The organism is Marinifilum caeruleilacunae (assembly GCF_013141825.1).
Classification (GTDB): domain Bacteria; phylum Bacteroidota; class Bacteroidia; order Bacteroidales; family Marinifilaceae; genus Marinifilum; species Marinifilum caeruleilacunae.
The window spans coordinates 1-57,671 of sequence record NZ_RZNH01000029.1; the positions used below are offsets into that span (position 1 = coordinate 1).

Below are 57,671 nucleotides of genomic sequence, written 5' to 3' on the forward strand. Positions count from 1 at the left end.
CTTCGTATCAGCAAATAGTCCCTTCAATACCCCCAAAACAACAAATTGGTTTTACCTATAACATTGAAGTAACCGGATAGAAATATCGATTATATATAGAAGGCTGCCTTTTTTATTGTATTAGTTTTTCGGCATTAAATTACGAACGGGAGCCGTCAATCCGACGCGATTCGAGTGATACAGTTAATTAGGAGGAGCGCACAGTATCGGATTGACTTGATTCTTTTGTTTACTTTTCTCATCTAAGGAGAAAAGTAAAAGCCTCACGGCTTGAGTGGTTAGATAAATATGGAAACAAAGAAATATTAGGTATCTGTGGTGAGCGCAATCTCTGTTGGGTGAGYCATCATCAGTTGAGTTCTGTAACTCAGTTGGTATGGAGTATGTATCATGTTCTCCTTTCCGTGCGCCTATCGCACGCTTAGCTGCAGCTCAAGCAAACTTGAAGTAATCCGATAGAAATATAGATTATATATAAGGCTGCCTCTTTTGAGGCGGCCTTTTTTTATGATTTTACTTTAAAGCTAAAGCCGCATGGCTCTTACTTTCTCCATTGATGAGAAAGTAAGCAAAGAATCTAGGGTTAGAAAGGACGATCTGCTTCTACTTGAAAAACAATAAGTGCGGCGGGGTGATCTTCGAACAGGTTCTCAGCTTCCCCGTCTTACTAATTGTTTTCCTTCGTATCAGCAAATAGTCCCTTCAATACCCCCAAAACAGCAAATTGGTTTTACCTATAACATTGAAGTAACCGGATAGAAATATCGATTATATATAGAAGGCTGCCTCTTTTGAGGTGGCCTTTTTTTATGATTTTACTTTAAAGCTAAAGCCGCATGGCTCTTACTTTCTCCATTGATGAGAAAGTAAGCAAAGAATCTAGGGTTAGAAAGGACRATCTGCTCCTACTTGAAAAACAATAAGTGCGGCGGGGTGATCTTCGAACAGGTTCTCAGCTTCCCCGTCTTACTAATTGTTTTCCTTCGTATCAGCAAATAGTCCCTTCAATACCCCCAAAACAATAAATTAGCTTTACCTATAGCATTGAAGTAACCCGATAGAAATATCGATTATATATAGAAGGCTGCCTCATTTGAGGCGGCCTTTTTTATTGTATTACTTTTGTGGCATTCATTTACGAACGGGAGCCGTCAATCCGACGCGATTCGAGTGATACAGATGATTAGGAGTGATGCACAGTATCGGATTGACTTGATTCTTTTGTTTACTTTTCTCATCTAAGGAGAAAAGTAAAAGCCTCACGGCTTGAGTGAGAACAAAAACATTAACTTGGTTTCAACATTTAGCCCTTTCATTATCTAATTATCTGCAAGCTAAATTGGAATTGATACCATATAGAAGACTGCCCTCTTGAAGTGGACTTATTTAGTGTAAAAAATCACTAAAACATGTGATAAAGAATAAGATACTTTTTTCTTTCTTTGTAGCCTGTAAAATTTTAAAAGGAATTACACCATGAATTGGAACCTGAAACTAAGAAACTGGCACAGAGATTTCTCATACTTTTATGCCGGACTATTAATGGCATTCTCAATTTCCGGAATTGCATTGAACCACCGACATTCCTGGGATCCGCGTGACTATGTATATGATACAGTTGAAGTAAAATTTGACTTTCCGGAAAACAAAGATGGCATTTCAGATGAGTTTTTCCAGAAAGCTCTCAAAAATCAGGGTATCGATTTAAAATTGAATGGAACGGCCTGGAGAAGAGGTGGCTATAACCTGTACTTCGATAATGCCTACGCATATATTAATCCGTTTACGGGAGAAGGAGAAATTGAAAGTTTCAGAACACGACCAATTTTGGGTCAAATGGTAGATCTGCATAAATCGGCAAGCGATGTTTGGGTATGGTATTCCGATATTTTTGCCATTTGTGTATTGCTGATCTGTATCACAGGCTTGGTAATCACAAAAGGAAGAAATGGTTTTAAAAAACGAGGTTGGAAACTGGCACTGATCGGTGTGTTAATCCCATCGGTTTTGTGGTTCTTCCTATAAATAAAAGAAATTAAAAAAAGGCTGCTTCGTTTAAGGCAGCCTTTTTTACTTTTTACTCTTCACTTTCAATTCTTATCGAACTCAGCAGTTGAATGTTGTTGATATCGCTATAATCGTACTGTAGTAAACCTTCCGGAGAAATTACAACGAGCACATTTCCTAATGGAATTACATCATAAGGTGTTACATCCGTAAATGTACTGATATGATTTGCTGCAATGCTCAATGGGGCCGATTTGTCGTAGATTTTTAAACCTGCCGTACCATCGCAAACAAAAAGCAAATCTCCATCAATGCCCAAGCCATAAGGATTTTCCATTGCATATGATTTCAAGAGGCTTGGAGTGCTCAAATCAGTAATGTCTACAACATCTAGCTGACTGGTATTTTGACCGCACCAATTTCCTGCACGAAGTGTAATGAAGGCATAATCATCATCTACTACCACCGGGTCGCAACTCATAAAATGAGAGTATTCCGATACATATTCCGGTGCAAATGGATTGCTGATATCGTAGATGTACATGCCTCGGTTAGCACCAAAAAACAGATGATCGTTGTGAGCAAATACAGTTTCAATTCCCCAACCTAATTGCAAATTACCACTATGTATGGCTTCATTATTGTCTGATATGTCATAAATGTTTAGAGCATATGATGATTTTAGCGTGTATAACGTATTTCCCTGAATCATAAATCGAGCCATCGAACCCGCTTTACCAATGTTTGAACCATCTGCTTTCGAGCTTGCTTCAGCGGCCGAATTGGTCATGTAATCATACATTGGATAATATCTGGGTTCCTGGTATTTTTCGCTGGTTCTTTTCACTTCCCAACCAATCACAATTCCCTTTTCAGGATCAACATTTCCATACCTGTAGTTGTTGTTGGTAGGAGGCAAGCTGTAGAAAAATACATCGTCGAATCGCTTGCTTTCAGTTACCTGGTTCATATTGCTGATGTCTATTACCACCAAATCGGTGTATGAATCTGCATAGAGCATATTGTCTTTTATTGCCATATCAATATTCCCCGGAATGCTTATGAAGTTTTCAATAACAGGATTTGATGGATCGCTATTGTTGATGATATGAATGCCCTGAAACTTTTCATTTACCATGATATAATCACCATAGAAATATATTTTACCAGTCTCTTCCATACTTCTTGCGCTTTCAGATTTTACCGCATTCTTAAAATCTGTTGTACTCATATAAACAGGTTCATTAATAGTATACTCATGGGTAACATCATCGTCGCATGAGAATAGACATATGCCCATGAATAGTATTAATGAAGTTTTGATTATTGTTTTCATATCAATTGCATTTAGGAATTTGATTTTAACTTTTTCAATCTAACCTATAGATGCAAGTGAGTCGTTTTGGTTGCGTGTAAGTTTTTGAAAGTTAATTTGTAGAACGACGCAACCATATTTGTTTTGTTTCATCAAAAGAGAAACAATATGAAGAATTATGAAGACTTTGACCCCATTATTAAAACCAATCATTTTATTTGTATTTACGATTTTTCTTAGCACCCAATTAAGCGCTCAAAAAAGAATCGATGTTGTTCAACTTAAAAACGGAAATGTTTTAAAAGGTACTATTGTGCGTCAGGTTCCAGGTAAATTTTTGGAGCTGAAAACCCTCGATAAAAACTTCTGGAAGTTTGATATGGAAGACGTTGCAGAAATACGATATGAGAGGAAAAGATTAGCAAAATTTAAGCAGGATAGCCTTCCATTGAAGAACAGTAAGGTTTTTATCCATGCAAAATTTGGAGTGCTCTTAGGCAGCAATGGGAATGATAACGAGGCGCCTTTTAGTGTATTGTGTTCGGCTAATTACCGATTCAAAAATGGTCTCTCGTTGGGAGGTGGAGCAGGATTGGAAACTTTCGAAGAAACTCAAATTCCTGTATTTGCAGATATTCGTTATCATCATAAAATTGGTGGATTCAACACCTATCTGTTTTGTCAGTCGGGCTATTCGTTTGCGCTCGACGATAGGGATAATACGAATTATTATTACTATGGAGACGAAATGGAAAACGAAGGAGGCTGGTTAATTAATCCGGGAATAGGTGTTGTTTTTAGTGGAAGAGGAAACACCAGGTTGAGCCTGGGAATCGGATATCGATACCAAAAAAATAAACTCAGCTGGCATAACGATTATACCAGCGATAAAGAGATTCTGCGCGAGGAATTCAACCGAATGAGCATCCATTTGGGAATAATATTCTAAAAAGATCGTCTTATATACAAGGAGTTTAAGTAATTATTCTTACTTTCAAAATCAGGATTTATCCTGATTTTTTTGTTTAAACATGAACTGATATGGCTATTCAAATAGGGCGTTTTTCGTTTCGAGGACCTTTTGCAAATATGGATGAAATAAAAAATCGTCCGGGTCTTTTTATTATTCATAGAAATGAAAAAGATATCATTCCGATCGTAATTCACGAAACACCATTATTGAATGCCAGCATTTCAGAAGAACTTCAGAAAAAGGAATTACAACTTGGTAAAGACTGCTATGTGTCGGTTTACAATACCTTTTGCGCACTGCAATTGGATAGAGAAGAGATGATAAAAGAAATTCACGATCTCTTTCACCTGGAGAGCAAGTAGCTCAAACATTTAATAATACCCACCAAATCTTGCCGAACAGATAAAAGTCTGAATGGATTTTATATCTTTGCAATTCAAAATTAGTATAAATAATATCTGTTGGCACGAATTTTAGCAATTGATTACGGAAGAAAGAGAGTTGGCCTCGCAGTAACCGACCCAATGCAGATTATTGCAAATGGTTTGGATACTGTAGCTGCTAAAGATTTACTTGACTATCTGGAGAAATACATGAAAAGTGAAGAAGTTGAACTTTTCGTTGTAGGTTATCCAAAACAGTTGAACAATGAGGATAGTGAATCAATGAAATACCTGAAACCATTTTTGGGCAAATTGAAGAAAAAGTTTCCCGATATTCCTATTGAAATGGTTGATGAACGATTCACTTCAAAAATTGCTTTCCAAACAATGATTGATGGCGGTTTAAAAAAGAAACAACGTCAGGATAAAGCGATGATCGATAAGGTGAGTGCAACGATAATTTTACAATCGTACATGGAAACCAAACGAAACATGTTTTAGATTGTTTTAAGAGTAAATAAGATTAAAAAAAATGATATTACCGATTACAATTTATGGTCACCCTGTTTTAAGAAAGGTTGCCAAAGATATAGACGAAGATTATCCTGATTTGGAAAAATTTAAGGCAGATATGTGGCAAACCATGTATTTTGCTGATGGAGTAGGTTTGGCCGCTCCCCAAGTGGGAAAATCAATTCGAATGTTTGTTATCGATTGTTCCTCGTTTGCCGAAGAAGAACCAGAATTGGAAGGCTTCAAAAAAATGTTCATTAATGCTAAAATTACCGAACGTACAGGCGATGAGTGGACCATGTCGGAAGGATGTTTGAGTATTCCTGGTTTGAACGAAGATGTAAAACGCCCTGAATCCATTAAAATTGAGTACTACGATGAAAATTGGGAATTTCATGAAGAAGAGTATTCAGGCTATGCAGCAAGGGTAATTCAACATGAGTACGATCACCTGGAAGGAATCATGTTCACCGATTATTGTGCTCCAATTAAAAAGAGACTTTTGCGCGGAAAACTTGCCGGAATATCCAAAGGGAAATTTAAAGCAAAGTACAAATGTACGCTGCCTAAATAAAATCACAACCCTGCCAATTCGGTAGGGTTTTTTTATGCCTTTTCGGATTAATGAATAGGAACATAGTGTTCTTAATGCCATTATGTGCACCCTTTTTATTAAGAATATTTAAACTATTTATAGCATGATGCGTAAGAGCATTTATTGTTAGAACCACTAATTTAAATCTTGATATGATGAAAAAACTTATTCTACTACTTATTTTATTTACACCATTCTTGGGAAAATCGCAGGATATTGAACAATTTCTTTTGGCGGGGACCGAGGATGCTTCTAAATTGACTGAAAACTATGTAAATCCTGTAGCCAAAGGGTTTATGTATGGCCTAAATAACGGTTGGTATTCAACAGCCAGAACGCATAAAAAACTTGGATTTGATATTACTTTGGTAGCTAATTTGGCAAAAGTACCAAGTGCCGATGAGGTGTTCCAGTTTGTAGCAAGCGATTATTCGAATATCACTTTAGTGAGCGGATCGTCTGAAATTCAAACTTTAATGGGTGGTGAAAATAATACCACTTTAGCGGCAAGAATTGAGACCGATATGGGAGATTTTAAGCTAACAAATTTTACCATGCCTGATGGGATTGGTGACGATTTGCCAATGAATGCAGTTCCTTCAGCAACTTTACAAATTGGGGTTGGAATTCCTGGTATTAACTCAGACTTGAAAGTAAGATACTTGCCAAAAACAGGAACATCTGAACTGGAAATTGGAATGTTTGGGATTGGTCTTCAGAAAAGCTTATCTAAAATGTTGAAGATCGATAAAACTCCCGTTGATGTATCTGCATTAATCGCTTATACTCAATTAACATCGGAATATGATATTCAGGAAGATTCGGGCTTAAATGGTACAGGTCAGAAAATGGAATTTAAAACCAATGCCTACACTTTCCAGGCCATTGCTTCGGTAAATCTAAAACTGATTGAATTTTATGGAGCAGTTGGTTACAATACTGCAAAAATGGATGTAGATATTAAGGGAACATACGAATTGGAATATACACTGGAAGGTACAGGTTCAAGCATTACCGAAACAATCGAAGATCCGGTATCAGTAGATTTCGATGCAAGTGGCGTTCGTGCTACAATTGGTACCAGGTTAAACCTTGGTTTCTTTAAAATATTCGGAGATTACACTATTCAGGAGTACAATACAATTACGGGTGGAATCGCATTTAGCTTTAGATAACGATGAACAATCATCTATACCATCCTGTACATTAGTCAGATAGATCCTCGCTTTTTTAAGCGGGGATTTTTTTTATCCCCAGGGAATTGCTAATTTTCAACTGAACAAAAGATGTATATTGATGGATTTTAAAGAGCTCTTGCGACAACATCCTTTTCTCAGGATACTACTGCCACTAATTTTTGGAATTTTGGCAACAGAGTCGTTTGACTTATCAATTGGCTTTGTACAGATTGTTCTGATAAGTGGTTTATTGTTGAACATGGCATTTGTTGTGATTGGACGCATAAGAAGATCCAGAGAATTGAGATTGCTTCACGGTATGCTGGTATTTCTGATAATTGCAAATCTTGCTGCTTTTCGTGTACAAACCGTGAAGAAGGAAATGTATATTACTTCTACAGATGAGAACAGGAACTATTTGCTTGAGCTGAGCGAAAATCCAAATGAGAAAACGAAATTTTATTCTTGCCTTGCCAAAATTCGCAGCTCGATTTACAATGATGTTCAGAGGAAGGAAACAGCCAATGTAATTTTATACTTTCGAAAAGATAGCCTGGTAAAAGGATTAAAAACGGGAGATCGAATACTTGTAGATTCAAAGCTGAATCGGGTAAAGAATGCAGGTAATCCCAATGAATTTGATTATGCGGCTTACCTTAAAAATCGTCATGTATTATACGCATCATATGTAGAAAGCAACAAGTGGATTAAAAAAGATGGACACGCCCATTGGAACCTGAAGGCAATGGCCTGGCAATGGCGTGACCAGCTATTGCAGATCTATCGGGAACAGGGAATTAAAGATGAGGCTTTCGATATTTTGGCAGCGCTTACCCTTGGTTACAAGGCAGGTCTCGACCCTGAAGTGAAAAAAGCCTGGGGCGATGCTGGAGCTATGCATGTATTGGCGGTTTCAGGATTGCACGTTGGGATTATCTACCTGGTAACAAGTTTTATCTTATCTTTCCTGCTGAAAATCAGATATGGCAGGTGGTTCCGCGCTTTACTACTTCTCACTGTTCTTTGCATGTATGCTTTACTTACAGGCTTATCTCCATCGGTGTTGAGAGCTACCTGCATGTTTGCTTTTATTGTAATAGGAGAAAGCATGAGAAGAAAAGGCGGAATATTCAATTCCCTGGCGGCATCAGCTTTTTTCCTCTTACTTCACGATCCTTATCTGATTTATTCGGTTGGATTTCAATTTTCATACCTGGCGGTAGCGGGCATTGTTCTATTGCAGCCACGATTTGATCGCCTGATTTTGATACAAAATACAATTCTGAATAAATTTTGGCAGTTAACAACGGTTGGACTCTCTGCCCAAATTGCTACATTCCCTTTAAGCATTTATTATTTCAACCAATTTCCCTCATATTTCCTCCTGTCGGGATATGTAGTGATTTTAATGGCAGGCATACTTATTTATTTGTCGGCTTTGCTTTTGTTTTTATCCAAAATCGATTTCATCTCACATTTATTGGCCTGGATTCTCCAAACATCAGTCGAATTGCTACACCAAATCATGATATGGATTCACAACTTACCTGGAGCCGTTGTTCGCAATTTATTCTATTCTTTTTATGATGTTATCCTGTTATATCTAATCATTTGTGCTGTGATTTTTATCCTTATTGTAAAAAGGAAAAAGGCGGTATTTGCACTTATCGTTTTATTAATTGTTTACCAAATTCCCAATGCGATTCAGAATTTTCAGTCTGAAAAAAAGGAGATAATCGTTTTCAATGCAGGTAAGAATTCATTAATCGCTTTGCGACAAGCTAGAAATGTATTTTACCTGAACGATCAGAAAATGGATCCGATTAAAAAGGAATTTTTAAGCCATAATTATTCCATTAAAAACAGACTTTACACGATTGATTCTGATACGATTCGAGAAATCGATTTTCGTCGTTTCAATCATAAAGGCATTTTAATTATTGGCAAGAACAAATGCATTACAGAAGAGCTGCTTACTACTTTAAAACCTGATATCGTTTTACTTAGAAAATCGGGTTTAAAAGACTATCAAATATTAACAAAACATACGGCAGTTTGCAGTATAGTTGCCGATGGATCGGTTTACAATAAGGACATGAAACGTTTGCATGAACATGAACCAGAGAGCATGGCTAAATTGTTTGTAATAAAGGATAGAGGAGCTTTCAGAATTGATTTGTCTACTGAAAAATAATGTTGGTGTACAAAAATATAGTGTTCAATTAATGCCTTTGATTTTAGATTCCGATTTGGTAATTTAGAGAGCTTGGCTTTTTAATTTTTTTTAACGATTTATTATCGAAATTGCTCGATAATGTGTTAATTTGCCGACGAATTTTCCAAAAATTAGTTAACGGAATAAAGATATGAAGATTGTAATTGCTGGTGCAGGAGCTGTTGGAACTCATTTGGCGAAGATGTTGAGTCATCAGGATCACGATATTATTTTATTGGATCAGGATGAAGAGAAGTTGAAAGAGGTTGATTCTCATCTTGACCTGCTTACCATTGTAGGTTCAAGTTCTTCTTTGAAGGATTTAAAGGAGGCTAGCGTAAAAAAAGCCGATTTGTTCATTGCAGTTACACAGTCTGAAACTACAAATATTACATCCACAATTCTTGCCAAGAAGTTAGGTGCAATCAAAACCATTGCTCGTATCGATAACCAGGAGTACCTTATTCCTGAAAACAAAGAGTACTTGCAAAGTTTGGGAATTGATGAATTAATTTATCCTGAAAAGTTAGCCGCAAAAGAGGTGATTAGTTATCTCTCTCGTTCAGGTACTCGCCAGATGTATGAGTTTTCAGGAGGTAAATTACTGCTTTACGGAATCAAAATTAGCAGTAAATCCATTATCATGGACAAAACAATGGCCGAAGTTGCCGAAATGACTGCCGATGTTGATTTTCGTGCCGTAGCCATTAAGCGTGAGGATGTAACCATTATTCCAAGAGGACACAATAGATTCTCAAGAGGTGATCTGGTTTTTGTTGTAAGTAAACCCGAAAGTATTGAGAAAGTAATGCTTTTGGCTGGAAAGCAGAAATACGAAGTAAAAAATGCCATGATTTTGGGTGGTAGTCGTATTGGTCAGAAAACAGCGGTTGAGCTGGGACGAAAAATGAATTTGAAACTTCTTGAAATCGATAAAGAGAAGAGCTTAAAATTGGCCGACCTTTTACAGGATACCTTGGTAATTAATGGTGATGGTCGCGATAAGGAGTTACTGAAAGAGGAGGGAATCCATAAAATGGATGCTTTCGTAGCTGTTACTGGAAACTCCGAAACCAATATTCTTGCCTGTTTGCTGGCTAAAAAAATGGGCGTAAGAAGAACCATTGCCGAGGTTGAAAATATCGATTATATCGATTTGGCCGATAATATTGGTGTAGGTACAATGATTAATAAAAAGCTCCTGGCAGCGAGCTATATTTATCGCTTTACCATGGATGCCGATGTTCAGCATTGCAGGTGGCTTACCGTTTCCGATGCAGAGGTAATGGAGTTAACGGCCAAAAAAGGTTCGAAAATAACCAAAGCAAGTTTGAAGGATTTGGATTTTCCTGATGATGCCAATATTGGAGGTATCATTCGCGATGAAGATAGCATTATTGCAACAGGTGAAACCCAGATACAAGCAAACGATAAGGTTGTTGTTTTTACAATGCCTTCAGCCATTAAAAAAGTAGAAAAATTCTTTAAATAAAAGCATAAAGAGATCATTGTCAGGTCTCTTTTTCATTTTTTATAATGCTTCAGAGTTTTATCTTTGGGGTAAATCTATCCGAAAAGACGTGGTTAAGTTTAAAATTATCTTCAATATTTTGGGGAAACTTTTGGTTGGCGAAAGTTTCTTTCTTTTCCTTTCTCTGCTGGTGTCATTAATCTATCAGGAAAATGATTCAGCGGCCTTTTTAAATGCAGGTCTAATCACATTTGCAGTTGGTACCTTCAGTTATCTTATCTCTAAAGGAGTGAAGAAAGACCTTGGAAAAAGGGAAGGATACATTATTGTGAGTTTGGTATGGGTGGTTTTTTCCATTTTTGGTTGTTTGCCGTACTTGTTTAGTGGCGCAATTCCTTCGGTAACCGACGCCTTTTTCGAAACCATGTCTGGATTTACAACCACAGGTTCATCCATTTTGAATAATATTGAAGAACTGCCACACGGAATCCTGTTTTGGCGATCACTCACACAATGGATGGGAGGTATGGGAATTATTGTAATGTTCCTTGCCATTTTACCAACACTCGGCATTGGTGGTCGAGAGCTATTTGTAGCCGAAGTTCCCGGTCCTGCACCCGATAAGTTAACCCCAAGAATTAAAGAAACTGCAAGAAACCTTTGGGGATTGTACATGCTTTTTACAGCCGTAGAAACAATCATGCTGTACGCTGGTGGAATGACTTTTTTCGATGCTATTAACCACTCGCTAACCACAATGGCTACCGGAGGATACTCTACCAAACAAGCCAGTGTTGGATTCTATACTTCGCCATACATTCAGTATACAATCATCTTTTTCATGTTTGTTGCGGGTACCAATTTTACCCTTTCCTATGGAATGATAACAGGTCGCTTTACAAAAGTGTTTAAAGATGAGGAATTTAGATTCTATACTCTGGTTGTTTTGTTTTTTGCTTTTGTAATTACTCTTGGATTAATTGCAGCAGGTCATGTAACCGGCGAACAGGCTTTTCGCGATGCGCTGTTTACCGTAGTATCCATTATTACAACAACAGGTTACGCAACTGCCGATTATCTATTATGGACACCATTTTTAGGCATGCTGATTTTTGTCCTTTTCTTTGTTGGAGGATCGGCAGGATCGACGGGTGGTGGAGTAAAAGTAGTTCGTATTTTGCTTTTGTTTAAAAATAGTTTCTACGAACTCAAAAGGTTGGTGCATCCAAACGCAGTTATCCCAATCAGGTACAATTCAAAAGTTGTCGATCAGAAAACAGTAACCAATATTCTGGCCTTCTTCGTGTTTTATATCCTTATTTTCATGATGTCGGCAGTCTTAATGTCTTTCTGGACATCAGATATTTACTCTGCATTTAGTGCCGTAGCCACAACGCTGGGCAATGTCGGACCTGGTTTTGGTGAAATAGGACCCATGGAAAACTTCTACCATCTTCCCGATTTGGCAAAATGGTTCCTTGCATTCTTAATGATGCTGGGAAGATTAGAGCTGTTTACAGTTCTGGTTCTGTTTTCTCCCTCTTTTTGGAAGCATTAAACCTAAGTTCTAAAACTTTTCTTCGATAATCAAATATTTCATTCAACTTAGATTTAATAAATAAGTTATTGGCAATAGCCCCTAATATTCCAAAAGGAGGTTTATAAGATATGATATCTTTCATGATGACACCATTGGACACTTGTTCAATAATGTGTTGGTGATGCCATATAGAAAAAGGTCCAACGCGCTGTTCATCTACAAAATAGGATTTTTCCCGAACCTGAGTTATTTCTGTTACCCAAGTGGTTTTAATGCCTAAAACCGGACTTACTTTGTAGCTAATGATCATACCTGGGTACATTTTTTCATCCATCAGATTGGAAGTAATGTCGAAACCCATGTATTTGGGTGTAATTTCTTTTAAATTGATTGGCGAAGAAATAAACTCCCACACATCATCAATACTAGCATGTAAAATTTGCTCTTTATAAAATTGATAAAATGACATAATCTAAATGTTTTTAAGTGTTTCAATTTCGGATAGTATTCGTTGTGCTTCTGCATATTTTTGATCACTTTCTTTTCGGTTTATTTTTGACAATTGATGCCACTCGTTCATTAAAGTTTGATACTTTTTTTGTAGAATCTCAACTTTTGATTTTTTCTTAAATAATCCAAACATGATATTATAATTTTTACGGTTTAACACTTGATAGACCGCCGTCTACATGGATGACTTGTCCAGTAATCCAAGATGCTTTATCGGATAGAAGAAATGCTGCCATTTCAGCTATGTCAATCGCATCACCTATTTTTTGTAAGGGGTGCCGTTGCGCATTAGACTCTCTTTTTTCTTCTGAATTAAGAAATCGTGCAGATAAAGGAGTGTTGGTTAATGATGGGGCAATGATATTTACCCTTATGTGAGGAGCCCACTCGGCGGCCAATGATTTGCATAATCCTTCCAAAGCACCTTTCGAACTTGCTACCTGTGCATGAAAGTTGAATCCGTGTTGAACAACAATGCTTGAAAAAAGCACAACAGATGCTTTACCTGATATTTTTAAAGCTGGGAAAATTTCCTGTAGAATTCGAATTGCTCCTATAACCTGTAGTTGATAATCAGCAATAAAATCCTTTGCTTTGATACGGTGAAAAGGGCGTAGGTTTATGCTTCCCGGGCAGTATACAAATCCGTCAATTTGTTCTGGTAAAAAATCCAAATTCAAATCTTCATCCAACACATCAAGCTGTTGGAATTCTACATTTGGAATTTCCTTTTTTACCACGTTTTTGAAATAAGTGGCAAAAACTTGATGACCGGATTCTGACAAAAGTTTTAGGAGTTCTTTGCCAATGCCTGAAGATCCACCTATGATCACAAAATTTCCCATTCTAGTATTTTAAGTTATTTGGTCTAGCATAAATTAATTGCATAACATTGATATTACGCATATCAAAGGCGGCTTCGCAATAAGAGAGGTAATAGTTCCATTTTCGTATAAACTGCTGGTTAAATCCCAAAGCCTGCACATCTTCCAATTTGCTGTTGAATGAATTGCGCCAGGTTCTTAAAGTTTGAGCATAGTGTTTACCCATCTCTTCCAGGTGAATTGGCGTAAGATCAGAAGTCTGATTCATAGCTTTATTCAAAGCTGCAACAGATGGCAATAAGGAACCTGGAAAAATATGCTTTTGAATCCAGTCAACCCCTTTTTTCATTTCTGAAAAACGAGAATCGGGGCAGGTAATTACTTGCAAGGCAAGCAATCCTTCTTTGCTCAGCAAATCATTAATTTTAGAGAAAAATGGTTTGTAAAACCGATGTCCAACGGCCTCCAGCATTTCAATCGAAACAATTTTATCGAACTTGCCTTTTACCAATCGGTAATCTTTAAACAGAATGTTTACGCGATTTTCAAGACCTGCTTTTTGAACTCTTTTTTTGGCATACGCATATTGCTCTTTGGATATTGTAATTGCACTTACTTGCACATCGTAGTTTTCTGCCAGGAAGATGGACATTCCGCCCCAACCACATCCAATTTCAAGAATTCTATCGCCCTTTTTTATCTTCAGTTTTTCCGATATCATTCGATATTTTTCCAACTGAGCATCATAAATCGAAGTTTTTTCATTTGTAAAATAAGCCGAAGAATAGGTCATACTTTTATCCAGCCAAAGGGAATAAAAATCGTTGCTTAAATCGTAATGTGCAGCGATGTTTTTTTTCGAATTGGCAATGGTATTGTCGCGCAGTTTATGAATGAACTGATTGCCTGCTTTAAACAGGTTAAAAACAATTGATTTCATTTTGCTGCCCGAAACACCCGGAGCATTATCCAAATTGGCAATTACCCATTTAATCACTGATGTGATATCGGAGGTTTTCCACAACTGATTCTCGTATGCCTCACCAAAACCAATATCACCGTAAAGGAATAATTGATTGTAAAAATCTGTCGAAACTATTTGAATATCGGCTTTTATACTTGAATTAGGATTCCCAAAGTGTAAAAGCATTTTGTTTGGCAAACTAATTTCAATATATCCTTTGTCCATTCTGGATATCAATTTTAAGAACATTCGTTCCTTAAAACTGATTTTGTGCTGAAGTGTTAAAGTCTTTTCCATATTCTTTTCTTCTATTTTTTCGTGTATGTCTATTCTCAAATTTTTTCATTCGATTCGTCTGTAAATCAAGATGTTCTTCTTTTTTGAAATAGGGAATTCCCAATAGTAAAAGCTTAAATGCCTGGTAATGAATTAGAAATATCACCTGTAGTGTAATGAATGGGAACAAGAAAACATACTTGAGAACTGTCCAGTTGGTTAAGGCTTGCTTTTTACCTGTTAAGCTTGCTGTAAAAATTCTTTTGCTGCCTCTGTAATCGTCTATTCTATTGGATAAACTATCATTTGGAATTTCCAGATTAAAATCAAAATCAACATCATGATCTATAAACGGGGAGACATAAAAGTTTTTGCACTTTCTGGTGGAAAAAGTATTGGAGCTTAATTGATCTTTTGTTAGCAGAAAAAGTTTCATTTCCCCAAATGTATTATTCACCTCTGCAATACAGGCAAATGCCTTGTCATCTTTATCGAAGCAATAGTAAAAAGAGACCGGGTTAAACTGGTATCCCAAGGTACACAGGTTGGTAAGCAGGCCAATTCTTTTTGGGAAAATATCAATATTGTTTTCCTGTAAAAATTGCTCTATCTGACTTCTTGTTGATTGTACTTTACTTTCATCGAGTTGGAGGTGATCCTGATCACGAAAGTTGAAATAGTTGAAGCGATTGTAACTGATTAGCCATATTTTGTTTGCGATGGTTTGAATTTCGTCCATGTCGATATAAAACAGGAAACTACGGTAGCTGAATGTACGATTCACCTTTTCCATTCTTGCGTGATACACATTGCATGAATAAAGGGCCGAGTGTACTATTTTACCATTCTTTTTCATCCTGCTTTTAATTGAATTCTGTTTTCTTCATGAAGTATTTTATTGGCCAATTGAACAGCCGAAGCATATGCATCCTCATGAAACCCGTATCGGAAATAGCTTCCGCAGAAATAGATAGATCCATCGCTATTTAGTTCTTGTAATCTTTTTTGTGCCTCGAAAGATTCGAGAGTAAATATTGGGTGAAAATAGGTCAAAACCTTGTGTATTTTCTTTTCATTCAAATCGATAGGGTTGATGGAAACAAAATAATGCTCCTTTTCAGATACATTTTGCAATGAATTCATATTGTAAATGGTTGTTGTTCTGTTTTCTCCATTCTTTCGATCGATCAGGTAATTCCAACTCGACCAAACCTTTTTGTTTTTAGGCATCACGCCAGTGTCGGAATGCAGTACCGCCAAATTTTCCTGGTACTGAAATTTTGAAAGTAAGTTCTGCTGTAAATCTGTTGGCTTCGAGAGCATTCGCAAAGCTTCATTTGCATGAGCTGCAACGATTACCTTATCGAACAAGTAACGCTCACCATTGTGACAATGCACTTCGATTTGATCTTTTACTTTCTTGACCGAGCTGATTTTTGAATTGGTTTTAATGCGATTGATAAAAGGTGCTATCAATCTTTTTTTATAGGATTCACTGCCATTTTCAACCGTATACCACTGAAAATGTGTATCTAAACCCAACATGCCATGATTCTTAAAGAAACGAACCAGACTTTCGGCCGGAAATTTTAAACTGGTACCTGGCGGTGTTGACCAAATGGCAGAACTCATTGGAAGCAGGTATTTTTCCATAAAGTCCTGATTGTAGCCTTTAAGTTTGGTGTAATCTGCAATACTAAACTGGCCTAAATGTCCATTATTTAAATCCTGAATACTCTCTTTATTAAAGCGATTGATCTGCCACAGCATTTTGATATAACGCGGACTGAATATGTTTTTCTTTTGTGCAAACAATCCACTCAAACCCGAACCGCAATATTCCAAACCGCTGGTTTTGTGCTGAACACTAAAACTCATACTAGTCTTTTTAATGGGCACTTGTAGCTGTTCGAATAGCTGAATCAGGTGTGGGTACGTCTGTTTATTGAATACCATAAAACCTGTATCGATGGGGATTTCGATACCATCCTCTTCAACAAAAACAGTGTTCGTGTGCCCACCTATGTAATTATTTTTTTCAAACAATGTAAGGTCAAAATGATTTTGCAACAAGTGCGCAGCCCCCATTCCGGCAATACCAGTTCCTATAATCGCTAATTTTTCTTTCATTCTGTTGTTGATTTATGGCCCAAGTTCTGGGTATTGTAACAATGCTTTGTAACTACTGCCTTTCGGATTTCTGATATTCGAAATGCCTTCATATTTTAATATGCGGCGGGTGTCGGAGTCGTAAGAAATGTAAATCGGATTCATTAAAACCCGAAGCAATGCGCTCTGACTTTCCATTTTTAGAACAACCATCTTATCGTTTTGCTCTTTCTCTTTTACCCTGTATATCCTAAAACTGAAATAGTCCTGAAAAGCTACCGACAGGAAATTAAAATCCAGCTTTTGTTCTGATAGGATTTGATCCCAATTCTCTTTAATGAAATAGTTGAATCCACCATCAACAATGGCAGGCTCGGGCACAAATAGGCTTTTCTCTTTCAGCTTACTTTTTTTGTTTTTTTTGTACCTGATATCAAATTGGTTATTGCCTCTATAAGTTACCTCTTCTAATAAACCACTTCGATTATCAGTTAATCGGTAAGTAGGTTTTTGAAATGAATTTCGAAAGTCGAGTTCTCTTTTTGCAAATTCGTTATTCTCATCACACACAAAGGATGTAATGGTTCTAATGTGCTTTCCTTCTTCAAAGAGTTCTTTGTGAATCTCTTTGTAGATAAATTCCAATGATTTGTTGTCAATGGCAATTCCTTCGTAGGTGTTGTCATTACTACCCGAGCTAAAACCATAAAAAAGGAATGCAGCGAATACAATAAGTATATTTTTCATGGTGTTATTCTTTTAATTTGGATTTCGTTTGCTAAATAAATAGTGACTGATGCTCCATTCTTTACCTTGCTTAAACCCCCATAATTCGGCACAAGCCATAAAAAAGATGCGCCAATACACCCACCATTTTTTTGCTTCGCTGTGACCATAGGTGCTTTCAAAAATGGAAAGAATCTCATTTTTGTTGGAATCCATTCTTTTCAGCCATGCTTCAGCGGTTTTTTGGTAATGAACACCATTCATGTGCCAGCGTTGTTCAATGCTTAAATGATCCTGAAAATGATCGAAGAGTTGTTCACCAGGCATAATTCCACCGGTAAAAAAATATTTCGACATCCAGTCGCTGGAATCTTTCACCTCAAACTTGTAAGTAAGTTTTGTATGAGAGAAGATATGTACAAAGAGTTTTCCGGCTGGCTTTAAAAAGTTATCGATGCGATAAAGCAACTCCTGATAATTACGCATGTGCTCAAACATTTCAACCGAAACCACTCTGTCGAAGAGTTGATCGCTTGTAAAATCGTTCATGTCTGCAGTAATCACTTTCAAGTTTGTAATGCCAGATTTTAGAGCATGACTATTGATAAACTCTCTTTGCGAATTGGAGTTAGAGACTACGGTAATTCTTGAATTGGGGAATTTATTTGCCATAAATATACTCAAGGATCCCCAACCGCAACCAAGTTCTAAAATGTCTTGTCCATCCCTTAATTCTGCTCTTTCAACACTAAGTTCAAGCATTCTTTTTTCCGCTTGATTTAAGTTTTCTATCGACTCATCCCAATATCCGCAAGAGTATTTAAGATATTTTCCCAATACGCTTTCAAAAAAGCTGGCCGGCAATTCATAATGCTGATCATTAGCAGCCTTAGTTTCAATCGCAATAGGGCTGTTCTTCAGTTCTTTAATTAATTCAGGCAAATTGTAATTTTCCCTCTCTTCTCTTAATCTTTGCTTTAGTAAGCTTCTAATTTTAACCCTGATTAAGCTATCGGGAATGATTCCTTTCTCTATAATATTTGTATACCACATGATTTTTATTTTAAGGCATTTTTATGAATGGTTATTATTTTCAGCGCATGCATCATTCTCATGATTACATATGATGGATCAAACTCGAACCATCGACGAGCAAAATTTGCTTTCCAGGGTTGTGCATGATGATTATTGTGAAGAGCTTCTCCACCCAAAAAAATCTCAATAGGGAAGAGGTTTGTCGAATGATTGTCTTGCTTAAAATTTTTATAACCAATTTTGTGCGAGAACCAGTTGATAATTGCACCATGTATTGGACTCATAAAAAAGTGAACAGGAAGCAAGAAGAAAAAGTAAATATTGGGAGCATATAAAATGTAAATTGCTATGTAAACTCCAGCCCACATTAATCTTGATAGCCATGATTCTGAAATTTTTTCGAATTTCTCCCAACGGGGAATCCGCATGCTCAATTCTTTCTCAATAGCAAGATCTCTGTTCTTGATCTTCGCATAATAATCATAGGTTTTAAGCATGAACGAAAAAATATTACCAGAATGCTCAGGTGAGTGAGGATCTTTTTCGTTTTCGGCATGCATGTGGTGAATGCGATGCATGTAAGCATAAGCAAACGGATTGAGGTAGGAAGTACCTTGAGCTATCCAGGTTGCAATGAAAAATGCTTTTTCCCAGAAACGATTCATTTTAAACATAGAGTGAGCTGCATAGCGATGCAAAAATACCGTTTGAAAAAATAGGCTGGCGTACCAGTGAAGTAATATGAACACTAGAATAATCATGGCGATAAATTTGATTTCGTTTGTAGTTTATTTGGAATCGATCCAAACTATACAGGAAACATATTTATCGGGAAAAGGTTCGGAATTTGGGTAAGAAAATGGTGTTTTGGAAAAGCAGACCTGGATTTTCAATATAATCTATGCTATTTAATAAAATATCATAAGTCTAAAGAAACGATTGGAAACAGCGCATTATCAAAAGCTTTTGAATTGACTAATTTTATCATTAATCAATAAAAATAAATTATTTATCATGAAAATATAACATTTTACAATTAATGCCGTACACTGTTCAGTTATACTTAATAAAATAAATTGTCTATACATTTTAAACAATCTTTAATTTAACTCATGAAAAACATTTCGGAATACAACCATCTTATCGAGAAAGAGATGGAGAAGTTTAGGAAGGAATCTGGAAAAATTCTAAAGAAATTTGAAACCACATTTAATAAGGGGAATATGGTTGCAACACATCATTTTACCAATGCAAATCCTGATATGATACGCTTTATAAAGGCGGAATTTGAAAAGGCTGGTTTTGCACCTGAATTTATTGGTAACAGACCGGAAGGTCATATTGTATTGAGGGTAAGTTTGCTAAAATCCGCCGGATACGTAGCATAAATTTTTCATAGATTTGTAACAAAAATGCCGACTTTTCTGTCGGCATTTTTTATTTGGATTAATAAATCAATTCTCCTATTCCGGGGCGAATTACCTCAAAATCACCATCGGTACAATCTATAATTGTTGAGGCTGTATTGTTTCCATACCCGCCATCAATAATCAGATCAACTTTACCACTGTATTTTTCATGAATCAGCTCAGGGTCTGTGGTATACTCTATCACTTCATCCGGGTCGTTAATGGAAGTGGTCATAATTGGATTTCCCAATTCTTCTACAATTCTTAAAGGAATATAATGGTCAGGAACTCGAATCCCAACCGTTTTTTTCTTGCTCTTAAATAATTTAGGAACATTGTTGCTTGCCGCCAAAATAAAGGTAAAAGCACCAGGTAGGTTCTTTTTCATTACTTTAAAAATGGAATTGTCCACTTTTGCGTATTCGGATAAATTGCTTAAACTATTGCAAATCAGCGAGAAGTTTCCTTTTTCTGCTGTTGTTCCTTTTAACTTGGCAATACGCTGTATGGCCTTGTTGTTGGTTATATCGCATCCAATTGCGTAAACCGTGTCGGTGGGATAAATAATGATTCCACCATCCTTTAGTACATCAACTATTTGCCGAAATTCCCTGTGATTGGGATTATCGGGATACAATTTTAAGAGCATTACGTAGTGGTTATGGGTTATTTCGGGAACTAAAGATATAAGTTTCTGCTTATTGAGAGCACAGATTCAGCTTATTTATTTTCAGTCCAAAACATATTATTCTGATTTGTATAAAAGAAAAAAGGAATGCGAAGTGCATTCCTTTTAAATTATTTAGTGTATTGAAATTAGCCATTTAGCTTATTATAGTCTGCTAAGAATTGCTCCAATCCATTATCGGTTAATGGGTGTTTTAACAAACCAGTAATTGCATTTAATGGACAAGTGGCAACATCGGCACCCGCTTCAACACATTGTATCATATGCATTGTGTGACGAATTGAAGCAGCCAGAACCTGGGTTTCAAATCCATAATAGCTGTTCATGTCCACAATCTGACGAATCAATTCGATTCCATCAGTTGAAATGTCATCAAGTCTTCCAACAAAAGGAGAAACGTATGTAGCTCCGGCTTTTGCGGCTAATAATGCCTGACCTACCGAAAAAATTAAGGTACAGTTGGTTCTGATTCCCTTTGTGCTTAAATATTTAACAGCCTTGATCCCATTTTTGGTGCAAGGAACTTTAACAACAATTTGTGGATGTAATGCAGCCAATTCTTCACCTTCCGAAATCATTCCTTCAAAATCTGTGGCAATAACTTCTGCACTAACGTCGCCATCAACGATATCGCAAATATCAACATAGTGTTGTTTGATGTTTTCTTCACCTTTGATTCCCTCCTTAGCCATAAGAGATGGGTTAGTTGTTACACCGTCAAGAACTCCTAAATCTTGTGCTTCTTTAATCTGATCCAGATTAGCTGTGTCAATAAAAAACTTCATTTTACGATTTTTTGTTTGTTTTTAAGTCGAAAACGAAAATACATTAAATTCTGATGAAGAACAAAGCGATCTTGTTTTTAAACCAATGATTATAAAAATACAAGACATGAAATTATTTTCGTGCTGGAATTGTTCGTAAATAAAGTTGATGGGAGAATAAAAGAAAAGAGCCGATGGAGGGACTCGAACCCATCCCGAGCCTTCGGGACTGATTACAAATCAGCTTTGATTTGTTTTGAAGAATCGTTTGTCACGATTCAAAGAAAAGAGCCGATGGAGGGACTCGAACCCACGACCTGCTGATTACAAATCAGCTGCTCTAGCCAGCTGAGCTACATCGGCGAATTTTAGAGCCATTGACGAGATTTGAACTCGTGACCTCTTCCTTACCAAGGAAGCGCTCTACCCCTGAGCTACAACGGCAAAGTAACAATTTAAACTTAGATATTTCTAAGCATGAGAGCCGGTGGAGGGACTCGAACCCATCCCGAAGCCTCGGGACTGATTACAAATCAGCTTTGATTTGTTTTAGTTCAAATCGCAACAACGATTCCATTTGATGAGCCGGTGGAGGGACTCGAACCCACGACCTGCTGATTACAAATCAGCTGCTCTAGCCAGCTGAGCTACATCGGCAATTGCTACTTGCAAAAATATTTTAAAGAACGAAAGAAAGTCGTTAAACTTTCTTTTTAGTTTTTGATGAGCCGGTGGAGGGACTCGAACCCATCCCGAAGCCTCGGGACTGATTACAAATCAGCTTTGATTTGTTTTGGTTCAAAATCGCAACAACGATTCATTCTGATGAGCCGGTGGAGGGACTCGAACCCACGACCTGCTGATTACAAATCAGCTGCTCTAGCCAGCTGAGCTACATCGGCATTTTTTATTCCTTAAAAGGCATAAAAAAGTGGGTAAACAACTATGTCGCACCGCTTCGACCACCTACCCTTGCTGCCTTCCGACCCTGGGGGGATTCAGTAGGAGCTGGTCGCATAGTGCTTACCCGACGACAAAAGTAGAAAAAAGTTGTTTCCCCGCAAATAAAAAGTGGAACTTCTTCCCACAAAATTTCACATGAAGGCAGCAAGCGTTTTATTTTCAGAGAAATAATTTTTCAAAAAAAAATCAAAATCTTTTCATTTTTCTATCCGCTTAGTAAAAACAATGGTTTCGGATTGTAATAATTAAGCTTTTTTAAGTGATACTTTACCGTAAAAACGGATATCTTTGTGTTCGATTAATCACAATTGAATTTAAAATGTACTATAGATCTCTATTTAAACACTCCTTTTTATTTGGATCGTTGGTGGGAGCCGTATTAATATTGGCGTCATTAACCTTTTATTGGAAAGATGTTTCTATTTTCAATCCTACTCTGTTATTCATTAACAGGGCTCTTATTATGCTGGGAATTTATTTTGGAGTAAGAAAATATCGCGATGAAGTACTTTTTGGTGTGATTTCTTATGGTAGGGCCTTTGTTGCGGGTGTTTTAATGATTGCTGTTGCATCATCCTTTTATGCGCTTTATATCTATGTTCTAACCCGCTATTTCGATGCCAGCATTTTAAAGGAGACACTAGACTTAGTCGAAAAAGGAATGGTTCAGCTTGGGTACGAAAAAGATTTGATAGACGTTCTAATGAAATTCTACAGAAAAATTACACCTGAAGCTTTTGCATTTGGCCAGTGGTTTAGTAAAATGATGGCAGGTGTTTTCTTCTCTTTAATTGTAGCCTTCTTTTTTAGACAAAAGAGAAATTTGTTTAATAACAGTCCTATTGATAAATTTAACGGTTCAAAAAATCAATAAATACAAAGTATGGATATTTCAGTTGTAGTTCCATTGTTTAATGAGGAAGAATCGATTCCGGAATTGGTGACATGGATTGATAAGATAATGTCACAAAATAACTTCAGTCATGAGATTATAATGGTTGATGATGGAAGTAATGATACCTCGTGGGAGGTAATTGAAAAATTGCAACAGAAATATGCAGCTGTACGCGGTATCAAATTCAGAAGAAATTACGGAAAATCTGCCGCTCTTTTCAGTGGATTCGAGGTAGCACAAGGAGATGTAGTAATTACTATGGATGCCGACTTACAGGATTCTCCTGATGAAATTCCTGAATTGTACAGAATGATAAAAGAAGATGGGTTTGATTTGGTTTCTGGCTGGAAGAGAAAGCGTTATGATCCAATATCAAAAACAATTCCAAGTAAGTTTTTCAATAGAACAGCCCGTGCCATGTCGGGAATCAAACTGCACGATTTTAATTGTGGTTTAAAAGCTTACAAGGGCAAAGTTGTTAAAAGTATTGAGGTGTATGGTGAAATGCACAGGTATATCCCAATACTTGCAAAACAAGCTGGCTTTGTAAAGATTACGGAAAAAATTGTTCAGCACCAGGAAAGAAAATATGGTGTTACCAAATTTGGCTTGAGTCGATTCATTAATGGTTTCCTCGATCTGTTATCCATTACTTTTATCAGTAAGTTTGGGAAAAAACCAATGCACTTTTTTGGTTTATTGGGCACATTAATGTTTTTCATCGGATTTTTTGCTTCCGCCTGGATCGGTTTCCAGAAAATCTATAGCCTGAGTCAGGGAGTTAAAGCGCCACTGGTTACCGATAGTCCTTACTTTTATATTGCATTGGCAACCATGATTATTGGTACTCAGCTCTTTTTAACTGGTTTTGTTGCAGAATTGGTTAGTCGAAGCTCTTCTGAAAGAAATACTTACCAAATCGAAAAAGAAATTTGATTCTTCCGAAATGATTAAAAGTATCATACGTTTATTGCTACAAATATTTCCTCGTCCGTTTTTAATACGACTGAGTTTGCTAATTAACAGGATTATTGCTGTTTTTTTAGTTGGCAACAAGGTGGAATGTCCTGTGTGTGGAGGAAAATTCAGAAAATTTCTACCTTACGGATATACAAAAGCAACGGGTCGAGATAACTGTTTGTGTCCGAAATGCTTATCGCTGGAAAGGCATAGGTTAATGTGGCTTTATCTTCAAAACGAAACTGATTTTTTTAGCAAAAATTTAAAGGTGTTGCATATTGCACCTGAACAATGCTTTTTCAAAAAGTTCAGGTCGCTGTCGAATCTAGACTACACAAGTGGCGATTTAGAATCTCCCATTGCCGATGTACATTTCGATGTTCAGGAAATTCCTTTCGAAGAGAATACTTTTGATGTGGTAATTTGTAATCATGTGCTGGAACATGTCGATAGCGATGCAAAGGCCATGAGCGAGCTGTATCGAATTTTAAAACCGGAGGGTTTTGCAATTTTACAGGTGCCAATGGATACCGAAAATCCGAAAACCGAGGAAGATCCATCTGTTACCGATCCTAAGGAGAGAGAAAGACTGTATCGACAAAAGGATCACGTAAGGCTATATGGACTAGACTATTCTGATCGATTGCAAGCGGCAGGTTTTGTGGTAAAAGCAAGTCAATATTCAAAAGAGTTCTCTGAGGAACAAGCCGCGAGATATCGTTTGCCAATGAATGAAATTTTCTACTTCAATCAAAAAATATAGAATGAATTCTGATATTCAATTTTCAATTATTGTTCCGGTTTATAATCGTCCGGATGAAATGAAAGAATTGCTTGATAGTTTGGCAAGTCAGACTTATAGAGAGTTTGAATTGGTTGTAGTGGAAGATGGTTCGTTCGTAAAATCGGAAGAGCTTTGTAATTCTTATGCCGATAGAATCGATATCTCCTATTATTACAAGCACAACGAGGGGCCAAGTATTGGGCGAAATTATGGATTGGCCAAGGCAAAAGGGAATTATTACCTTTTTTTCGACTCAGATTGTATTCTTCCGCCACATTATATGGAGAACATTCATAAAGAATTAAGCGAAAATTTTGTGGATTGTTATGGAGGTCCTGATGGTGCAATGGAGGATTTTTCGGATTTTCAGAAGGCTGTTTCGTATGCCATGACTTCTTTCTTTACCACCGGAGGAATTCGAGGAGGAAAGAAGCAGGTACACAAGTTTCATCCAAGAAGTTTTAATTTGGGTTTTTCGAAGGCTGTATACGATAACACAGGTGGATTTCCTGTTACTACCATGCATCCGGGCGAAGATATGGTTTTTGCCATTGAGGTAATAAAGCGTGGGTTTGAAACACGTTTGGTAAGCGAGGCCTATGTATTTCATAAAAGAAGAATTTCTTTTAAGAAGTTTTACAAACAGGTGTTTGGTTTTGGGAAAACCAGGTATATTATTTCAAAACACTACCCCGAAACATTTAAAATATTCTTTTTATTTCCATCAATTTTTGTGCTGGGAACCATAGGAGCATTGCTTCTGGGTTTGATTGCGCATCGCATGTTTGCCTTCCCAGTACTTTTGTATGCCTTTCTTGTATTCGCTGATGCGCTCACAAAAACAAAATCATTAATAATCGGTTGTAAAGCTTTGGCGGCAAGTTTTGTGCAATTGTTTGCTTATGGGATTGGTTTTATGGATGCTGTTTGGAAACACAAAGTTCTGGGGAAAGATGAATTTGGTGTTTTCGATAAAGGATTTTATGAATAAAAAAAAGAGGCCAATCTATGCCTCTTTCCTAATTTTTTCTTCGATATATTCTAGTATTTCCCTTTCCTGATCGGGATGAAACCACTGTATTTCATTGTCTCTTCGAAACCAGGAAAGTTGTCTTTTTGCATACCTGCGAGAGTTACGTTTGATCAGCTCTATCGCTTTCTCCAGGCTGATATTGCCTTCGAAATGCTCAAATAGTTCTTTGTATCCAACCGTGTTTAAGGAGTTGTAATGTCGGAACTCAAAAACCGATTTGGCCTCTTCAATCAATCCTTCTTCAATCATGATATCGACACGCTTATTGATTCGTTCATACAATTCTGCGCGATCACGGTTTAAGCCGATTTTAACGATATTAAAACTTCTCTCTTTCCTCGAATTGGTTCTTAATTCTGAATATGGTTTTCCTGCCATCAGGCAAATTTCAACCGCATGAATTACACGTTTCGCATTTTTCAAATCAACTTGATTGTAAAAGACAGGATCGAGTTGCTTTAACTGCATGCGCATGTAATCTAATCCTTCTTTTTCGTAGGTTTCAAATACCTCTTTTCGAAGTTCAGGATCAATGGTAGGAATTTCGTCTATGCCATTGCAAACCACATCGATATACATCATGCTTCCTCCCACAAGCAGCACTTCATTCTTCTCTTTGTACAAATTATCAAGAAGCTCAATGGTCTGTTTTTCGCATTCCCAAGAGCTAAAGTAATCATGAATCGAATGGGTATGAATAAAATGGTGCTTCACTGCGCTTAACTGTTCTGGTTCAGGTACGGCGGTTCCAATACGCATTTCACGATAAACCTGTCGGCTATCCGAAGAAGAAATCTCTGTATTAAAATGTTTGGCAATATTGATGCTTAAGTCGGTTTTACCAACACCGGTAGGGCCAAGAATTACAATGAGCGTTTTCGACATTTTAAGTAATTGTTTGAACAAAGAATGAGTGCGAGCGAAAAAAGAATGAGTAATGTCTTTTTTGTTAGATATTACTCATTATCAATTTAAAGCGTTCGTTTATTAAAGTATGTCTTCGTAATCATCCAGGTTTTCAAACTCCGGACCATCGTTTATTTCATCATCAAATTCAGAAAGGTAATCATCGGCAGTTTTAGGAGCGTCGGATTTGGTCTCAAACTGCGAAAAATCCATTCCTTCAAAGTTTTCTGCATCCATCATGATCTGAGTAGGAGCATCACCATTACTAATTAAACAAACTGGATAGTTTGCTGTCGATTTCGAAATCCCTTTATCTACTAAACTAATATTAAAGAATCGATCAGAGAAGAAGTCGAATACATAGATTAAATCCGCATTTTCTTTAGAGGAGAATTCACGAATCATGGCAACATCCATTGCTACAACGTTCATGTTGTCATCATCTTCAGTATTCATTTCAAATAATGCAATTTCTAATCCTCTTTGTCCACTTGCATCAATTTGATAAAAAGAAGCCATTTGAGAATTATCATAACCAACAGATTCCTGAATTGCATTGTGCAAATCCAGCCATGTTTGTTCATGTCCTATCTCAATCTCTCTCTCAAAATCTTCAACCTCAGGCGATGTAATTTTAAATCTGTATATCATTTTTTGTTCTCTTATAATCTTGTTAAAAATTGCATTGTATCTACATTATCTGCATAATCCCACAACTGTGGTTCTTGTGCTTTTCCAAAAGGGATGGCCGATTCAAAATCCGAAGCAACAACACATTGAATTAACTCAGAATCAGTCTTTAGTTTTTGTTTGATATCTTGAAGTTCGGAATAATATTCATAGTAAACAACACCAACTGGCGAGGCGATAGCCGAATTTTCCTGAAGAAGCAAAAATCCATTGTCGAAATGATGTATCTTGTTCATTAACAGGAGTGAACGTTGGTAATCGTAGTTGTTGGCATATTTGCTATGATCGATAACCGACTGATAAACTTCCCAGTGTTTAAATAGTTGTGTGATGTCGTAATTTTCTGGAATGTAAAGTTTCGATACATTTCTGCATCCCAGGCCAAAATAAAGAAAGATATCGTTTCCTAGTGCCTTTATCTCTTTTTCCGATTCGTTTCCGGATATCAACGCTACAGAGTTTCTATTTCTCCTGATAATGTTAGGATATTTAGAGAAGTAGGCATCAAAATACCTGGCTGAATTATTGCTGCCGGTTGCTATAATGGCATCAAATCCATTGCTGGCATTCAATTGTCCGACCTCAAAGCGAATCAGTTTTTCAAACTCAGGCTGTAGGCTGATTAAAAGTTTTGCAATAAAATCCAATAGCTTGTTATCCTTTGTCGATAGTTTACCAATAAAGGTGTGACCTGCCATTAGTACCGAAAGCATATCATGAAAACCAACCATTGGGATGTTACCAGCCATTATTACTGCAACTTTAGTATTGGTGCTTTTGTCAGAAAGCTTATAGCTCTTCAACCATTTATTGATGTTTGATTCCCGTAAAAAAAAGCAAATTCCTTTTATCGAAGCCTGAACATGTTCAGGGGTAAACCAAAGATTTTCGCTGGAAACCCTTGCTAATAGTTCGGTAAATTCCTGATGATATTGATCATTTAAACGATGCGAAGCAGGTTCTTGCTTTCCATCGGTAAATTGTTCTAAAAATGATCCTAGCTCAACAAAAGCTTTAATTCTTTCCTGAATATTCATGGTAAAAATCAATATGATTATATGCTATAATGACCTTTTAAAGGGTCGGTTTTGAATCGATGCAAATATAAGAATTGTGTGGGATTAACTATTTTTTTGAAGAGCTTAATCCTGAGAAGAATTGTATTTAGGCAATGAAGTGCTTAAAGTAATTGCCAAGAATTAGAAATATACTAAGAAAGAATAAAGTTTTAACAATGACGGAACCTGTTTTGCTATTCACTTTTAGTTGGATAAAAAAGGAAATTATGGTTCCAATAATGGGAAGTAATGCAGGATATAACTGGATGGATTCCCAAAGATTTCCTTTTAACAATTCAATAAAGGCTGATTGAAATCCACAGCCAGGACAAGGAAAACCCATGTACTTTTTAAATGTACATGGGTGTTGTATTTTTTCTAGCCATTGAATGAGTTCATGCCACATTCAATTTAAATTTTAAGCTTAATGGGCATTGACATGCTTAAACAACTTTTGAAGATGTTTTTCCTTTTTAAATTTAATTTTGTTTTCCTTGGCGTAAGCTGCCAATTCAGGATCATCAAAAAGAGCGATTATTTCATTCTTTTTCTTCGGTAATAAAACAGCTGGTTGCCCTTCTTCCTGGTAGAAAAGTTGAGTGGCTATTTTATAGGAATTTGGTGTATTGGTGTGATATCCGGTAGCAATTCTTTGATTGCCCTTTACAAAAACACAGGTGTAGTGCTTCAATAATTTAATTTTACCACATGCCAACTCCTGGAAATAATCAGTTTGTGTTCTGGTTCCCATATTGTAACTGGTAAAAATGAACTTCTTATCAGCAACAACAATGGAATCAATTTGAGCAAACTTGTTTAAAACAACTGTATCCTTGGTGTTATTTACCAAATGAAACTCATTGTTGTAAACAAAATACCTAATCGGAGCAATAGTTGAATGGGTAAACAACTTGGAGTAAATTACTCCTCTGTCCCAATCATCCAAATATACTTCATAATTTGGATTTGAACCATTAAAGATGTTTGAGTCATAAACATCTCTAATACTTTCCTGTAGTAATCTTACGTCGTTCGCTGAAGTTTGTGCTTTAACCCCTAAAGACAAACAAAGGATGAACAACATCATTTGTAATTTTCTCATTTTTTTGTGGTTTGGTTAGTAAGTAGTTAGCGAATTTAATAAAAAATGTTAAATAAAAAAAGCCGATGCTTTAAGCATCGGCTTTAGAAACTATTTTCGAGATTTAATTATTGGTCTCTTCTTTGGTATAGAGCATCCTCCATATCCATTTCATCGAACTGCATGTATTTGTACACTTCCGATTCGTGAGCTTGAATTTTTTCTTTGTACACTTCCATATATTCAGCTGGGGTAGGTAATTTACCCATTACTGATACAACAGCTCCAAGTTCAGCAGATCCCAGGTAAACTTGTGCACCTGTTCCCATTCTGTTGTTGAAGTTACGTGTAGAAGTTGAATAAACATTTACATTATCAGGTACACGAAGTTGGTTACCCATACATAATGAACAGCCAGGAGTTTCGACACGTACACCTAATTGAGAGAAGGTGGCAAATGTTGCTTCTTCTTTCAATACAGCTGCATCCATACGAGTTGGAGGAGCCATATAAGTTCTTACTTTATCAGAAGGTGTAAGTCCTTGCCAAACTTTTTCGCAAGCACGGAAATGACCAATGTTTGTCATACATGAACCGATGAATACATCCTGGATATCAGTTCCCTGAACTTCAGAAAGTAATTTTACATCATCCGGATCGTTTGGACAACACAAAATTGGCTCGGTAATTTCAGAAAGATCGATTTCGATGGTTGCAGCATATTCAGCATTCTCATCTCTTTCAATTAGCTCAGGATTTGCAAGCCACTCGTTACAAGCATCGATACGGTTCTGAATGGTTTGAGCATCCTCGTAACCCATCTTGATCATTGATTCCATTAGGGCAACATTAGACTTCACATATTCGATAACACGCTCTTTTGATAGCTTGATACAACCTGCAGCAGCTGAACGTTCAGCAGTAGCATCAGTCAACTCGAATGCCTGTTCTACGGTAATGTCTTCAAGACCTTCCATCTCGATGATTTTACCATTGAAAATATTGATTTTATTTTTCTTTGGAACAGTTAATTGTCCGTTTTGAATCGCAAAATATGGAATTGCATTTACCACATCACGCAAAGTGATACCTGGGTTTAATTTGCCTTTGAATTTAATTAATACCGATTCTGGCATATCCAATGGCATGAAACCTAAGGCACCTGCAAAAGCTACCAAACCTGAACCAGCAGGGAATGAAATACCCAATGGGAAACGAGTGTGAGAATCACCACCAGTACCAACTGTATCAGGCACCAATAAACGGTTCAACCATGAGTGAATTACACCATCGCCTTGTTTCAATGGTACACCTTTACGTTCTGCCATGAATTTAGGCATGCTTTTGTGCATTGCCACATCAGTTGCTTTTGGATAAGCAGCAGTATGACAGAATGATTGCATGAACATTGGAGCTTCAAACTTCAAACAAGCCAATTCCTTAATCTCATCGCGAGTCATTGGTCCGGTAGTATCCTGAGATCCTACAGTTGTCATTTTTGGAGCGCATGATGTTCCTGGCAATACACCTTCAACACCACAAGCTTTTCCAACAATTTTCTGAGCCATTGTGTACCCTTGGTTTGGCTTTGCCTGAGGGTTATTTGCAACTTTGAAAATATCAGCAGCAGGCATTCCAAGTAGGTTACGTGACTTTTCAGTCAAGGCTTTTCCAATAATCAATGGAATACGACCACCAGCTCTGTACTCATCGGTTAAAGTATCAGGAGCTAAAGTATAAGTAGATACTACTTCGCCATTGCGGGTAATTTCACCTTTTACGTTGTTAATGATGATTTCATCACCAGTATTTAATACAGAAACATCAGTTGTGATTGGTAATCCACCTGAATCCTGTGTTGTATTGTAAAAAATTGGAGCAATTGCACCACCAATTACTACGCCGGCAGTACGTTTATTTGGTACACATGGAATGTCTTCACCAATGTGCCATAGTAATGAATTGGCAGCCGACTTACGAGAAGAACCTGTACCAACTACATCTCCCACGAAAGCAACTTTGTGGCCTTCTTTTCTCCATCCTGCGATGGTTTCGATACCATCTTCGAAACGTCCGGCACCCATGGCCAAGGCATGCAATGGAATATCAGGACGAGTAAATGCTTGTGATGCTGGAGAGAAATCATCAGTATTGATTTCGCCTTCAACTTTGTACACTTTTAATTTGATTTCTTCTGGCAATTCTTCACGAGATGTAAACCATTCAGCATTTGCCCAAGATTCGATCACGCTTTTAGCTGCAGCATTCGTTTTAGAAAGCTCAGCTACAGTTTCAAAAGCATCGTAAACAAGGATAATACCTTTAAGTGCTTCTGCAGCGTCTTCGGCCAACTCTTCATTTTCTAGAGCTTCAACCAATACCTGAACATTGTAACCACCCATCATGGTTCCAAGAATTTCAATGGCTTTTTTCTTGTCAATTAATGGACTAGAAACCTCGTTTCTTAGAATTTGACTTAAGAAATTAGCCTTCACTTTAGTTGAGTCATCAACACCAGGTGCAATTCTTTCAGTAAAAAGGTGAAGTAAAAAGTCTTCTTTACCTTGAATTGGATTTTGCAATAATTCGCATAAATCTTTTGTCTGATCGGCATTCAAGGGTAAGGCTGGAATACCTTTGGCGTTCCTTGCCTCTTCATGTTTTAGGTATTGTTCTAACATGTTCTTTTTTGAAATTGTTGTTTAAGTGTAATTTCAGTTTAATTAATAGAGAATTATTTCTCTATTTGAAGAACAAACATATGGTTTTTCTGATTACGTGATACACTTAAAAAAGGGTTTTCTTTCATGTTTTATGGCATAAAAAAAGCTCCCTGAAAAGGGAGCTTTAAGCATGTATTTTGTATGGATTATTTTACAGATTCCATGTATTCGATCAATTCGCATACTTTAGTAGAGTAACCCATTTCGTTATCGTACCATGATACAACTTTAACGAAAGTTGGAGATAACTGGATACCAGCACCTGCATCGAAAATAGAAGTTCTTGGATCACCAACGAAGTCGTTAGATACAACTGCATCTTCAGTATATCCTAATACACCAGCCAATTCGCCTTCTGAAGCTTCTTTCATAGCAGCACAGATTGCTTCATAGTTAGTTTCTTTTTCTAAACGTACAGTTAAATCAACTACAGATACGTCTGGAGTTGGAACACGGAAAGACATACCAGTTAATTTACCGTTAAGAGCAGGAATTACTTTACCTACAGCTTTAGCAGCACCAGTTGATGAAGGAATGATGTTCTGACCAGCACCACGTCCACCTCTCCAGTCTTTCATAGAAGGACCGTCAACAGTTTTCTGTGTAGCAGTAGTTGCGTGTACAGTAGTCATTAAACCTTCGATAATTCCGAATTTGTCGTTCAATACTTTTGCAACAGGAGCTAAACAGTTAGTAGTACAAGAAGCATTAGAAACGAAAGTCATGTCGTTAGTGTATTCTTTGTTGTTAACACCCATAACGAACATTGGAGTATCATCTTTTGATGGAGCAGACATTACTACTTTCTTAGCACCAGCATCGATGTGACCTTGAGCAGTTTCTTTTGTTAAGAAAAGACCTGTAGATTCAACTACATACTCAGCTTCTACAGCACCCCAGTTAATATCAGCAGGATTTCTTTCTGCAGTAACGCGAACTACTTTTCCGTTTACAACTAACTGACCATCTTTAACTTCAACTTCACCGTCGAATTTTCCGTGAGTAGAATCATATTTCAACATGTAAGCCATGTAATCTACATCGATAAGGTCGTTAATTCCTACTACTTCGATGTTACCTTTTGCAACAGCCTGACGGAAAACGAAACGTCCGATACGGCCAAATCCATTGATACCAATTTTAATCTTTGACATTGTGTATAAATTTTAATTTATAAACCCTTTGTTTCTCAATGGCAAAAGTATGTATTTTAAAAATATTTTGTATAGAAAAAATGAAAAAAAAACAAGATATTTTTATTGGGTGTTTGTTGTTTAATAAGCACTTAATCAGTGAGATGGATTGGATTAAAACGATTGCAATTGTACTTCATAAACAAAAAAAAATCTCATTTTATTGAGATTTTTTCTTTGGATTAAGCTTTTTTTACCGCAGTGCTCGTATCTGCCTTTGTGTATGCGGGACATTTTTTGTCAACAGCACAAGAACTGGCTAATAATCCAAAAAGAAATATAACGGCGATAGCATAAAGTGTTTTTTTCATCGGTAATAAATTTATGATCGAGATTAAGTTTAAAATTTTGCAAAAGATATAAAAAAAAGTTCTAATTGTAGTTAATTACAATGTTATGCTTGTATTTTCGTTCAATTAAAAACTCTTATACTCCAACTTTAGGAGAAAGGTTTGCTTGAATTAATTTTATGTATGAAGAAAATTTTCCTTCTTGTTATTTGTATTGTGTTGAAAATGCTTCCGGTTTTATCTCAATCTACTGCTTATTTAAGAGTGATTGTGGATGATCAAATGCATTCCAAATCCAAATTGTTGCATAGATTACAAGCCAGGTATTCAGGGAGATCGAATGCCTTAGGGAAACTGGATTTTAAGATTGAAAAACTAAGAAAATCAGGATATTTGGAGGCTAATGTAGATTCGCTAATCATGCAAAATGATAGCTTAATTGCCTTTGTCCACCTGGGAGAAAAATACGGATTTAAAAAAGTCTCGCACCAGGGAATCAACCAGAATGATTCTGTTTCATTCTCATTAAGTGCTGGAAACTCAAAGAATCTTGATTTTGATGCAATATTGGATTTTCAGAAAAGCGCAATTAGAAAATACAATGATGAAGGCTTTCCTTTTGCACAAATAATTAGTGATAGTATACAAATAGAAAAATCTGGTATTTCAGGCAATTGGAAGGTTGCAAAAGGCCAATTTATCGAATGGGATAGTGTGAAGATGAAAGGAAATCTGAAGGTGAATAAAAGGTTTCTGATGAAATATTTGAGTATAAAAGCCAATTCACCATATCAGGAAAGTAAGTTTAGAAAGGTTTCAGAAAAAGTTAATGCTTTACTGTTTTGTAATGAACGCAAACCCGCCGAAATTGAGTTTGTTAAAAATAAAGCAGTGCTATATACCTATTTGGATAAAGAATCGGCCAATCGTTTCGATGGAATACTGGGTGTACAGTCTGATCAGGATGATGATGGAAAGGTTTCGCTAACTGGTGAAATCAATTTGCAACTTCTTAATTCTTTCCGGTTTGGAGAAGAAATCAGTTTAAAATGGAAGAAATTTGATTCTGAAAGTCAGGATTTATCCATTGGATTTATGCATCCATATCTATTAGGAAACACAGGATTCGATTTTAATTTTCAGCTGTTTAAGCAGGATACAACTTACCTTACAACTAATTTACAACTTGGATTAAGAATCTTGCAGAAAGGCAGTCGTCATGTGAAGTTGTATTATAAATATCAATCATCATCATTAATTTCTACTTCGCATTTGGCTGGCATTAGTGTTTTGCCCAATTATGCAGATGTTAAAACAAATATTGCTGGTATTGGATTTAACTATTCAACATTGGATTATCCTTTTAATCCGAAGAGAGGTTGGGCGCTATACTGTTCTGTGGGGGCAGGATCTCATAAAGTAAAAAAGAACAGTAAGATTCCGGAGTCTTTGTATGAGGGGCTCGACTTAAATGGCAGCTTATTCAGTTTTGAATCTAATGCACAGTTCAATTTGCCAATCAGCAATAAAATAAGTTACAGAATTAAAAATGCCATTGGAATTCTAAATTCGCCCAATTTGTTCGAGAATGATTTGTTTAAACTTGGAGGATTAAAGAGCTTACGTGGTTTTGATGAAGATTCATTTCGGGTTTCGAAGTATGGAGTTTTAACGAATGAATTGCGCTTTATCCCCGAAAGAAACACAAGTTTTTATTTGTTTACTGATATAGGCTACTACGAGAGCGAAATACTGGAAGAGAGTACTAGCGATTACCCGCTTGGATTAGGATTTGGATTAAGCTTTGCAACTAAAGCTGGAATATTTAGCCTAAATTATGCATTGGGTAAACAGGAGAACCAGAGTTTTAACTTACGAAGTGCAAAAATTCATTTTGGATTTATCAGCCGATTTTAAAAACAAAAGACCGGGAAAACAGGTTTCACGGTCTTTGTAAACATCAAACTTCAAATTATTAGTCGCGATTCTTATCAGTACTTTGATTTTATAATCGTTAGGTCAAAACTATTAATAAAGTTTGAATTCCGCATACGTTTGAAATAAGTTTTAAAACATGGTGCAAACGTTTTAAAAAAATATATATTTGCACTAAAATAAAGGGAAAACTGTTTGGTTTTTACTTGTGCTTTAGTTGCTTACCCCTTGGAAGCTATTGTGAACTTAGGCTTTCTTTCTCAATCCAATAAATATAACGTAAAAAGCAAGAATAGAAATTGCAGTAATTAAACTGGCAATACTTATTGGCAATCGGTTGGTTAGTAGGCTGTTTGTGATTAAAATGAGCAAAATAGCCACAGGAATACCAAAGAGCAGTGATTTGGTGATTAAATGCAAGGTTGATTTATTGGTTTTTTCCACGAGAAGCTCTGTTGATTCAGGATCGATTTCAAAACTCTCAATTGCTTTTGAAAAGGCATTTAATTCTTCGGTGTAATAATTTTCTTCGGTTTGAGAACGATAAAACCCCGAAGTAGTAAATTTATAACTGGCATAAATATTATAATCGAGCCTTTCCTTTTTAATAATTTCGATATCAACCTTTGTTCTCCATTTTGTCGGATCGAGCGATGTCATGTTTCCCCATATGCTACCTCGTTTAAATACCATGCCCCTGGCATCGGCATCCGTTAACTCATAACCTCTTACTTCGTAAAATTTTATGATATCGGAAACCAATAACTTTTTGTTTCTCTTAATATTAAATCCTATTAATTTTTGCATAATATCTATGGGGTATAATCAAATTTATTAAAAAAAAGTTCCGGTCGCAAAAATGATTTATAAAGCAATATAGAGCTGCGAATGAAACCAGCATGAATTAAGTTAAAAATATGATCTTTTTATCAAGTATAAGTTTATTGATAATAACAATTGGAACTTGTTGTTTTACATAGTGTTGATATGGCAAAAAGATCTTGATTTTTTTTCAAAAAAAGCGAACCTAATCTCTCTGTTTTCAGTATACAAATACCTAAGCCTAAATCTGTGAAAACCTTTACTACTACTTATGCTAAACAATTTATCCCCTGAATCTGAAAACCACTTTCAGAAATTTGATGAAAATGGAGTAGACATTCGCAAGTTGCTTTTTGGAGCGGTTGAGATGTTAAGTGATTTTAGTTACCTAACTGCTTGTCCGAGCTATATTGTAGATTATACTGACGATGTGACTCCAAAACCATGTGCAATAGGCTTGGACGGAATCATTGGAAAGATTAACAAAGGTTTCGACCAATTGTTTGAAGAATTCAAAGCAAATTGCGACGAATCGGCAGAGTTTTATGAGTTTACCTACCTTGATTTTATTAAGGCAGTTGCCATGCCAATCATGCTTAGAGGAAAAGTTTTTGGCTTTGTAATTTATGGTGGCTTTGTAATTGAGGAAGAAAATAAGGATTCTAAATTGCCCGATTCTGTTAAGCTTGTAAACAAGAAGAGAGCAGATCTTAATTTACACAGAGCATCAAAATTTGTAAGTGTTTTGGCAAATCAAATTACTGCAGCTTATGAATTGAATTTACAGATTAAGCAGAATCAGAAATCGGCTGAGGAATTACGTTTACAGAAGGTGTTTTTTGAGAACTTATTCGAAAATTCGCCCGAAGCTATCGTTATTCTGGATAATGAGGATAAAGTAATTCGAGCCAATAAAGAGTTTGAGAAACTGTTTGAATATTCAAAGGAAGAGATTCTATCAAAACTAATTAACGATATTATTGTTCCTGAAAATTTTAAAGAAGAAGGAAGAACATATACGCAACAAGCGTCCTTGGGGGAAACACTCGAATTTACAACGGTTCGACAAACCAAATATGGAAAACAGATACATGTTCAGGTGACAGGAAAGCCAATTTTTCTGGATAATGAAAAAATTGCGGTTTATGCCATTTATCGTAACATTACCGAGCAGGTATGGAACCAAAAACAAGAGAAAATTATTTATGGGATTACGGACTTGCTAAACTCAACCCAAAGTCAGATTGATTTGGTTCATAGCATTGGAGAATTGTTACAGCCAGTAATTGGAACCGGAGAAATGTTTTTGGAATTAATTTCGCCTACCAAACGATCTTTGCGAGTATTCAACCAAAAATCTGCAGATTATAAGAATCTTAGTTTTTCTGAATCGATTAGTTTTTCGGTGCTAAGAAGAAAGAAAAAACTGAACCTTGATGAAAATCAAATTAAGGAATTGGCTGAAGTAAATCGATTGACACTTGCCAATATACCAAAACGATGGATCGGTTTTCCATTAATTGTGAAAGACGTTGTTTTAGGTGTTTTTGGGGTTTCTTCTTTAACGAGTCATTCCAATCTTGATGCAGATACCTTAAAGTTACTTGAATTGGTTTCTTTGCAATTGGCGGCTGGTGTAAGCAGGAGAAAAAAAGAGTTGGAGTTGAAGACTTTGAATCGATCAATGGAACAAAGTCCTGCATCTATTGTGATTACAAATCGCGATGGAGATATCGAATATGTGAATCCTAAGTTCTGCCAAATTTCTGGGTATTCGGCAGATGAGGTTATAGGGAAAAATCCTCGAATCCTAAAATCAGGATTTACCCCAAAAGAGGTTTATGAGCAGATGTGGGCTCACCTGGTTCGGGGTGAAGAGTGGAATTGCGAGTTCTTAAATGTAAAGAAAAATAAGGAACTGTATTGGGAACGTGCAAGCTTTTCGGCCATTAAGGATGAATTTGGGAAGATTACCCACTACATGGCAACTAAGGAAGATATCACCGAACACAAAAAGTTTGAGAAAGATTTATTGGAGGCTAAAAATAAAGCGGAAGAATCCGATAGGATGAAATCGGCATTTTTAGCAAATGTATCGCACGAATTACGCACGCCGCTTAATGCAGTAATCGGTTTTTCTAACCTCTGTAATGAATCAATGGGAGTTGAAGAAATACTGGAATTTGTGCAGCTCATTAATAAAAGTGGGAATCAGCTTCTGGAAATTATCGAGGACATACTCAACTTTACCATGATAGAATCGGGAGGAATGGAGAGACGAGATGAAGAATTTTTAATGGTGAACTTTTTTAAAGAGGTGAAAAAGTTGGCTGCTGAAAAACAAAAACTGGAGAATAAGGAACGATTGGAATTGAGATTTGTTCCTGATTCTAACTACAGTAAGGTGCTGGTTAAGACCGATTTTCAAAGATTGATTCATGTGGTAATGAATTTGCTTAAAAATGGATTGAAATTTACCAATGAAGGATCGGTTGAGTTTGGTTATCAGGTTCATGGTAAAAGATTAAAGCTCTACGTGAAAGATACAGGTGTTGGAATTGAAAAAGATAAGAAGGATATTATTTTCGACCGTTTTAGGCAGGTAGATGAATCCATTACAAGAACCTTTGGAGGTACAGGTATGGGCTTGGCCATTTCGAAGAAAATTATGGATATGCTTGATGGTCATATCGAGGTAGAATCGGAACCCAATAAAGGATCGACATTTACTTTGCTTTTAGACTGCATTTTATCGACCGAAAAAAAGGAGAAAGAACAGAGTTCAAAACCTGCTAATACCAACAAAAAACCTACCATTTTAGTGGCCGAGGATGAACTTTCAAATTTTAGGTTGATAGAAGCAATTTTAAGAAGAAGTAATTACAATGTAATAAGGGCAGAAAATGGCGCAGAGGCCATTCGCATGTGCAAAAATCAGAAAGAAATAGATTTGGTACTTATGGACATGAGAATGCCGGATGTTGATGGTATGGAAGCCACCCTTGAAATTAAAAAGTTTAAACCTGGCTTAACCATTATTGCTCAAACGGCTTATGCCATGAATGGAGATAAGGATAAGGCACTTGAATTGGGTTGTGATGATTACATCTCGAAACCCATTAAGAAAGACTTATTGTTGAGTAAATTGGAAACCTATATAAAGAGATAAGCATTATAAAATAAGTATTAGAGTAGGTCCTTTGTGTAAGCATAGGACTTTCTTTTTTTCGATATTCTTTGGAATTATGTAACTTGTTAACATAGAAAATGGTGATTACGATTTGAAAATCAAACTTGATATGAGAGCATTAGTGAGCGGAGCATCTGGTTTTACAGGTGAAAAGTTGTTGAAAAGAATTCTATCTGATCAGGATTATAGTAAAGTGTATGCCTTGGTGCGAAAGGAACTTTCAATTCGTCATCCAAATTTGGAGCAAATTATCGTTGATTTTGACCATTTAAGTGTTGAAGATATTCCGGATGACATCGAACTAGCTTATTGTTGCATAGGAACAACAATTAAAAAAGCTCAGTCAAAAGAAAATTTTCGAAAAATCGATTATGAGTATATTACCCGCTTTGCAAAAGTTTGTGATGATAAAGGAATTAAAGCCTTTCACCTGATTAGTGCAATTTGGGCAAGTCCTGAATCTTACTTCTTTTACCAAAGAGTGAAAGGTGAGGCCGAGTGTTTTATCAACTCCTTGGAATTTGAATCAGTAACCATTTACCGACCTTCGGTAATTTACGGAGGAAGAAAAGAATTCCGACTGTTTGAGAGCTTTGCAGCATGGATCAGCCGGAATTTTAAATTTTTATTTGTCGGTAAATTAAATCGAATTCTTGCCGTTACAGGCGATCAGCTGGCCAAAACCATTCATATCAAATCGAAACAGTTTATTCCAGGGCGCTGGATCATCGAATCAGAAGAAATTTCCTGTACCTACTAATCACGAACAACATCACGTGCCGAAGCTTGTGCAGTTGGCATAATCAAAATGTCGTTAATGTTTACATGAGCAGGACGACTTGCAACAAACTCTACCGTATCTGCAATATCATCAGCGTATAATGGGGTAAATCCATTGTACACCTGGTCTGCTTTATCGGTATCGCCTTTAAATCTTACGATAGAGAACTCGGTTTCCACCATTCCTGGCGCTACCGATGAAACTTTAATGTTGTGTGGAAGCATATCAATTCTCATCCCTTTTGTTAAGGCATCCACAGCATGTTTGGTTGCACAATATACATTTCCTCCCGGATATACTTCTTTTCCTGCAATCGAAGTAACATTAATAATATGTCCTTGCTTTCGTTCAATCATTAATGGACTTACCGCCCTGGTAATATAAAGTAAACCTTTTACATTGGTGTCAATCATTCTTTCCCAATCATCAATAATGCCATCCTGTATGGCTGTAACTCCTACTGCCAAACCTGCATTATTTACCAAAAGGTCGATCTTTTTCCATTCTTCCGGAAGCTTATTGATTCGATCAAAAACATCATCTTGCTTGCGAACATCAAGCACCAGTTTGAATATTTTACAATTGAAATTTTTTAATAATTCTGCTTCCAGCTTGTTCAAATTCTCCTCTCGTCGTCCCGAAATGATAAGATCGTATCCAACATTTGCTAATTTCTTTGCACAAGCTTCTCCAATGCCCGCTGTAGCTCCTGTTATAAAAGCAATTCTATTCATATTAGTATTTGTGATATTTGTTTTGTTAAGTCAGTGATCATGTAATTTACAATCAATCTTTTCTTTGTCGTGTAAAGGTAAAAACTAAGGTGATAATTCGTGTTCCTATCTTATTTTTTTTAAATTTAAAATATTCATCACCAATAAGAGTGCACCATGGAAAGACAAGACGTTTCAATTCAAGTAGCAGAAGATCTGGGATTAAATAAAGAATCCTACGACAAAATTGTTGAGAGTTTAGGTCGTAACCCTAACTTACTGGAGTTACAGATCTATTCTGTAATGTGGTCAGAGAATTTATCCTATAAAAGCTCTGCATCGTGGATATCATCCTTACCCAATAAAGGGAATCATATTGTTTCTGGTGCTATAGAAGCAAATGCAGGAGTAGTCGATCTTGGAAATGGTGAATGTTGTGTCTTTAAAATGGGAACCCATAATCATCCTTCAGGTATAGATCCTTACCAGGGAGCTGCCACCTGTGTTGGTGATGTTTGCAGAGATGTGGTTTCTCTTGGTGCCAAGCCACAAATCATATTAAATTCCTTGCGTTTCGGAGAGTCTACCTTGGACAGAACAAAATGGTTGATGGATGAAATCATAAAAGGAATAAAGGATTATTCCAATGTTTTGTATATAGAAGATATAGGGAGTGAGATATTTTACAACTCCTCTTACGATACAAACCCCATTGTGAATGTGATGGTAGCTGGTTTGGTGTCTAAAGATAAACTTTTGTGTGGTAGAAAACTGGAGGCTGGGCAGGTACTTTTTATTGTAGGAAATCCAACAGGATCCGAAGGTGTGTTCGGACAGAATGAGAGCTTCACCATTCCAAAGGGTAATCCGGATTTGGGCAATGCATTAACCGATGTAATTATGCACCTGAATGAAAAAGATGCTTTGGTTCGTATTGAGAATATGGATATGGCGGGAATTATTAATTCATGTGCGGTAATTAGTGCGCATGCCAAAACGGGATTGGATCTTGATTTAAACAAAATTCCTCTAGGTCAGGAGGGAATGAATGTTGAAGAGGTTCTTTTATCTAGAACACAGGAACGCTTTATGCTGGTTGTAAATCAGGAAAATACGGAGATGGTGAAAAAAGCTTTTGCAGATCAGGATTTGATTTGCGAAGAAGTAGGGAAGTTAAGTTCGAATAAAAGCATACAGTTTTTCGAAAACTCAAAAGTTATTGCCGATGTAAATGCCCAGGATTTGGTGATGGGTTTTGGCGCACCCCAAATCGATAGAAAATTTCACGAACTGGATAATAAAAATGATATCGATTACCTTGAAACCATACCAGAACCAGATAATTATTGGAAAGTAATTAATAAAATGGTGAATAATCCAAACCTGGTCATCAAGGAACATTTACAAAGAAATATCGAAGAAGCCAGGGATAACTCACCTTCCGATGCTCAAATTGCATTCCTGGGAGAAGACAGAAAGGCAGTATGCTTTACCGTTTCTGGCAATTCGGTTTATTCTTTTAACAATCCATATGTAGGAGCACAAATTAATATTGCACGAGCAGCACGTCGCATTGTGTGTTCAGGAGGAAAACCTTTAGCAATTAATGATTGTTTGAATTTTGGTAGTCCATTAGAAGAGAATGTTTACTCTCAATTTGTTGCTACCATTAAAGGGATCTCGGAGGCAAGTTCGCACTTCGAAACCCCGGTAGCCGGAGGTAATGTAAGTTTTTACAACGAAAGTTCGGTTCTTGGAAAAAGGAAAGCAATTAATCCAACTCCGGTTATTGCTATGATGGGAATGCTTCCAAGTAAAGAAAATCACATGTCCTATATTTTTAGAAATAAAGGCGAAATGATTTTCCTGATCGGGAAATCGCGTAATGATATTTCCGGCTCAGAATATTTATGTTCTTACCACCAAAAATGCCATGTGGGAATTCCACATTTCGATATCGAAGATGAAAAAAGAATCAATGCCACAGTGGCTAAATTAATTGAATCGAAATTAATTTGTTCGGCTCATAGCGTTGAGCGTGGCGGATTATTTTTCAACTTAATTGAGTCGGCCATGCCACTTGGTTTGGGATTTGATATTACTTCGCCAGCCGAGGTTCGAATGGATGCTTTCCTGTTTGGAGAGGCACAGGGCAGAGTTGTGGTGTCCGTTTCGATGGAAAATGAAAACGAATTTGTTGATTTGATGATGGAAAGTGGCCTGCCATTTTCAACCTTAGGTCATATTACAAAAGGAGAACTTCGAATTGATGATATTTCCTACGGATATATTGATGAATACAAGAAAATATACATGAAAAATAACATTATCGGTTAGATAATTATTAATATCACAATGAATGTAGAGAACAAAGAATCAGATAATGGTTCTTTGTTTTTCATTCACTATATTTGTGCGGTCGTGAGATGTTACGATCGCATTGTTTTTGAAACCGCTAAGATTTTGTTTTAAAATCAGTAATTGGTTTCGTGCTATTAATTAGAAATAAAAGTTCGTGGTAAATCCATATAAAGATTTAGATAAAGGGAAAAAAGCGCAGGTAGCGCTAATGTTCAATAATATTGCAAAAAAATATGATTTTCTGAATCATGTTTTGTCAATGGGTATTGATAAGTTGTGGAGAAAGAAGGCAGTAAAATTGTTAAAGCCATTACAGCCAAAAAAGATATTGGACATTGCTACCGGAACAGGAGATTTTGCTTTGGCCAACTTAAAACTAAATCCCGATAAGGTGGTTGGTATCGATATCTCAACTGAAATGCTTGCAGTTGGGAGAGAAAAAATTGCCAAAAAGAACTTGTCACATAAAATCGAATTGCTCGAAGGTGATTCTGAAAATATTCAATTCGAAGAAAATACATTCGATGCCATCACTGTAGCTTTCGGAGTGCGAAATTTTGAAAACCTTGAGAAAGGATTATCAGAAATGAATCGTGTAGTAAGACCAGGCGGAAAGGTAGTTGTACTCGAGTTCTCGAAACCAAGGAAATTTCCAATCAAACAGATCTACAATTTTTACTTTTTTAGAATTCTGCCATTTTGGGGGAAAATGGTATCCAAAGATGCCTCGGCTTATACCTATTTGCCTGAATCTGTCGATGCCTTCCCGGATGGAGCTGATTTTTTAAAAATTTATGAAGACTGTGGATTTACCGATACTAAACAAATAAAATTGAGTTTTGGAATTGCATCCATTTATATTGGAACCAAGCCAATACAATAATTTTATATTTTAGTGGTTATTACTAAAAATAAACGATAGAACTTGAAACGAATACTATTAATACTACTTTGCCTTTCCTTTTTCTCATCTGCTTTTTCGCAACGAGGATATAAACCAGAAAGCATACTGAATTATCAAAAAGTGGATCAGAAATGGTTGCACTTTGGATTTACTCTGGCAATAAACAGCATGGATTTTGCCATTTACAATTCAGGAAGAACAGATGCCAGGGCAGAGCAAGTTGTGTTTTCGCCAGGTTTTTCGGTTGGGATTGTTTCCGATTTGCGATTACATGAAAATTGGTCATTGCGATTTTTACCAGGATTGGAGTTTGGAGAAAGAACCATAAAGTATTCCAACTTGCCAGAAGATGAGGTAACGGTTGAATCTGTTTTGGTCAATCTGCCATTACTGGTAAAGTATCGTGCAAAACGATTAAACAATTACCGACCGTACCTAATTGGAGGAGCCAGTTATAAGATTGATGTGCAATCGCAAGATGCACTTGATCCTGATAACAACATGCTGATTAGACTGAATACAACCGATGTATATTTAGAGTTGGGAGCAGGTATCGACTTTTATTTGCCTTATTTCAAGTTGGCCACAGAATTAAAATTTGCTGTTGGACTTCGCGATATTTTAAATCATAAATATGATATCGAAAATCCGGGTTATGAGGCATACACCGACGCCATTCGTGGCATGAATTCTAAGGTGATCACCTTGTCTTTCCACTTTGAATAATTTCAATCTGTAAAAAACCAAATCAAGCATACTTTCTCTTATTGATTTAGGAGGTCTCATAAGTGTGTAGATTCTTCCGTTTTTTCCTTTTACCTTTGTTCTTTTACCAATAGAAATAAACACATGATAACTGATATTGATATCGTTCTGAACCCCAAACAAGCTTCTGATGAATCTTTCTACAAACCTATTTTGGCTCAAAAGCTAAAAGTGAAGGAGGGAAGAATTAATGGAATTCAGATTCTGAGAAAGTCAATTGATGCTCGAAGAAGAGATATCAAAATCAATATGAAATTCAGAATTGCTATTGATGAGAAACTACCAATAGCCAATGAACGAATTTTCAAGTATCAAAAAGTTGACGATCAGAAAAAAGTAATCGTTGTTGGTGCCGGACCTGCAGGTTTGTTTGCAGCACTTCGATTGGTAGAATTAGGCTATTGTCCTATTGTTTTGGAGCGAGGGAAAAGTGTTGAGGATCGAAAGAAAGATTTAGGACAATTGCATCGAACCAGAAATGTAGATCCCGATTCCAACTATTCTTTTGGAGAAGGAGGAGCCGGAACTTTTTCTGACGGAAAATTATATACCCGTTCCAAGAAGAGAGGAAACCTAAAGAAAATTCTAAATGTTCTTCATTTTCATGGAGCACAGGACGAAATTTTGTTCGAAGCCCATCCACACATTGGAACCGATGTATTGCCAAAAGTGATCGTGAATATCCGAAAGAGTATTATTGCTGCCGGTGGTGAGGTTCATTTCTCGTGTAAGGTGACCGATTACATTGTTGAAGAAGCCAAGATTACAGGTGTGAAAACCGAGAAAAATGGGACCTTTAAAGGAGAGGCAGTAATCCTTGCAACGGGACATTCGGCCAGAGATGTTTACCGCAAACTAAATGATTCTGATATTGATATTGAGGCCAAATCTTTTGCGATGGGCGTTCGAATTGAGCATCCACAGGAACTGATCGATCAGATACAATATCATAATCCAAATGGAAGAGGCAAGTATTTGCCTGCAGCAAGCTACAGTTTTGTACAACAAGTAGAGGGGCGCGGAGTATACTCATTTTGTATGTGTCCGGGTGGAGTGATTGTGCCAGCTGCAACAGGTCAAAATCAACAGGTGGTGAATGGAATGTCGGCATCTGGAAGGAATACGGCTTTTGCCAATTCGGGAATGGCTGTGGAAATTCGCACCGAGGATTTGGGCGAGTATGAGCAATATGGACCCTTAGCAGGCTTGCATTTTCAGGAAGATCTGGAAGCAAATGCTTTTGTTGAAGGAGGTGAAAACCTATCAGCTCCTGCTCAAAGAATGGTAGATTTTGTGGAAGGCCGAAAGAGTGAATCCTTGCCAAAGACATCTTACCACCCTGGCGTAGTTTCTTCCGAAATGCACAAGTGGTTACCCAAGCATATCTCGTACAGGCTGCAGGAAGGTTTTAAAGCATTTGGTAGAAAATCGAAAGGCTTTTTAACCAACAAAGCCGTGATTTTGGGCGTGGAATCCCGAACTTCATCACCAGTTAGAATTCCAAGAGATCGGGAAACTTATCAGCACAGCAAAATAGAAGGATTATTTCCTTGCGGAGAAGGTGCTGGATATGCAGGTGGAATTGTATCAGCAGCTATGGATGGTGAGCAATGTGCCGAAGCTTTCGACAGGTTTTTCACGAAGCAGGACAATTAAAACTCAAGTCTTCTGAATTCGGAACAAATGATCGCAGTGGCCACAGATACATTCAATGATTCGGATGTATCCTGATCGGCAGGGAAATTTGGGATAAATAATTTGTGAGACACCATTTCTTTTATGGAGTCGGAAATTCCTTTGCCTTCATTTCCCATAACAATGAAACCCTTATTGGATAATTTACTGTTGTAAATGGTTTCACCTTCTAAAAAAGTTCCATAAACAGGAAAACCTGGTTTTTGGTATTCAGAAAATAAAGCATCCAAAGAAGTGTAACTTAATTTGATGCGTGCAATGGCTCCCATGCTCGCCTGAATAACCTTCGGGTTGTATAGGTCAACCGTATTTTGAGAACAGAAAATATGCTTGATTCCAAACCAATCTGCAATGCGAATAATGGTTCCGAGGTTGCCCGGATCCTGAACATCATCCAAAACAATAGACAGAGAATTTTCGATTTCTTGTTTATCAATTTCATGTTCGGGAATTCTAAAAACTCCTACAACCTGGCTTGGAGTTTTAAGGCTACTTATTTTTTTGATCTGGCTGAGCTCGCTTTCAATTTTATTCTCTATCTCGTATTGATCACCTAAAGTAAACTGATTTTGCCACTCTTTCGTATAAATCAGAAAAGCTGCTTTTACCCCTGAACTCAACAAATCCATGACCAATTTATCCCCTTCGGCAACAAAAAGCTGGTGGGTATCTCTAAATTTTTTCTTTTGCAGACTGGAAATGAGTTTGATTTGATTTTTTGACAGCACAACTTATGACTTAAATGTTAGTAAATCAGTGTATTTTGATAGGCGTAGTAAAAGAATATATGTAATACAGCTTATTTTTCATATGCATTACAAATTATTAATTGATATAAGTATCTTTGTTGTAATTTAAACCGATAAATATTCAATTTATTCTTGAAAGCTTTTCAAAAATACAAAAGTAGTTATTATTTCCCGATTTTACTTTTCTTTCTGAGTCTCTTACTTGGTATTTCGTCTTGCTCAACCACCAAGTATGTTGGGGAGAATGAATACCTTCTGAATCGTGTAGTTGTTAAAACTGATGATCGTTCTGTACCTACCAGCGATTTGAAAAAGAACATCAAACAGAAATCAAATCTTAAAATTCTGGGGATGTGGCGTTTTCATTTGGGATTGTACAATTTATCCGGGAAAAATGAGGAGAAAGGATTCAATAAATGGCTAAGAAGAATTGGAGAAGAGCCAGTGATTTATGAGGATTTTCAGACCATGCGTTCGGTTGCTCAGCTGCAGCTTTACATGAAGAAAAAAGGTTACTACAACGCAGTAATTAAAGATTCGGTAGCCTATAAAAAGAAAAAGGCCAAGGTGTACTATACCATTACGGCCAACGAACCATATCGATATCGAAATTTGTATCATCAACTGGATGATTTACCATACAACTTTTTATCGCCATCCCAGAAAGCTGGTGAAATGTCTGACTCCACTCAAATTCGTGGATATGTAAATGAAGACAAGATAGATTCGAAGGTAAAAACCGGTAAAAAAGTAGATTCGGATGTGTTGAGTGAAGAGCGGATGAGGATTTTTAAAATGCTGAAGAATCAAGGGTATTTCAACTTTTCGCGTGAGTACATCCATTTTATGATGGACAGTACAAAGAAGGATCATCAAATGGATATTTTCGTTGGCCTTAAAGAACCTTTAAACGAGAAGGCGATCAAAAAATATCGAATCAATAAGGTGAAAATTTTTACCGAGTATGATCCAAAGCTGATTCTCATGAATGACTCAACTTACCTTTCAGAATTGGATACCTTGGTGCACAAAGATGTTGAGTTTATTTATAGAAAGAAATTAAAGATAAAACCCGATGTAATTCTTTCATCCATCCTAATTAAAAAAGGTGATCTGTACAATTTGACTTCTGTGGAGCAATCGTATAGCAGGTTGCAGCAACTGAATCAGTTTAAATTTTTGAATGTAAGATTTGAGGAAGATACAAATGCACAGAATAATGAATTCGGAAGCTTAAATTGTGAGATCCATTTAAGTCCTCATAATTTACAGTTTTATTCTTTTGAACTGGAAGGAACCAACTCATCAGGGAATATTGGCTTTGCCGGAAATTTAAATTATCAGCATAAAAACCTGTTTGGAGGTGCCGAGGTCCTGGACATTCAATTTTCAACTGCAAGAGAGAATGTGAAATCCGATGAGCAAACCAACTTCAGTTCTTCGGAATATGGAGTGGTTTCAAAACTGAGCATCCCGAAATTCCTGTTGCCATTCTTCGATGCGGAAAAATTCAGGAAATCATACAATCCAAGAACAGTCTTCTCGCTTTCCTATAATTTCCAAAAACGTCCTGATTATACAAGAACCATTGCCGATGCAAGTTTTGGTTATTTCTGGAAGTCTTCAAAATACTTGCGTCATACCTTAAATCTAATCGAGTTGAACTTCGTAGATGTTAAGGATTTGAGCGAGGATTTTTTGGATGATATTGACAATTTATACATTCAGAATTCATTTACCGATCACGTTATTGCTACTACCAGGTATTCGGTAACTTATAACGATCAGAATATTAATATTCCAAGAAGCTACAACTACATTAGATTTAGTGGTGAGGTTGCAGGGAATACCTTAAAGGCTATTGACAACATTTTGGGAAGATCGAAAAGAAATGATTTTGACTCGGATGGAAACCTGGAAGGAACTTACCATGACTTTTTAGGAATTCGATATGCGCAATATGTAAAAGGAGATATAGAGTATAGGTTTAACCAGTACATTAACCGCGCAAACAATATGGTGTATCGTGTATTCTTTGGTATTGGATATCCATATGGAAACCTTGAGGTATTGCCCTTTGAGAAGAGTTACTTTTCGGGTGGAGCAAATGGTATCAGAGCATGGCAAGCTCGTTCGTTGGGACCAGGTTCTTATATCGATGAGGGTGCTACCTACCCAAATAATACAGCCGATTTAAAGGTAGAGGCCAATCTGGAGTATCGATTTAAATTGTTCTGGGCACTAGAAGGAGCTTTGTTCCTTGATGCCGGAAATATCTGGGCAATTTCTAATAAAGACGATAGAGAAGGTGCAGACTTTCAGTTTAATCGATTTTACAAAGAGATTGCACTGGGAACCGGTTTTGGTACACGTGTTGATTTGAATTTCATTCTTTTCCGATTGGATTTGGGATTGAAACTTAGAGATCCATCCAGAACAAGTAGTGAGCGATGGATCATTGCAAAACGTCCTTTTAAATTCAATCAGCTAACTTTCAATATTGGTATCGGATATCCGTTTTAAGCCATTTTTCCACAAAAAAATCTACTTTTTATTTACATTCTTTAAAAATTTTCAATTGCATTCGTTTGCATAATTTTCTTATAGCCAAAACGGTGCAAAATATATTATTTCTTTTTAACTTCGTGGTAAAATTCGACTTTCCGACGATTTTATAAGAACTATCCGATAAATTATATTATTATGAAACGAGTATTAGATGTTGTTAAACCGGGTGTAGTAACCGGTGATGATGTGCAAAAATTATTTCAGGTTGCTAAGGAAGAAGGTTTTGCAATTCCAGCTGTAAACGTAGTTGGAACTAACTCAATTAATGCTGCATTAGAAGCTGCCAAACAAGTAAATTCACCTATTATTATTCAGTTCTCAAACGGTGGTGCATCTTTCTTTGCAGGTAAAGGAATGAACTCAGAAGGACAAAGCGCTGCAATTATTGGTGCTGTAGCTGGTGCTAAATATGTTCACGCTATTGCTGAACATTACGGAATTCCAGTAATCCTACATACTGACCACGCTGCCAAAAAATTATTACCATGGATTGACGGTTTGTTGACTGCTGGTGAAGAATTTTTTGCTCAAAGCGGGAAACCATTATTCAGCTCTCACATGTTAGATTTATCAGAGGAAACTTTGGAAGAAAACATCGAAACTTGTGTGAACTATTTCGAACGCATGAACAAAATGGGTATGACTATCGAGATTGAATTAGGTTGTACTGGTGGTGAAGAAGATGGTGTTGATAATACAGATATGGATAACTCATTATTGTATACTCAGCCGGAAGATGTTGCTTTGGCTTATGAAGCACTATCTAAAGTATCTTCTCGTTTTACAATTGCAGCTTCATTTGGTAATGTACACGGTGTATACAAGCCAGGTAACGTTGTGTTGACTCCTAAGATTCTTGACAACTCACAGAAATTTATTTCTGAAAAATATGCTGTTGCTGATAACACTGTTGACTTTGTGTTCCACGGTGGTTCAGGTTCTACTTTGGAAGAGATTCGTGAAGCAATTTCTTACGGTGTAATTAAAATGAACATCGATACAGATACACAGTGGGCATTCTGGAATGGTATTCGCGAATTTGAAGCTTCAAACCACGATTACTTACAAGGTCAGATTGGTAACCCTGATGGTGACGACAAACCTAATAAGAAATTCTACGATCCAAGAAAATGGTTACGTGAAGGTGAGGTTTCAATGAAAGACCGTTTGGTTATGGCATTCGAAGATCTTAATGCTGTAGGACGCAACTAGTCTTAATAAAATATTTTTGATGAAAGCCTGGATCGTTGATCCGGGCTTTTTTTTGTTTGTATTTAGTATAAAAATCGAAAGCATTTAGGAATTAGATCTAATATTTTGCAAATTTGGACTTGCCCAATTTGTAAATCATTAACCTTAAAATTATACACATGTCTATTAGTAATCCCCCGGGACGCGATGCCTTCTCAAGTAAATTTGGTGTAATAGCAGCAGCTGCTGGTTCGGCAGTTGGCCTTGGTAACATTTGGCGTTTTCCATATGTGGCAGGCGAAAATGGAGGAGGTGCGTTCCTTTTAATATATTTAGGATTTATTATAGCAATTGGTTTGCCGGTAATGTTATCCGAACTGCTTATTGGTCGTAAAGCCCAGCAAAATGCTTTCGGTTCTTTTCGCAAACTGGCTCCTGGTTCAATGTGGTCCCTGGTTGGATTAATGGGAGTTGTTGCAGCCTTTTTAATCCTTGCTTTCTACTCCACAATCTCGGGTTGGACTTTAGAGTATTTGTACCAGGCAATCAGTAATGGATTTGCTCATGGTGACACCAAAGCCATGTTTGATTCCTTTAAGCAGGGAACCATACGACCATTAATGTGGCAAATGATTTTTATGATATTAACTGCATGGATCGTGTTTTCAGGAGTAAAGAATGGAATAGAAAAATATGCTAAGATCCTTATGCCACTTCTATTTGTGCTGATTATTGCTATGTGTGTACGTTCTTTATCATTGCCGGGATCTTCGGCAGGTTTAGACTTTCTTTTTAAGCCTGATTTCTCAAAAATATCAGTAGGTGTAATTCTGGAAGCACTTGGTCAGGCGGCATTTTCGTTAAGTATAGGTATGGGCGCCTTAATTACGTACGGTTCCTATATCAAGAAACAAAATAATCTTGGGAAAACAGCTGTTCAAGTTACTGTTGCCGATACTTTGATCGCTATTTTATCTGGTGTTATGATATTTCCCGCAGTATTTGCATTGGGCTTTCAACCAGATTCAGGAGCAGGACTGGTGTTCGAAGTATTGCCAAAACTGTTCCTTGAAATGCCAGGAGGATATTTCTTCTCCATTTTGTTCTTCTTTTTACTGTCGGTAGCAGCCCTAACCTCGACCATTTCGGTACTAGAGGTAGTTGTGGCTTACTTTTCGGAAGAATTGAACATTTCAAGAAAGAAGGCCACAATAGTTGGCGCTTCCTCAATTGCGGTATTGGGTGTTTTTTCCACCCTATCATTCAGCAATTTATCCGAAGTAAGCATTTTAGGGCAGAGTATTTTTGGAATCATGGAATATACTGCTGCCAATGTGTTGTTACCTTTAGGTGCATTATTAATTGTTGTATTTGTAGGATGGAAACTCAAACAAATCAAAGTACGTGAAGAATTATCAAACGAAAACAGTTTGAAAGTAAAATACTTTAGGATTTTCTTTTTTATCGTGAAATGGCTGGCTCCATTGGCTATTGCAGCTGTATTTTTAAATGGAATTGGTTTCCTGCGACTTGGATAGTATTCAACTATTTTATTATATTGTTAAGCGTTACTCAAAAGAGTAGCGCTTTTTTTATAGATGTCGATTAAAAAATACATAAAAGAGTACTTTTCTTATTCCACCTCGGAAAAGAGAGGGTTACTGGTATTATTAATAATACTGGTAATCGTTTTTGTGGTACCATCAATTTTTTCACGTAAATCTGAAAAATTGATTGTTGCTGATGAAAATAAAAAAGTGGATAGCATTATTGCATTGCTTCACCAGAAGAACGAATCTAAGAAAATTGAGTTGTTTGCTTTTAACCCCAATGATATTGAAAAGGAAGGTTTAATTCGTTTAGGATTGAAAGAATATCAAGTCAATAACATTGTAAAGTATAGAGAAAGCGGAGGAGTTTTTAAGGCAAAATCCGACTTTCGTAAAATATATGGAATTAGCGATGAAGACTATAATCGTTTAAAAGATTATATTGTGATTAGGGGTTCGGATGGTAGGATGGTTAAAAGAAAAACTTCACATTCGAATGAGAATCTGAAACTTTTCAAGTTTAATCCCAATACCATATCCAGTTCAGACTGGCAAAATTTGGGAGTAAAGCCGGTAATTTCAAATAGAATCAGAAAGTATTTGTCCACTGGAGCCAGGTTTAAAAGCGCTGATGATCTTTCCAAAATTTATGGTTTTGATCCTGTATTGTTGGAGAAACTTAGGCCCTATGTGCAAATACATCCATCTAAAGAAAAGATGATTACTCATCAGATGATTGATTTAAATATGGCTGATACTACATTGTTAAGAAGCTTACCGGGCATTGGCAAAGTGCTATCGAGCAGAATTGTAAAATATAAGAACCTGCTGGGGGGCTACTATAATAAAGCGCAACTTACAGAAGTATATGGAATTTCTGAAGAAACCTATGGAAGAATTTCACAAAGCGTGTGTGTGTCAACTAATGAGGTACAGAAAATCTTTATTAACCGGTGTACCGCTAAGGTGTTGGCTAAGCATCCATATCTTAGTATGAGGATGTCTACCGATATTATAAAATACAGGGAGCGGGTTGGGAAATATAACTCGATAGAGGAATTAAGGACGAAACATTTGCTGAGCGATAGTGTTTATCGAAAAGTAGAACCATACCTAAGTATAGACGAGTAGCAGGCTGCTCACTTGAGAATCATGCCTTATTTTCTTAACTTTATATTTCTGAAAATGGGCCTAAAATATTAGAATGGAGATATTTTCATGACTTTTTTCAAAATAAATTTGAATTATAGTGATTGAATTAATAAATTTGCGGCTCACTTAGAAAAACATAAATATTAAAGGAGAAAATTATGATTGTTATTCCTATGAAAGAAGGCGAAAACATTGAAAGAGCCTTAAAAAAATTCAAAAGAAAATTTGAAAAGACTGGTGTAATCAAAGAGCTTAGAGGAAGACAGGTTTATAAAAAACCATCTGTTAAAAGAAGAGAAGAGAAATTACACGCAATCTACGTTCAGCAAATGCAACAAGCTGAAGATTGATTTTCTTTTGGATTAATTCCTTGATATCTTAATTTTTCGTATCTTGGATTATCCTGTTGGATAAATATCCTGGATGTATGAGTTTTAAGGAATCTTTTCTGTCTTATTTACAATACGAAAAACGATATTCTGCACATACAGTTTTATCTTACGACTGTGATTTGACACAGTTTTTTGAATTTTATTCAGGTTCTGAAGAATTTCAAATTGAAGATATCACCTTTAAAGATGTGCGAAGATGGATCGTTTTTTTAATGAATGAAGGTAAGACTTCACGAACTGTAAATAGGAAATTGTCCTCTTTAAAATCATTTTTTAAATACTTGCTTAGAGAGTCAGTGATTGATTCGAATCCGATGGACAGAGTGGTTGGGCCTAAGCAGGGGAAAAAGTTGCCTGGTTTTGTTGCAGAGCATGCAATGCAGGTGTTAAGAGAAATTGATTTTGGAGAAGGGTTTGAAGGTGTTCGGGATCGGTTGGTAGTTGAAATGTTTTACCAGACAGGCATGCGATTGTCTGAGTTGATGAAACTTCAAGAGTCCAGTTTCGATAGATCGTCATCTTTAGTTAAAGTATTAGGAAAAAGAAATAAAGAAAGAATCATTCCGGTAAGTGAAAGTTTGGTTGAGCTTCTTGATCAGTATTTGGAGCTTCGCTTTAAAACTTTTGGAAACTTGGATGGTTTTCTTTTTGTAACTAAAAAGGGGGTGCCTGTTTACGAAAAGTTGTTGTATAGAATCGTTACAAAACATTTGGCGAAAATTACAACAATGACCAAGCGAAGCCCACACGTTCTGAGACACACTTTTGCAACTCACCTATTAAATAATGGGGCAGAGTTGAATGCGGTTAAAGAACTGTTGGGGCATTCGAACCTATCGGCAACACAGATTTATACTCATACTACTTTTGAGCGTTTAAATAATATATATAAACAAGCTCATCCGCGAGCATAAATTTTGGAGGATTAGAATATGATTAACATTCAATCAATCGGTTTTGTTGCTGATGTGAAATTGGAAAATTTCATTGAAAATAAGCTTGGAAAAATAATGAAGCTCAACAGCGATGTTGTTGGCGCTGAGGTTTTTCTTAGGGTTGAAAAGTCTGATGTTACCGAAAATAAGGTAGTAGAAATCAACCTTGATATTAAAGGTGCAAATGTATTTGCGAAAAAGCAAAGTAAGACATTTGAAGAGGCAGCAGATATGGCTGCTGATGCATTGCGAAAGCAAGTAGTGAAACACAAAGAAAAACTAAGAGCAAAATAATTAGAAAAAAGCACTGATTATTTTGTGATAAATTTAAAATATTTTTACATTTGCAAACCATTTTTAGGGAAAAGTATGCCTGTTAAATAGATGGTTTGCATTTTTGCCGATGTAGCTCAGCTGGCTAGAGCAGCTGATTTGTAATCAGCAGGTCGTGGGTTCGAGTCCCTCCATCGGCTCTAAAAATAACATACTGGGGAGATACCAAAGTGGCCAACTGGGGCGGACTGTAACTCCGCTGACTTTCGTCTTCGTAGGTTCGAATCCTGCTCTCCCCACTGGTAAACGAAAAGAAACATTTTTGTTTCTTTTTTTGCGGGAATAGCTCAGTTGATAGAGCATCAGCCTTCCAAGCTGAGGGTCGCGGGTTTGAGTCCCGTTTCCCGCTCAAATACGTTTGCCGTTGTAGCTCAGGGGTAGAGCGCTTCCTTGGTAAGGAAGAGGTCACGAGTTCAAATCTCGTCAATGGCTCAAGAAATTTAAAGTATTGTTTTTAATTGTTGTCTAATATTAATTAATATTTGGAGTTATGGCTAAAGAACATTTTGACAGGTCAAAACCACACGTAAATATTGGTACCATTGGTCACGTTGACCACGGTAAAACTACTTTGACTGCCGCTATTACAACTGTATTAGCAAAAAAAGGTTTGTCTGAAGTGAAATCATTCGATTCTATCGATAACGCTCCTGAGGAGAAGGAGAGAGGTATTACTATTAATACTGCTCACGTAGAATACCAAACTGCTAACCGTCACTACGCTCACGTTGACTGTCCAGGTCACGCGGATTACGTAAAGAACATGGTAACTGGTGCTGCTCAGATGGATGGTGCTATTTTGGTTTGTGCTGCAACTGATGGTCCTATGCCTCAAACTCGCGAGCACATCCTATTAGCTCGTCAGGTAAATGTACCTAAGATCGTTGTTTTCTTGAACAAAGTTGACATGGTTGACGATGCAGAGATGCTTGAGTTAGTAGAAATGGAAGTTCGTGAATTGTTGGATTTCTATGAATTCGACGGTGATAACACTCCTATCATCGCTGGTTCTGCTCTAGGTGGATTGAACGGTGAAGCTGAGTGGGAAGATAAAATCATGGAGTTGATGGATGCAGTTGATACTTGGATTCCACTTCCTCCACGTGATGTAGATAAGGCTTTCTTGATGCCAGTTGAGGATGTATTCTCTATTACTGGTCGTGGTACTGTAGCTACTGGTCGTATCGAAACTGGTATCGTAAAAACTGGTGAAGAAGTTCAGATCATTGGTCTTGGTGCTGAAGGTATGAAGTCTGTAATTACTGGTGTTGAGATGTTCCGTAAGATTTTGGACGAAGGTCAAGCTGGTGATAACGTAGGTCTATTGTTAAGAGGTGTTGACAAAACTGCTATCAAGCGTGGTATGGTTATCTGTCACCCTAACACAATTACTCCTCACACTAAGATTAAAGCTGAGGTTTACGTATTGAAGAAAGAAGAAGGTGGACGTCACACTCCATTCCACAACAAATACCGTCCTCAATTCTACATCAGAACTCTTGATGTAACTGGTGAGATTACTCTTCCAGAAGGAGTTGAAATGGTAATGCCTGGTGATAACGTA

At 36.8% G+C, this 57,671-nt stretch carries 51 protein-coding genes, 8 tRNA genes and 1 other RNA gene (1 of these 60 running past the window's edge); 33 read left to right on the top strand and 27 right to left on the bottom strand.

From position 1 onward, the window contains the following. Positions 1-1,476 precede the first annotated feature (1,476 nt). On the top strand, positions 1,477-2,025 hold the full coding sequence (locus ELS83_RS15330) for a PepSY-associated TM helix domain-containing protein (protein ID WP_171596434.1): 549 nt from the start codon (positions 1,477-1,479) through the stop codon (positions 2,023-2,025). A 52-nt stretch (positions 2,026-2,077) separates the two neighbouring features. On the opposite strand, the gene ELS83_RS15335 is transcribed toward ELS83_RS15330, so the two are convergent. Continuing rightward, complete coding sequence (locus ELS83_RS15335) at positions 2,078-3,343, bottom strand: LVIVD repeat-containing protein (protein ID WP_171596435.1); 1,266 nt, start codon at positions 3,341-3,343, stop codon at positions 2,078-2,080. A gap of 157 nt (positions 3,344-3,500) precedes the next feature. Here ELS83_RS15335 and ELS83_RS15340 point away from each other — a divergent pair, with 157 nt between their 5' ends. The 8 genes from ELS83_RS15340 (at position 3,501) to ELS83_RS15375 (ending at position 12,208) form a co-directional block, all read left to right on the top strand. Beyond that, positions 3,501-4,271, top strand: coding sequence for a hypothetical protein (locus tag ELS83_RS15340; protein WP_171596436.1), 771 nt, complete (start codon positions 3,501-3,503; stop codon positions 4,269-4,271). A 92-nt stretch (positions 4,272-4,363) separates the two neighbouring features. After that, positions 4,364-4,657: a hypothetical protein gene (locus ELS83_RS15345; protein ID WP_171596437.1), complete on the top strand. Its 294-nt coding sequence runs from the start codon at positions 4,364-4,366 to the stop codon at positions 4,655-4,657. A gap of 99 nt (positions 4,658-4,756) precedes the next feature. Continuing rightward, positions 4,757-5,179, top strand: coding sequence for a Holliday junction resolvase RuvX (ruvX, locus tag ELS83_RS15350; protein WP_171596438.1), 423 nt, complete (start codon positions 4,757-4,759; stop codon positions 5,177-5,179). Between the two features lie 31 nt (positions 5,180-5,210). Next, positions 5,211-5,765 (top strand): peptide deformylase, encoded by a 555-nt coding sequence (def, locus tag ELS83_RS15355; protein WP_171596439.1) that lies wholly within the window; start codon positions 5,211-5,213, stop codon positions 5,763-5,765. A gap of 176 nt (positions 5,766-5,941) precedes the next feature. Continuing rightward, positions 5,942-6,961, top strand: coding sequence for a DUF6588 family protein (locus ELS83_RS15360; protein ID WP_171596440.1), 1,020 nt, complete (start codon positions 5,942-5,944; stop codon positions 6,959-6,961). A 121-nt stretch (positions 6,962-7,082) separates the two neighbouring features. Beyond that, positions 7,083-9,158 carry a ComEC/Rec2 family competence protein gene (locus ELS83_RS15365; RefSeq protein WP_171596441.1) on the top strand — a complete coding sequence of 692 codons (2,076 nt, stop codon included), beginning with the start codon at positions 7,083-7,085 and terminating at the stop codon, positions 9,156-9,158. Between the two features lie 172 nt (positions 9,159-9,330). Further along, positions 9,331-10,671 carry a Trk system potassium transporter TrkA gene (trkA, locus tag ELS83_RS15370; RefSeq protein WP_171596442.1) on the top strand — a complete coding sequence of 447 codons (1,341 nt, stop codon included), beginning with the start codon at positions 9,331-9,333 and terminating at the stop codon, positions 10,669-10,671. Between the two features lie 118 nt (positions 10,672-10,789). After that, a complete protein-coding gene (locus ELS83_RS15375) occupies positions 10,790-12,208 on the top strand; it encodes a TrkH family potassium uptake protein (RefSeq protein ID WP_216616596.1) in 1,419 nt (472 codons plus the stop codon). On the opposite strand, the gene ELS83_RS15380 is transcribed toward ELS83_RS15375, so the two are convergent. The 9 genes from ELS83_RS15380 to ELS83_RS15420 are packed head-to-tail and all read right to left on the bottom strand — an operon-like array spanning position 12,165 to position 19,395. Beyond that, positions 12,165-12,659, bottom strand: coding sequence for an SRPBCC family protein (locus ELS83_RS15380; protein WP_171596444.1), 495 nt, complete (start codon positions 12,657-12,659; stop codon positions 12,165-12,167). The genes ELS83_RS15375 and ELS83_RS15380 overlap by 44 nt on opposite strands. Positions 12,660-12,662: 3 nt before the next feature. After that, entirely contained in the window at positions 12,663-12,833 is a 171-nt protein-coding gene (locus tag ELS83_RS15385; protein WP_171596445.1) for a Lacal_2735 family protein, read from the bottom strand. A 13-nt stretch (positions 12,834-12,846) separates the two neighbouring features. Then, positions 12,847-13,545 (bottom strand): SDR family NAD(P)-dependent oxidoreductase, encoded by a 699-nt coding sequence (locus ELS83_RS15390; protein WP_171596446.1) that lies wholly within the window; start codon positions 13,543-13,545, stop codon positions 12,847-12,849. Position 13,546: 1 nt separating this feature from the next. Then, positions 13,547-14,785, bottom strand: a complete 1,239-nt coding sequence (locus ELS83_RS15395) for an SAM-dependent methyltransferase (RefSeq protein ID WP_171596447.1) — start codon at positions 14,783-14,785, stop codon at positions 13,547-13,549. Next, complete coding sequence (locus ELS83_RS15400; protein WP_171596448.1) at positions 14,745-15,620, bottom strand: DUF1365 domain-containing protein; 876 nt, start codon at positions 15,618-15,620, stop codon at positions 14,745-14,747. Before ELS83_RS15400 ends, ELS83_RS15395 begins: the two co-directional genes overlap by 41 nt. Next, complete coding sequence (locus tag ELS83_RS15405; RefSeq protein ID WP_171596449.1) at positions 15,617-16,894, bottom strand: NAD(P)/FAD-dependent oxidoreductase; 1,278 nt, start codon at positions 16,892-16,894, stop codon at positions 15,617-15,619. The genes ELS83_RS15400 and ELS83_RS15405 overlap by 4 nt, the downstream gene beginning before the upstream one ends. Positions 16,895-16,906: 12 nt before the next feature. Then, complete coding sequence (locus ELS83_RS15410) at positions 16,907-17,620, bottom strand: hypothetical protein (protein ID WP_171596450.1); 714 nt, start codon at positions 17,618-17,620, stop codon at positions 16,907-16,909. 12 nt (positions 17,621-17,632) lie between these two features. After that, complete coding sequence (locus ELS83_RS15415) at positions 17,633-18,652, bottom strand: SAM-dependent methyltransferase (protein WP_171596451.1); 1,020 nt, start codon at positions 18,650-18,652, stop codon at positions 17,633-17,635. Between the two features lie 5 nt (positions 18,653-18,657). Then, the gene (locus ELS83_RS15420) at positions 18,658-19,395 is read right to left on the bottom strand and encodes an acyl-CoA desaturase (protein WP_171596452.1); all 738 of its coding nucleotides are present in this window, start codon (positions 19,393-19,395) and stop codon (positions 18,658-18,660) included. A gap of 351 nt (positions 19,396-19,746) precedes the next feature. Here ELS83_RS15420 and ELS83_RS15425 point away from each other — a divergent pair, with 351 nt between their 5' ends. After that, a complete protein-coding gene (locus ELS83_RS15425) occupies positions 19,747-20,022 on the top strand; it encodes a hypothetical protein (protein WP_171596453.1) in 276 nt (91 codons plus the stop codon). 58 nt (positions 20,023-20,080) lie between these two features. Here ELS83_RS15425 and ELS83_RS15430 read toward each other — a convergent pair whose 3' ends face one another. The 7 genes from ELS83_RS15430 to ffs all read right to left on the bottom strand — a co-directional run bounded on the left by ELS83_RS15430 (position 20,081) and on the right by ffs (position 22,523). Further along, on the bottom strand, positions 20,081-20,692 hold the full coding sequence (locus ELS83_RS15430; protein ID WP_171596454.1) for an L-threonylcarbamoyladenylate synthase: 612 nt from the start codon (positions 20,690-20,692) through the stop codon (positions 20,081-20,083). Positions 20,693-20,859: 167 nt separating this feature from the next. After that, entirely contained in the window at positions 20,860-21,516 is a 657-nt protein-coding gene (fsa, locus tag ELS83_RS15435; RefSeq protein ID WP_171596455.1) for a fructose-6-phosphate aldolase, read from the bottom strand. A 268-nt stretch (positions 21,517-21,784) separates the two neighbouring features. Next, positions 21,785-21,858 (bottom strand) — tRNA-Thr (locus ELS83_RS15440). A 9-nt stretch (positions 21,859-21,867) separates the two neighbouring features. Then, a tRNA-Thr gene (locus ELS83_RS15445) sits at positions 21,868-21,939 on the bottom strand. Positions 21,940-22,078: 139 nt separating this feature from the next. Further along, positions 22,079-22,152: transfer RNA gene (locus ELS83_RS15450), tRNA-Thr, on the bottom strand. A gap of 171 nt (positions 22,153-22,323) precedes the next feature. Then, a tRNA-Thr gene (locus ELS83_RS15455) sits at positions 22,324-22,397 on the bottom strand. A 29-nt stretch (positions 22,398-22,426) separates the two neighbouring features. Then, positions 22,427-22,523: signal recognition particle sRNA small type (gene ffs / locus ELS83_RS15460), an RNA gene on the bottom strand. Between the two features lie 254 nt (positions 22,524-22,777). On the opposite strand from ffs, the gene ELS83_RS15465 reads away from it, so the two are divergent. From ELS83_RS15465 to ELS83_RS15480, 4 genes are read left to right on the top strand one after another with little or no spacing between them, the layout of a single operon-like run. Continuing rightward, positions 22,778-23,332 carry a DUF4199 domain-containing protein gene (locus tag ELS83_RS15465; RefSeq protein WP_171596456.1) on the top strand — a complete coding sequence of 185 codons (555 nt, stop codon included), beginning with the start codon at positions 22,778-22,780 and terminating at the stop codon, positions 23,330-23,332. Positions 23,333-23,341: 9 nt separating this feature from the next. Next, complete coding sequence (locus ELS83_RS15470; RefSeq protein ID WP_171596457.1) at positions 23,342-24,289, top strand: glycosyltransferase family 2 protein; 948 nt, start codon at positions 23,342-23,344, stop codon at positions 24,287-24,289. Between the two features lie 10 nt (positions 24,290-24,299). Next, positions 24,300-25,076: a class I SAM-dependent methyltransferase gene (locus ELS83_RS15475; RefSeq protein WP_216616598.1), complete on the top strand. Its 777-nt coding sequence runs from the start codon at positions 24,300-24,302 to the stop codon at positions 25,074-25,076. A 1-nt stretch (position 25,077) separates the two neighbouring features. Further along, the gene (locus tag ELS83_RS15480) at positions 25,078-26,088 is read left to right on the top strand and encodes a glycosyltransferase family 2 protein (RefSeq protein ID WP_216616601.1); all 1,011 of its coding nucleotides are present in this window, start codon (positions 25,078-25,080) and stop codon (positions 26,086-26,088) included. 15 nt (positions 26,089-26,103) lie between these two features. Here the strand turns inward: ELS83_RS15480 and miaA are convergent, their stop codons facing one another. The 7 genes from miaA to gap all read right to left on the bottom strand — a co-directional run bounded on the left by miaA (position 26,104) and on the right by gap (position 33,742). After that, the gene (miaA, locus tag ELS83_RS15485) at positions 26,104-27,015 is read right to left on the bottom strand and encodes a tRNA (adenosine(37)-N6)-dimethylallyltransferase MiaA (protein WP_171596458.1); all 912 of its coding nucleotides are present in this window, start codon (positions 27,013-27,015) and stop codon (positions 26,104-26,106) included. A 102-nt stretch (positions 27,016-27,117) separates the two neighbouring features. After that, complete coding sequence (locus ELS83_RS15490; protein WP_171596459.1) at positions 27,118-27,687, bottom strand: IS1096 element passenger TnpR family protein; 570 nt, start codon at positions 27,685-27,687, stop codon at positions 27,118-27,120. An 11-nt stretch (positions 27,688-27,698) separates the two neighbouring features. Then, the gene (locus ELS83_RS15495) at positions 27,699-28,763 is read right to left on the bottom strand and encodes an acyl-CoA reductase (protein WP_171596460.1); all 1,065 of its coding nucleotides are present in this window, start codon (positions 28,761-28,763) and stop codon (positions 27,699-27,701) included. Positions 28,764-28,890: 127 nt separating this feature from the next. Next, positions 28,891-29,190 carry a DUF2752 domain-containing protein gene (locus ELS83_RS22705; RefSeq protein WP_171596461.1) on the bottom strand — a complete coding sequence of 100 codons (300 nt, stop codon included), beginning with the start codon at positions 29,188-29,190 and terminating at the stop codon, positions 28,891-28,893. An 18-nt stretch (positions 29,191-29,208) separates the two neighbouring features. Beyond that, positions 29,209-29,886, bottom strand: a complete 678-nt coding sequence (locus ELS83_RS15505) for a hypothetical protein (RefSeq protein ID WP_171596462.1) — start codon at positions 29,884-29,886, stop codon at positions 29,209-29,211. 107 nt (positions 29,887-29,993) lie between these two features. After that, entirely contained in the window at positions 29,994-32,546 is a 2,553-nt protein-coding gene (locus ELS83_RS15510; RefSeq protein WP_171596463.1) for a bifunctional aconitate hydratase 2/2-methylisocitrate dehydratase, read from the bottom strand. Positions 32,547-32,734: 188 nt separating this feature from the next. After that, a complete protein-coding gene (gene gap, locus ELS83_RS15515; RefSeq protein ID WP_171596464.1) occupies positions 32,735-33,742 on the bottom strand; it encodes a type I glyceraldehyde-3-phosphate dehydrogenase in 1,008 nt (335 codons plus the stop codon). Positions 33,743-34,254: 512 nt separating this feature from the next. Here gap and ELS83_RS15520 point away from each other — a divergent pair. Continuing rightward, positions 34,255-35,988 carry a BamA/TamA family outer membrane protein gene (locus ELS83_RS15520; RefSeq protein ID WP_171596465.1) on the top strand — a complete coding sequence of 578 codons (1,734 nt, stop codon included), beginning with the start codon at positions 34,255-34,257 and terminating at the stop codon, positions 35,986-35,988. Positions 35,989-36,252: 264 nt separating this feature from the next. Here the strand turns inward: ELS83_RS15520 and ELS83_RS15525 are convergent, their stop codons facing one another. Continuing rightward, positions 36,253-36,813, bottom strand: a complete 561-nt coding sequence (locus ELS83_RS15525; protein ID WP_171596466.1) for a hypothetical protein — start codon at positions 36,811-36,813, stop codon at positions 36,253-36,255. A gap of 286 nt (positions 36,814-37,099) precedes the next feature. Here ELS83_RS15525 and ELS83_RS15530 point away from each other — a divergent pair, with 286 nt between their 5' ends. Beyond that, on the top strand, positions 37,100-39,997 hold the full coding sequence (locus ELS83_RS15530) for a PAS domain S-box protein (protein ID WP_171596467.1): 2,898 nt from the start codon (positions 37,100-37,102) through the stop codon (positions 39,995-39,997). 130 nt (positions 39,998-40,127) lie between these two features. Continuing rightward, the gene (locus ELS83_RS15535) at positions 40,128-40,778 is read left to right on the top strand and encodes an NAD(P)H-binding protein (RefSeq protein ID WP_171596468.1); all 651 of its coding nucleotides are present in this window, start codon (positions 40,128-40,130) and stop codon (positions 40,776-40,778) included. Here the strand turns inward: ELS83_RS15535 and ELS83_RS15540 are convergent. Beyond that, a complete protein-coding gene (locus tag ELS83_RS15540; RefSeq protein ID WP_171596469.1) occupies positions 40,775-41,533 on the bottom strand; it encodes an SDR family NAD(P)-dependent oxidoreductase in 759 nt (252 codons plus the stop codon). The two genes, ELS83_RS15535 and ELS83_RS15540, sit on opposite strands and share 4 nt — an antisense overlap. A 156-nt stretch (positions 41,534-41,689) precedes the next feature. Here ELS83_RS15540 and purL point away from each other — a divergent pair, with 156 nt between their 5' ends. The 4 genes from purL (at position 41,690) to ELS83_RS15560 (ending at position 47,198) form a co-directional block, all read left to right on the top strand. After that, positions 41,690-43,849 carry a phosphoribosylformylglycinamidine synthase subunit PurL gene (gene purL, locus ELS83_RS15545; protein WP_171596470.1) on the top strand — a complete coding sequence of 720 codons (2,160 nt, stop codon included), beginning with the start codon at positions 41,690-41,692 and terminating at the stop codon, positions 43,847-43,849. Positions 43,850-44,027: 178 nt separating this feature from the next. After that, positions 44,028-44,756 carry a bifunctional demethylmenaquinone methyltransferase/2-methoxy-6-polyprenyl-1,4-benzoquinol methylase UbiE gene (gene ubiE, locus ELS83_RS15550; RefSeq protein ID WP_346728159.1) on the top strand — a complete coding sequence of 243 codons (729 nt, stop codon included), beginning with the start codon at positions 44,028-44,030 and terminating at the stop codon, positions 44,754-44,756. 42 nt (positions 44,757-44,798) lie between these two features. Then, a complete protein-coding gene (gene porT / locus ELS83_RS15555) occupies positions 44,799-45,503 on the top strand; it encodes a type IX secretion/gliding motility protein PorT/SprT (protein ID WP_171596471.1) in 705 nt (234 codons plus the stop codon). 123 nt (positions 45,504-45,626) lie between these two features. Beyond that, a complete protein-coding gene (locus ELS83_RS15560) occupies positions 45,627-47,198 on the top strand; it encodes an NAD(P)/FAD-dependent oxidoreductase (RefSeq protein WP_171596472.1) in 1,572 nt (523 codons plus the stop codon). On the opposite strand, the gene ELS83_RS15565 is transcribed toward ELS83_RS15560, so the two are convergent. Then, on the bottom strand, positions 47,195-47,965 hold the full coding sequence (locus tag ELS83_RS15565) for a TrmH family RNA methyltransferase (RefSeq protein WP_171596473.1): 771 nt from the start codon (positions 47,963-47,965) through the stop codon (positions 47,195-47,197). The two genes, ELS83_RS15560 and ELS83_RS15565, sit on opposite strands and share 4 nt — an antisense overlap. Positions 47,966-48,118: 153 nt before the next feature. Between ELS83_RS15565 and tamL the strand changes: the two genes are divergently transcribed. The 12 genes from tamL to tuf form a co-directional block, all read left to right on the top strand. Continuing rightward, entirely contained in the window at positions 48,119-50,509 is a 2,391-nt protein-coding gene (gene tamL, locus ELS83_RS15570) for a translocation and assembly module lipoprotein TamL (protein WP_171596474.1), read from the top strand. A 180-nt stretch (positions 50,510-50,689) separates the two neighbouring features. Next, positions 50,690-51,766, top strand: a complete 1,077-nt coding sequence (gene fbaA / locus ELS83_RS15575) for a class II fructose-bisphosphate aldolase (protein ID WP_171596475.1) — start codon at positions 50,690-50,692, stop codon at positions 51,764-51,766. 158 nt (positions 51,767-51,924) lie between these two features. Then, entirely contained in the window at positions 51,925-53,283 is a 1,359-nt protein-coding gene (locus tag ELS83_RS15580) for a sodium-dependent transporter (protein WP_171596476.1), read from the top strand. Positions 53,284-53,343: 60 nt separating this feature from the next. Next, positions 53,344-54,426: a ComEA family DNA-binding protein gene (locus ELS83_RS15585; protein ID WP_171596477.1), complete on the top strand. Its 1,083-nt coding sequence runs from the start codon at positions 53,344-53,346 to the stop codon at positions 54,424-54,426. Positions 54,427-54,620: 194 nt separating this feature from the next. Then, positions 54,621-54,797, top strand: a complete 177-nt coding sequence (gene rpsU / locus ELS83_RS15590; RefSeq protein ID WP_249414463.1) for a 30S ribosomal protein S21 — start codon at positions 54,621-54,623, stop codon at positions 54,795-54,797. Positions 54,798-54,874: 77 nt separating this feature from the next. Beyond that, complete coding sequence (locus tag ELS83_RS15595; protein ID WP_171596478.1) at positions 54,875-55,753, top strand: tyrosine-type recombinase/integrase; 879 nt, start codon at positions 54,875-54,877, stop codon at positions 55,751-55,753. Positions 55,754-55,771: 18 nt separating this feature from the next. Further along, positions 55,772-56,068 carry a ribosome hibernation-promoting factor, HPF/YfiA family gene (gene hpf, locus ELS83_RS15600; RefSeq protein ID WP_171596479.1) on the top strand — a complete coding sequence of 99 codons (297 nt, stop codon included), beginning with the start codon at positions 55,772-55,774 and terminating at the stop codon, positions 56,066-56,068. 105 nt (positions 56,069-56,173) lie between these two features. Then, positions 56,174-56,247, top strand: a tRNA-Thr gene (locus ELS83_RS15605). Positions 56,248-56,263: 16 nt separating this feature from the next. Then, positions 56,264-56,346, top strand: a tRNA-Tyr gene (locus tag ELS83_RS15610). 37 nt (positions 56,347-56,383) lie between these two features. Beyond that, positions 56,384-56,456 (top strand) — tRNA-Gly (locus tag ELS83_RS15615). A gap of 11 nt (positions 56,457-56,467) precedes the next feature. Further along, positions 56,468-56,539 (top strand) — tRNA-Thr (locus tag ELS83_RS15620). Between the two features lie 58 nt (positions 56,540-56,597). Beyond that, positions 56,598-57,671 carry the 5' portion of an elongation factor Tu gene (tuf, locus tag ELS83_RS15625; RefSeq protein ID WP_171596480.1) on the top strand. It continues 114 nt past the right edge of the window, so the window shows 1,074 of its 1,188 coding nt (coding positions 1-1,074); it begins with the start codon at positions 56,598-56,600; its stop codon lies off the right edge, out of view.

Excerpts from the sequence above, each read along its gene's own strand:
- ELS83_RS15330 (WP_171596434.1), top strand. The coding sequence starts at position 1,477 with ATGAATTGGAACCTGAAACTAAGAAACTGGCACAGAGATTTCTCATAC.
- ELS83_RS15335 (WP_171596435.1), bottom strand. The coding sequence starts at position 3,343 with ATGAAAACAATAATCAAAACTTCATTAATACTATTCATGGGCATATGT.
- ELS83_RS15340 (WP_171596436.1), top strand. The coding sequence starts at position 3,501 with ATGAAGACTTTGACCCCATTATTAAAACCAATCATTTTATTTGTATTT.
- ELS83_RS15345 (WP_171596437.1), top strand. The coding sequence starts at position 4,364 with ATGGCTATTCAAATAGGGCGTTTTTCGTTTCGAGGACCTTTTGCAAAT.
- def (WP_171596439.1), top strand. The coding sequence starts at position 5,211 with ATGATATTACCGATTACAATTTATGGTCACCCTGTTTTAAGAAAGGTT.
- ELS83_RS15360 (WP_171596440.1), top strand. The coding sequence starts at position 5,942 with ATGAAAAAACTTATTCTACTACTTATTTTATTTACACCATTCTTGGGA.
- ELS83_RS15365 (WP_171596441.1), top strand. The coding sequence starts at position 7,083 with ATGGATTTTAAAGAGCTCTTGCGACAACATCCTTTTCTCAGGATACTA.
- trkA (WP_171596442.1), top strand. The coding sequence starts at position 9,331 with ATGAAGATTGTAATTGCTGGTGCAGGAGCTGTTGGAACTCATTTGGCG.
- ELS83_RS15380 (WP_171596444.1), bottom strand. The coding sequence starts at position 12,659 with ATGTCATTTTATCAATTTTATAAAGAGCAAATTTTACATGCTAGTATT.
- ELS83_RS15385 (WP_171596445.1), bottom strand. The coding sequence starts at position 12,833 with ATGTTTGGATTATTTAAGAAAAAATCAAAAGTTGAGATTCTACAAAAA.
- ELS83_RS15390 (WP_171596446.1), bottom strand. The coding sequence starts at position 13,545 with ATGGGAAATTTTGTGATCATAGGTGGATCTTCAGGCATTGGCAAAGAA.
- ELS83_RS15395 (WP_171596447.1), bottom strand. The coding sequence starts at position 14,785 with ATGGAAAAGACTTTAACACTTCAGCACAAAATCAGTTTTAAGGAACGA.
- ELS83_RS15400 (WP_171596448.1), bottom strand. The coding sequence starts at position 15,620 with ATGAAAAAGAATGGTAAAATAGTACACTCGGCCCTTTATTCATGCAAT.
- ELS83_RS15405 (WP_171596449.1), bottom strand. The coding sequence starts at position 16,894 with ATGAAAGAAAAATTAGCGATTATAGGAACTGGTATTGCCGGAATGGGG.
- ELS83_RS15410 (WP_171596450.1), bottom strand. The coding sequence starts at position 17,620 with ATGAAAAATATACTTATTGTATTCGCTGCATTCCTTTTTTATGGTTTT.
- ELS83_RS15415 (WP_171596451.1), bottom strand. The coding sequence starts at position 18,652 with ATGTGGTATACAAATATTATAGAGAAAGGAATCATTCCCGATAGCTTA.
- ELS83_RS15420 (WP_171596452.1), bottom strand. The coding sequence starts at position 19,395 with ATGATTATTCTAGTGTTCATATTACTTCACTGGTACGCCAGCCTATTT.
- ELS83_RS15425 (WP_171596453.1), top strand. The coding sequence starts at position 19,747 with ATGAAAAACATTTCGGAATACAACCATCTTATCGAGAAAGAGATGGAG.
- ELS83_RS15430 (WP_171596454.1), bottom strand. The coding sequence starts at position 20,692 with ATGCTCTTAAAATTGTATCCCGATAATCCCAATCACAGGGAATTTCGG.
- fsa (WP_171596455.1), bottom strand. The coding sequence starts at position 21,516 with ATGAAGTTTTTTATTGACACAGCTAATCTGGATCAGATTAAAGAAGCA.
- ELS83_RS15465 (WP_171596456.1), top strand. The coding sequence starts at position 22,778 with ATGTACTATAGATCTCTATTTAAACACTCCTTTTTATTTGGATCGTTG.
- ELS83_RS15470 (WP_171596457.1), top strand. The coding sequence starts at position 23,342 with ATGGATATTTCAGTTGTAGTTCCATTGTTTAATGAGGAAGAATCGATT.
- ELS83_RS15475 (WP_216616598.1), top strand. The coding sequence starts at position 24,300 with ATGATTAAAAGTATCATACGTTTATTGCTACAAATATTTCCTCGTCCG.
- ELS83_RS15480 (WP_216616601.1), top strand. The coding sequence starts at position 25,078 with ATGAATTCTGATATTCAATTTTCAATTATTGTTCCGGTTTATAATCGT.
- miaA (WP_171596458.1), bottom strand. The coding sequence starts at position 27,015 with ATGTCGAAAACGCTCATTGTAATTCTTGGCCCTACCGGTGTTGGTAAA.
- ELS83_RS15490 (WP_171596459.1), bottom strand. The coding sequence starts at position 27,687 with ATGATATACAGATTTAAAATTACATCGCCTGAGGTTGAAGATTTTGAG.
- ELS83_RS15495 (WP_171596460.1), bottom strand. The coding sequence starts at position 28,763 with ATGAATATTCAGGAAAGAATTAAAGCTTTTGTTGAGCTAGGATCATTT.
- ELS83_RS22705 (WP_171596461.1), bottom strand. The coding sequence starts at position 29,190 with ATGTGGCATGAACTCATTCAATGGCTAGAAAAAATACAACACCCATGT.
- ELS83_RS15505 (WP_171596462.1), bottom strand. The coding sequence starts at position 29,886 with ATGAGAAAATTACAAATGATGTTGTTCATCCTTTGTTTGTCTTTAGGG.
- ELS83_RS15510 (WP_171596463.1), bottom strand. The coding sequence starts at position 32,546 with ATGTTAGAACAATACCTAAAACATGAAGAGGCAAGGAACGCCAAAGGT.
- gap (WP_171596464.1), bottom strand. The coding sequence starts at position 33,742 with ATGTCAAAGATTAAAATTGGTATCAATGGATTTGGCCGTATCGGACGT.
- ELS83_RS15520 (WP_171596465.1), top strand. The coding sequence starts at position 34,255 with ATGAAGAAAATTTTCCTTCTTGTTATTTGTATTGTGTTGAAAATGCTT.
- ELS83_RS15525 (WP_171596466.1), bottom strand. The coding sequence starts at position 36,813 with ATGCAAAAATTAATAGGATTTAATATTAAGAGAAACAAAAAGTTATTG.
- ELS83_RS15530 (WP_171596467.1), top strand. The coding sequence starts at position 37,100 with ATGCTAAACAATTTATCCCCTGAATCTGAAAACCACTTTCAGAAATTT.
- ELS83_RS15535 (WP_171596468.1), top strand. The coding sequence starts at position 40,128 with ATGAGAGCATTAGTGAGCGGAGCATCTGGTTTTACAGGTGAAAAGTTG.
- ELS83_RS15540 (WP_171596469.1), bottom strand. The coding sequence starts at position 41,533 with ATGAATAGAATTGCTTTTATAACAGGAGCTACAGCGGGCATTGGAGAA.
- purL (WP_171596470.1), top strand. The coding sequence starts at position 41,690 with ATGGAAAGACAAGACGTTTCAATTCAAGTAGCAGAAGATCTGGGATTA.
- ELS83_RS15560 (WP_171596472.1), top strand. The coding sequence starts at position 45,627 with ATGATAACTGATATTGATATCGTTCTGAACCCCAAACAAGCTTCTGAT.
- fbaA (WP_171596475.1), top strand. The coding sequence starts at position 50,690 with ATGAAACGAGTATTAGATGTTGTTAAACCGGGTGTAGTAACCGGTGAT.
- ELS83_RS15580 (WP_171596476.1), top strand. The coding sequence starts at position 51,925 with ATGTCTATTAGTAATCCCCCGGGACGCGATGCCTTCTCAAGTAAATTT.
- ELS83_RS15585 (WP_171596477.1), top strand. The coding sequence starts at position 53,344 with ATGTCGATTAAAAAATACATAAAAGAGTACTTTTCTTATTCCACCTCG.
- rpsU (WP_249414463.1), top strand. The coding sequence starts at position 54,621 with ATGAAAGAAGGCGAAAACATTGAAAGAGCCTTAAAAAAATTCAAAAGA.
- ELS83_RS15595 (WP_171596478.1), top strand. The coding sequence starts at position 54,875 with ATGAGTTTTAAGGAATCTTTTCTGTCTTATTTACAATACGAAAAACGA.
- hpf (WP_171596479.1), top strand. The coding sequence starts at position 55,772 with ATGATTAACATTCAATCAATCGGTTTTGTTGCTGATGTGAAATTGGAA.